General features: G+C 74.0%; 56 protein-coding genes (2 of these 56 only partly in view). 13 read left to right on the forward strand and 43 right to left on the reverse strand.

The features are described 5' to 3' along the window. Together FB454_RS16405 and FB454_RS16410 are read left to right on the forward strand one after the other, a co-directional pair. On the forward strand, positions 1–721 hold the 3' portion of the coding sequence (locus tag FB454_RS16405; RefSeq protein ID WP_013287560.1) for an ABC transporter permease. 35 nt of this gene lie to the left of the window's left edge; only the last 721 of its 756 coding nucleotides appear in the window; its start codon lies off the left edge, out of view; its stop codon occupies positions 719–721. After that, on the forward strand, positions 718–1,314 hold the full coding sequence (locus FB454_RS16410) for a TetR/AcrR family transcriptional regulator (protein WP_013475814.1): 597 nt from the start codon (positions 718–720) through the stop codon (positions 1,312–1,314). Before FB454_RS16405 ends, FB454_RS16410 begins: the two co-directional genes overlap by 4 nt. Before the next feature lie 64 nt (positions 1,315–1,378). On the opposite strand, the gene FB454_RS16415 is transcribed toward FB454_RS16410, so the two are convergent. Next, positions 1,379–2,110, reverse strand: a complete 732-nt coding sequence (locus tag FB454_RS16415; protein ID WP_145823155.1) for a DUF2470 domain-containing protein — start codon at positions 2,108–2,110, stop codon at positions 1,379–1,381. A gap of 67 nt (positions 2,111–2,177) precedes the next feature. Here FB454_RS16415 and rpsD point away from each other — a divergent pair, with 67 nt between their 5' ends. Next, positions 2,178–2,786, forward strand: coding sequence for a 30S ribosomal protein S4 (rpsD, locus tag FB454_RS16420; protein WP_047892216.1), 609 nt, complete (start codon positions 2,178–2,180; stop codon positions 2,784–2,786). Between the two features lie 28 nt (positions 2,787–2,814). On the opposite strand, the gene FB454_RS16425 is transcribed toward rpsD, so the two are convergent. Then, the gene (locus FB454_RS16425) at positions 2,815–4,596 is read right to left on the reverse strand and encodes an ABC transporter ATP-binding protein (protein WP_145823156.1); all 1,782 of its coding nucleotides are present in this window, start codon (positions 4,594–4,596) and stop codon (positions 2,815–2,817) included. Between the two features lie 55 nt (positions 4,597–4,651). Beyond that, on the reverse strand, positions 4,652–6,517 hold the full coding sequence (locus FB454_RS16430; RefSeq protein ID WP_186461607.1) for an ABC transporter ATP-binding protein: 1,866 nt from the start codon (positions 6,515–6,517) through the stop codon (positions 4,652–4,654). Positions 6,518–6,710: 193 nt separating this feature from the next. Here FB454_RS16430 and FB454_RS16435 point away from each other — a divergent pair, with 193 nt between their 5' ends. From FB454_RS16435 to FB454_RS16445, 3 genes are all read left to right on the forward strand, one after another. Next, entirely contained in the window at positions 6,711–7,340 is a 630-nt protein-coding gene (locus FB454_RS16435; RefSeq protein WP_071098337.1) for a TIGR03085 family metal-binding protein, read from the forward strand. Positions 7,341–7,471: 131 nt separating this feature from the next. Continuing rightward, positions 7,472–8,422 (forward strand): terpene synthase family protein, encoded by a 951-nt coding sequence (locus tag FB454_RS16440; protein ID WP_145751845.1) that lies wholly within the window; start codon positions 7,472–7,474, stop codon positions 8,420–8,422. Positions 8,423–8,560: 138 nt separating this feature from the next. After that, positions 8,561–10,387: an AMP-dependent synthetase/ligase gene (locus FB454_RS16445; protein ID WP_128137452.1), complete on the forward strand. Its 1,827-nt coding sequence runs from the start codon at positions 8,561–8,563 to the stop codon at positions 10,385–10,387. 63 nt (positions 10,388–10,450) lie between these two features. Here FB454_RS16445 and FB454_RS16450 read toward each other — a convergent pair whose 3' ends face one another. Together FB454_RS16450 and yczR are read right to left on the reverse strand one after the other, a co-directional pair. Beyond that, positions 10,451–11,722, reverse strand: coding sequence for a low temperature requirement protein A (locus FB454_RS16450; RefSeq protein ID WP_145751842.1), 1,272 nt, complete (start codon positions 11,720–11,722; stop codon positions 10,451–10,453). A gap of 114 nt (positions 11,723–11,836) precedes the next feature. Continuing rightward, complete coding sequence (gene yczR, locus FB454_RS16455; protein WP_145751839.1) at positions 11,837–13,288, reverse strand: MocR-like transcription factor YczR; 1,452 nt, start codon at positions 13,286–13,288, stop codon at positions 11,837–11,839. Positions 13,289–13,347: 59 nt separating this feature from the next. Between yczR and yczE the strand changes: the two genes are divergently transcribed. Both yczE and FB454_RS16465 read left to right on the forward strand, forming a co-directional pair. Continuing rightward, positions 13,348–13,983: a membrane protein YczE gene (yczE, locus tag FB454_RS16460; protein ID WP_145751836.1), complete on the forward strand. Its 636-nt coding sequence runs from the start codon at positions 13,348–13,350 to the stop codon at positions 13,981–13,983. Positions 13,984–14,099: 116 nt separating this feature from the next. Beyond that, positions 14,100–14,561: a hypothetical protein gene (locus tag FB454_RS16465; RefSeq protein ID WP_013287572.1), complete on the forward strand. Its 462-nt coding sequence runs from the start codon at positions 14,100–14,102 to the stop codon at positions 14,559–14,561. A gap of 8 nt (positions 14,562–14,569) precedes the next feature. On the opposite strand, the gene hisF is transcribed toward FB454_RS16465, so the two are convergent. The 12 genes from hisF to hisD all read right to left on the reverse strand — a co-directional run bounded on the left by hisF (position 14,570) and on the right by hisD (position 22,754). Next, positions 14,570–15,337: an imidazole glycerol phosphate synthase subunit HisF gene (gene hisF, locus FB454_RS16470; protein WP_013287573.1), complete on the reverse strand. Its 768-nt coding sequence runs from the start codon at positions 15,335–15,337 to the stop codon at positions 14,570–14,572. An 86-nt stretch (positions 15,338–15,423) separates the two neighbouring features. After that, entirely contained in the window at positions 15,424–16,431 is a 1,008-nt protein-coding gene (locus FB454_RS16475; protein ID WP_145751834.1) for an MDR family NADP-dependent oxidoreductase, read from the reverse strand. Between the two features lie 52 nt (positions 16,432–16,483). Further along, positions 16,484–16,909, reverse strand: coding sequence for an organic hydroperoxide resistance protein (locus FB454_RS16480; protein WP_013287575.1), 426 nt, complete (start codon positions 16,907–16,909; stop codon positions 16,484–16,486). Position 16,910: 1 nt separating this feature from the next. Then, a complete protein-coding gene (locus FB454_RS16485) occupies positions 16,911–17,357 on the reverse strand; it encodes a MarR family winged helix-turn-helix transcriptional regulator (protein ID WP_013287576.1) in 447 nt (148 codons plus the stop codon). A gap of 81 nt (positions 17,358–17,438) precedes the next feature. After that, the gene (locus FB454_RS16490; protein WP_145751832.1) at positions 17,439–17,864 is read right to left on the reverse strand and encodes a Rid family hydrolase; all 426 of its coding nucleotides are present in this window, start codon (positions 17,862–17,864) and stop codon (positions 17,439–17,441) included. After that, positions 17,861–18,589, reverse strand: a complete 729-nt coding sequence (priA, locus tag FB454_RS16495; protein ID WP_145751831.1) for a bifunctional 1-(5-phosphoribosyl)-5-((5-phosphoribosylamino)methylideneamino)imidazole-4-carboxamide isomerase/phosphoribosylanthranilate isomerase PriA — start codon at positions 18,587–18,589, stop codon at positions 17,861–17,863. The genes FB454_RS16490 and priA overlap by 4 nt, the downstream gene beginning before the upstream one ends. A gap of 19 nt (positions 18,590–18,608) precedes the next feature. Further along, positions 18,609–18,929, reverse strand: a complete 321-nt coding sequence (locus tag FB454_RS16500) for a hypothetical protein (RefSeq protein WP_145823157.1) — start codon at positions 18,927–18,929, stop codon at positions 18,609–18,611. 31 nt (positions 18,930–18,960) lie between these two features. Further along, positions 18,961–19,584: an imidazole glycerol phosphate synthase subunit HisH gene (gene hisH / locus FB454_RS16505; RefSeq protein WP_030271938.1), complete on the reverse strand. Its 624-nt coding sequence runs from the start codon at positions 19,582–19,584 to the stop codon at positions 18,961–18,963. Next, positions 19,584–19,751: a hypothetical protein gene (locus FB454_RS34895; RefSeq protein ID WP_013475798.1), complete on the reverse strand. Its 168-nt coding sequence runs from the start codon at positions 19,749–19,751 to the stop codon at positions 19,584–19,586. Before FB454_RS34895 ends, hisH begins: the two co-directional genes overlap by 1 nt. After that, on the reverse strand, positions 19,751–20,362 hold the full coding sequence (gene hisB / locus FB454_RS16510) for an imidazoleglycerol-phosphate dehydratase HisB (RefSeq protein WP_013287582.1): 612 nt from the start codon (positions 20,360–20,362) through the stop codon (positions 19,751–19,753). The genes FB454_RS34895 and hisB overlap by 1 nt, the downstream gene beginning before the upstream one ends. Further along, a complete protein-coding gene (locus FB454_RS16515; RefSeq protein WP_013287583.1) occupies positions 20,359–21,432 on the reverse strand; it encodes a histidinol-phosphate transaminase in 1,074 nt (357 codons plus the stop codon). The genes hisB and FB454_RS16515 overlap by 4 nt, the downstream gene beginning before the upstream one ends. Next, positions 21,429–22,754: a histidinol dehydrogenase gene (gene hisD / locus FB454_RS16520; RefSeq protein WP_145751826.1), complete on the reverse strand. Its 1,326-nt coding sequence runs from the start codon at positions 22,752–22,754 to the stop codon at positions 21,429–21,431. Before hisD ends, FB454_RS16515 begins: the two co-directional genes overlap by 4 nt. Positions 22,755–22,862: 108 nt before the next feature. Between hisD and FB454_RS16525 the strand changes: the two genes are divergently transcribed. Then, entirely contained in the window at positions 22,863–23,567 is a 705-nt protein-coding gene (locus FB454_RS16525; RefSeq protein ID WP_013287585.1) for an LON peptidase substrate-binding domain-containing protein, read from the forward strand. Here FB454_RS16525 and FB454_RS16530 read toward each other — a convergent pair. The 25 genes from FB454_RS16530 to mraZ form a co-directional block, all read right to left on the reverse strand. Further along, positions 23,533–24,351, reverse strand: coding sequence for a DUF2567 domain-containing protein (locus FB454_RS16530; protein ID WP_145823158.1), 819 nt, complete (start codon positions 24,349–24,351; stop codon positions 23,533–23,535). The genes FB454_RS16525 and FB454_RS16530 overlap by 35 nt on opposite strands. Positions 24,352–24,399: 48 nt before the next feature. Next, on the reverse strand, positions 24,400–25,941 hold the full coding sequence (locus tag FB454_RS16535; protein ID WP_013287587.1) for an ATPase: 1,542 nt from the start codon (positions 25,939–25,941) through the stop codon (positions 24,400–24,402). A 140-nt stretch (positions 25,942–26,081) separates the two neighbouring features. Beyond that, complete coding sequence (locus FB454_RS16540) at positions 26,082–26,927, reverse strand: hypothetical protein (RefSeq protein ID WP_013287588.1); 846 nt, start codon at positions 26,925–26,927, stop codon at positions 26,082–26,084. 1 nt (position 26,928) lies between these two features. Beyond that, positions 26,929–27,873, reverse strand: coding sequence for an RluA family pseudouridine synthase (locus FB454_RS16545; protein WP_013287589.1), 945 nt, complete (start codon positions 27,871–27,873; stop codon positions 26,929–26,931). Further along, on the reverse strand, positions 27,870–28,472 hold the full coding sequence (gene lspA / locus FB454_RS16550; protein WP_013287590.1) for a signal peptidase II: 603 nt from the start codon (positions 28,470–28,472) through the stop codon (positions 27,870–27,872). The genes FB454_RS16545 and lspA overlap by 4 nt, the downstream gene beginning before the upstream one ends. Positions 28,473–28,538: 66 nt before the next feature. Beyond that, complete coding sequence (locus tag FB454_RS16555; protein WP_013287591.1) at positions 28,539–28,958, reverse strand: TraR/DksA family transcriptional regulator; 420 nt, start codon at positions 28,956–28,958, stop codon at positions 28,539–28,541. Positions 28,959–29,182: 224 nt separating this feature from the next. Beyond that, positions 29,183–30,688, reverse strand: a complete 1,506-nt coding sequence (locus FB454_RS16560) for a potassium/proton antiporter (protein WP_013287592.1) — start codon at positions 30,686–30,688, stop codon at positions 29,183–29,185. Positions 30,689–30,710: 22 nt separating this feature from the next. Next, positions 30,711–31,016, reverse strand: a complete 306-nt coding sequence (locus tag FB454_RS16565; protein WP_013287593.1) for a DUF167 domain-containing protein — start codon at positions 31,014–31,016, stop codon at positions 30,711–30,713. A 2-nt stretch (positions 31,017–31,018) separates the two neighbouring features. Further along, positions 31,019–31,777, reverse strand: a complete 759-nt coding sequence (locus FB454_RS16570; protein WP_145751824.1) for a hypothetical protein — start codon at positions 31,775–31,777, stop codon at positions 31,019–31,021. A gap of 72 nt (positions 31,778–31,849) precedes the next feature. Then, complete coding sequence (locus tag FB454_RS16575; protein WP_013287595.1) at positions 31,850–32,653, reverse strand: DivIVA domain-containing protein; 804 nt, start codon at positions 32,651–32,653, stop codon at positions 31,850–31,852. 41 nt (positions 32,654–32,694) lie between these two features. Continuing rightward, positions 32,695–33,000, reverse strand: a complete 306-nt coding sequence (locus FB454_RS16580) for a YggT family protein (protein WP_013287596.1) — start codon at positions 32,998–33,000, stop codon at positions 32,695–32,697. 28 nt (positions 33,001–33,028) lie between these two features. Then, complete coding sequence (locus FB454_RS16585; protein WP_145751822.1) at positions 33,029–33,730, reverse strand: cell division protein SepF; 702 nt, start codon at positions 33,728–33,730, stop codon at positions 33,029–33,031. Between the two features lie 193 nt (positions 33,731–33,923). Beyond that, the gene (locus FB454_RS16590; protein ID WP_013287598.1) at positions 33,924–34,670 is read right to left on the reverse strand and encodes a YggS family pyridoxal phosphate-dependent enzyme; all 747 of its coding nucleotides are present in this window, start codon (positions 34,668–34,670) and stop codon (positions 33,924–33,926) included. A 9-nt stretch (positions 34,671–34,679) separates the two neighbouring features. Next, the gene (gene ftsZ, locus FB454_RS16595) at positions 34,680–35,795 is read right to left on the reverse strand and encodes a cell division protein FtsZ (protein WP_013287599.1); all 1,116 of its coding nucleotides are present in this window, start codon (positions 35,793–35,795) and stop codon (positions 34,680–34,682) included. Between the two features lie 246 nt (positions 35,796–36,041). Beyond that, entirely contained in the window at positions 36,042–36,860 is an 819-nt protein-coding gene (locus FB454_RS16600) for a cell division protein FtsQ/DivIB (RefSeq protein WP_013287600.1), read from the reverse strand. Beyond that, complete coding sequence (gene murC, locus FB454_RS16605) at positions 36,857–38,338, reverse strand: UDP-N-acetylmuramate--L-alanine ligase (protein WP_145751820.1); 1,482 nt, start codon at positions 38,336–38,338, stop codon at positions 36,857–36,859. The genes FB454_RS16600 and murC overlap by 4 nt, the downstream gene beginning before the upstream one ends. 31 nt (positions 38,339–38,369) lie before the next feature. After that, positions 38,370–39,476, reverse strand: coding sequence for an undecaprenyldiphospho-muramoylpentapeptide beta-N-acetylglucosaminyltransferase (gene murG, locus FB454_RS16610; protein WP_013475787.1), 1,107 nt, complete (start codon positions 39,474–39,476; stop codon positions 38,370–38,372). Continuing rightward, complete coding sequence (locus FB454_RS16615) at positions 39,476–40,978, reverse strand: FtsW/RodA/SpoVE family cell cycle protein (protein WP_013475786.1); 1,503 nt, start codon at positions 40,976–40,978, stop codon at positions 39,476–39,478. Before FB454_RS16615 ends, murG begins: the two co-directional genes overlap by 1 nt. 152 nt (positions 40,979–41,130) lie before the next feature. Next, a complete protein-coding gene (mraY, locus tag FB454_RS16620) occupies positions 41,131–42,258 on the reverse strand; it encodes a phospho-N-acetylmuramoyl-pentapeptide-transferase (RefSeq protein ID WP_013287604.1) in 1,128 nt (375 codons plus the stop codon). Continuing rightward, positions 42,255–43,664, reverse strand: coding sequence for a UDP-N-acetylmuramoyl-tripeptide--D-alanyl-D-alanine ligase (locus tag FB454_RS16625; RefSeq protein WP_145823159.1), 1,410 nt, complete (start codon positions 43,662–43,664; stop codon positions 42,255–42,257). Before FB454_RS16625 ends, mraY begins: the two co-directional genes overlap by 4 nt. After that, positions 43,661–45,223 carry a UDP-N-acetylmuramoyl-L-alanyl-D-glutamate--2,6-diaminopimelate ligase gene (locus FB454_RS16630; RefSeq protein ID WP_186461608.1) on the reverse strand — a complete coding sequence of 521 codons (1,563 nt, stop codon included), beginning with the start codon at positions 45,221–45,223 and terminating at the stop codon, positions 43,661–43,663. The genes FB454_RS16625 and FB454_RS16630 overlap by 4 nt, the downstream gene beginning before the upstream one ends. Before the next feature lie 52 nt (positions 45,224–45,275). Further along, the gene (locus FB454_RS16635) at positions 45,276–47,486 is read right to left on the reverse strand and encodes a peptidoglycan D,D-transpeptidase FtsI family protein (RefSeq protein WP_145823161.1); all 2,211 of its coding nucleotides are present in this window, start codon (positions 47,484–47,486) and stop codon (positions 45,276–45,278) included. Positions 47,487–47,489: 3 nt separating this feature from the next. Continuing rightward, positions 47,490–48,071, reverse strand: a complete 582-nt coding sequence (gene ftsL / locus FB454_RS16640; RefSeq protein WP_013287608.1) for a cell division protein FtsL — start codon at positions 48,069–48,071, stop codon at positions 47,490–47,492. After that, on the reverse strand, positions 48,068–49,177 hold the full coding sequence (gene rsmH, locus FB454_RS16645) for a 16S rRNA (cytosine(1402)-N(4))-methyltransferase RsmH (protein WP_030271908.1): 1,110 nt from the start codon (positions 49,175–49,177) through the stop codon (positions 48,068–48,070). The genes ftsL and rsmH overlap by 4 nt, the downstream gene beginning before the upstream one ends. A gap of 204 nt (positions 49,178–49,381) precedes the next feature. Next, positions 49,382–49,813, reverse strand: a complete 432-nt coding sequence (mraZ, locus tag FB454_RS16650) for a division/cell wall cluster transcriptional repressor MraZ (protein WP_013287610.1) — start codon at positions 49,811–49,813, stop codon at positions 49,382–49,384. Positions 49,814–50,168: 355 nt separating this feature from the next. Here mraZ and FB454_RS16655 point away from each other — a divergent pair, with 355 nt between their 5' ends. From FB454_RS16655 to FB454_RS16665, 3 genes are read left to right on the forward strand one after another with little or no spacing between them, the layout of a single operon-like run. Then, complete coding sequence (locus FB454_RS16655) at positions 50,169–51,416, forward strand: MurT ligase domain-containing protein (RefSeq protein WP_145823183.1); 1,248 nt, start codon at positions 50,169–50,171, stop codon at positions 51,414–51,416. Continuing rightward, positions 51,406–52,128, forward strand: a complete 723-nt coding sequence (locus FB454_RS16660) for a type 1 glutamine amidotransferase (RefSeq protein ID WP_013287612.1) — start codon at positions 51,406–51,408, stop codon at positions 52,126–52,128. The genes FB454_RS16655 and FB454_RS16660 overlap by 11 nt, the downstream gene beginning before the upstream one ends. After that, a complete protein-coding gene (locus FB454_RS16665; RefSeq protein ID WP_030271906.1) occupies positions 52,125–52,835 on the forward strand; it encodes a TVP38/TMEM64 family protein in 711 nt (236 codons plus the stop codon). The genes FB454_RS16660 and FB454_RS16665 overlap by 4 nt, the downstream gene beginning before the upstream one ends. A 46-nt stretch (positions 52,836–52,881) precedes the next feature. Here FB454_RS16665 and leuS read toward each other — a convergent pair whose 3' ends face one another. Then, the gene (gene leuS / locus FB454_RS16670; RefSeq protein WP_145823162.1) at positions 52,882–55,722 is read right to left on the reverse strand and encodes a leucine--tRNA ligase; all 2,841 of its coding nucleotides are present in this window, start codon (positions 55,720–55,722) and stop codon (positions 52,882–52,884) included. 397 nt (positions 55,723–56,119) lie between these two features. On the opposite strand from leuS, the gene FB454_RS16675 reads away from it, so the two are divergent. Next, positions 56,120–56,362: the start of an AAA family ATPase gene (locus FB454_RS16675; RefSeq protein ID WP_013287615.1), read on the forward strand. 813 nt of this gene lie beyond the right edge of the window; only the first 243 of its 1,056 coding nucleotides appear in the window; its start codon is at positions 56,120–56,122; the stop codon falls past the right edge of the window.

The raw sequence follows: 56,362 nt of genomic DNA on the forward strand, positions 1-56,362 counted from the left end.
CATCCTGCGCCAGCTCCGGCACGACCGGCGGACCGTGGCGCTGCTCGTGGTGGTGCCGTCGGTGCTGCTCACGCTCGTCTACTTCATGTACGTCGACCAGCCCGCCCCGCCCGGCGGGCCCAGTACGTTCGACCGGGTGGCCCTGATCATGCTGGGCTTCTTCCCGTTCATCATCATGTTCCTGGTGACCAGCATCGCCATGCTCCGCGAGCGCACCACGGGCACGCTGGAGCGCCTGCTCACCACGCCGCTGGGCAAGCTCGACCTGCTGTTCGGCTACGGCATCGCGTTCGGCCTGGCCGGGGTGCTCCAGTCCACTGTGGCCTCGGTCGTCGCGTACCGGGTGTTCGGGCTGGAGACCGCGGGCAGCGCGTGGCTGGTCGTGCTGATCGCCGGGGTGAACGCGGTGCTCGCGGTGGCGCTCGGGCTGTTCTGCTCGGCGTTCGCCCGCACCGAGTTCCAGGCGGTCCAGTTCATGCCGGTGGTGGTGGCGCCGCAACTGCTGCTGTGCGGCCTGTTCGTGCCGCGCGGCGAGATGGCCGGCTGGCTCCAGGCGGTCAGCGACGTGCTGCCGCTGTCGTACGCGGTCGAGGCGTTGCAGGAGGTCGGCGCGCACGCCGAACCGACCGGGACGATGTGGCGGGACCTGGCGATCGTGGCCGGGGCGGCGGTGGCGGCGCTGGTGCTGGCCGCCGCGACGCTGCGCCGGCGCAGCGGGTGAACGCGCGGCGCACCGGGCGGCGGCCCGGCACTCCGGACACCCGCGAGGCCATCCTCGCCGCGGCGCGGGAGGCGTTCGCCGAACGCGGCTTCGACGCCGCGTCGATCCGGGCCATCGCCGCCGCGGCCGGCGTGGACCCGGCGCTCGTGCACCACTACTTCGGCGGCAAGGAGGAGCTGTTCCGGGCCGCGACGGCGTTCCCGGCCGACCCGGGACGGCTGCTGCCGGCGGTGCTCGCCGGCGGCCCGGACGCGCTCGGCGAGCGGATGGTCCGGGTGTTCCTGGAGGTCTGGGACTCCCCCACCGGCACGGCGGCGGTGGCGCTGCTGCGGTCGGCGGTGAGCAACGACTGGACCGCGCGCCTGCTGCGCGAGTTCCTGGTCACGCAGGTGCTGCGCCGGGTGCTCGACCAGCTCGACGTCGACCCGGCGCAGCGCGCGCTGCGCGGTGGGCTGGTCGCCACGCAGCTCGCCGGGCTGGCCATGATGCGGTACGTGCTCCGCCTCGACGCGGTCGCCACCGCCGAGCCGGCGACGCTGGTGGCAGCCATCGGCCCGACGGTCCAGCGTTACCTCACCGGCGACATCACCTGAGCCGGCCCGGCCGACGGCTCCGACGGCCGGGACCGCGCTGCCCGGGCAGCCGGGCCGGCGCTGCTCAGGCGGCGGCCCGGGGGCAGAGCATCGGGTGCAGCAGGCGGGACAGCTCCGCCACGTCGGCGACGGGCCGGGGGAAGGCCAGCCGGGCCCGCCGGGTCGCGCCGGGCCGCCCGTGCGCGACCAGCAGCCCGTACCTGTCGATCCGGACCACCTGCGGCGTCTGGTCGCCGGGCAGGTCCAGCCGCCGCCGCAGGTAGTCGCCGACCTGCTCGGCGTGGTGGTCGGCCAGGTCGGCGAGGAGGTCGGCCTCGACCGGGTGCAGCGGGTCCGGCTCGGCCTCCGCGTACGCCTCCGGGTCGACCCGGCGCACGCGCCCGGCGCGTTCCCAGCGGGCCTCGGCCACCTCGAAGCGGTGCAGGTGGAAGCGGCTGCCCACGTCGAGCAGGTCGCCGACAGGGTCGGTGGCGGCGAAGTCGACTGCAGCGTCGCGCGCCTCGTCCCCGTCCAGCCGCTCGGCCCAGCCGGACACCCAGGCCCGGCCGAGCGAGGGCGCCCCGGCCGCCGGCGGCAGGTCGAGCACGTCGAGCACGGTGGCCACGTCGGTGTCGCCCGCCGGCGGCACGAGCGCCGCGGCGAGGTCACTGACCACGGGTACGAGCAGCAGCACCCGCCCGTCGGGGTCGACGGCGTGCCGGACCTGGTGCGGGCCGGGGTGCCGGGACAGGTGGACGAGGGCGGGCAACCGGCCCGCGACAAGGGTTCGCACGATCTCCGCCGGGCTGGGCCGCATGATCCCGACCTCCTCAACATAGGTTAGGCTTACCTAAGAAGCAGGCTAGACGATCGGAGACGTCGACGTGAACCACCCCCGGCCCAAGGCCCGGCTCTCCCGCGCCCTCGGTATCCCGCTGACCCGCAAGTGCGTGCGGTACTTCGAGCGGCGCCCCTATCCCCCGGGTGTGCACGGCCGGTCCCGCCGCACCACCTCCGACTACCAGGTGCGGCTGCTGGAGAAGCAGCGGCTGCGCCACCAGTACAACGTCAGCGAGGCCCAGCTGCGCCGCCTGTTCGACGAGGCCGCCCGGGGCGCCGGCAAGACCGGCGAGACGCTCGTCGCGCTGCTGGAGCGACGCCTCGACGCGGTGGTGCTGCGGGCCGGGCTGGCGCGCAGCATCTACCAGGCCCGCCAGCTCGTCGCGCACGGCCACATCACCGTCGACGGGCGCAAGGTCGACCGGCCGTCGTACCGGCTGCGGCCCGGCCAGGTGGTCGGCGTACGCGAGCGCAGCCGCGCGCTGCCGCCGTTCCAGCTCGCCGCCGCCGGCGCGCACGCCGACGCGCAGCCCCGGCCGTACCTGTCGGCGCAGCCGGCCGAACTGCGCGCCACGCTGGTGCGCGAACCCGCCCGGCACGAGGTGCCGGTGGTGTGCGACGAGCAGTTGGTGGTGGAGTTCTACTCCCGCTGACCGCCGCTTCCGAGCAGACCCGCCAAGGTCAGCGGGTCTGCTCCAGCCAGGACGCGTACAGCAGGGCGTACACCGAGTCGGCGTCGCGGACCAGTTCCTCGTGCGGGCCGCGCTGCACGATGCGGCCCCGGTCCACCACGATCACCTCGTCCGCCGCCTGCGCGGTGGACAGCCGGTGCGCGATGGCGAGCGTGGTCCGGCCCCGGGTCACCGCGTCGAGCGTCCGTTGCAGGCGGACCTCGGTGGCCGGGTCGACGGCGCTCGTCGCCTCGTCCAGCACCAGCAGGTCCGGGTCCGCGACGTACGCCCGGGCCAGCGCCACGAGCTGCCGCTCGCCGACGCTCAACGCCTCCCCGCGCTCACCGACCGGTGTGTCCAGCCCGGACGGCAGGCCGTCCAGCCAGTCGGAGAGGCCCAGCTCGGCGAAGGCGGCGGTGAGTCGCTCGTCGGTCAGGTCGGGGCGGGCGAAGCGGACGTTCTCCCCGACCGTGGCGTCGAACAGGAAGCCGTCCTGCGGCACCATCACCACCCGGGAGCGCAGCGAGTCGAAGCGCACCTGCCGCAGGTCGACCCCGGAGAGCAGGACCTGCCCCTCGGTGGGGTCCATCAGCCGGGTGAGCAGCTTGGCGAAGGTGGTCTTGCCGCTTCCGGTCTCGCCCACCACCGCCACCCGGCTCTTGGCCGGGATGTCCAGCGTCACGTCGTGCAGCACCGGGGGCCCGCCCGGATAGGCGAACGTGACACCGGCGAAGCGGGCGTCCAGCGGCCCGGGTGGCAGCTCCCGCCCCTGCCCGCCCGGGTCGGCGACGTCCGGGGAGACGTCCAGCACGTCCAGCACCCGGCGCCAGCCGGCGATCGCGTTCTGCGCCTCGTTGAGCACCTCGGTGGCGATCTGCACCGGCTGGATGAACAGCGTGACCAGGAACAGGAACGCGGTGAGCTGGCCGACCGTCAGCGTGCCGTCGACGCCCAGGCTGACCCCGACCACCACCACGCCCGCCAGCGCCAGGCCGGCGGCCAGCTCCCCCACCGAGCTGCCCATGATGCTGATCCGGATCGCCCGCTGCTGGGCCACCCGCTGCCTGTCGATGGCCGTGTCCAGCCGCCGCGCGGTGCGCCCGGCGATGCCGTACGCCCGGATCACCGGCGCGCCCACCACGCTCTCGCCGATCGCGCCGAGCAGCGTGCCGGTGCGCTGCCGCACCAGCCCGTACGCACCGGCGAGGCGGCGCTGCAACTGCCGGATCACCAGCACCGCGGGCGCGAACGCGACGAGCACCACGAGCGTCAGCTGCCAGGAGTACGCGAGCATCACGGCGGTGGTCACCAGCAACTGGCCCAGGTTGACGATGAGGATCACGCCGCCCCACTGGAGGAACTGGGTGATCTGGTCGACGTCGCTGGTGACCCGGGAGACGAGCGACCCGCGCCGCTCGGACTGCTGGTGCAGCATGGACAGGTCGTGCACGTGCCGGAACGCCCGGGTGCGCACACCGGCCAGCGCGGTCTCGCTCACCGTGAACAACCGGCGCATCATCAGGTATCCGCAGGCGGTGGTGACCACCAGCACGCCGGCGGTGATCGCCACGGTCAGCGAGATGACGTTCAGGTCGAGGCCGCCGACGATGCCGTGGTCGATGCCGCGCTGCACCGCCACCGGCACGGCCACCCGGCCGACCATGTAGACCAGCGCCAGCGCCAGCGTGCCGGCGAGGCCGGTGCGCAGCTCCGGGGAGAGCGCCAGCCCGCGCCGCAGCGTCCGCCAGGTCGACTCGGTGGCCTCGGTGGTCTCGCCCGTGGTCGTACTCACCGGGCCCGCCGTTCGTTCGCGACTGCGGGGCTCCGCTCCGCTGCACTCCTCGCGCTCACCGGTCCACCTCCAGGCCCGAGGTCAACGGCGTGACCTCGTCGTACGTCCGATTCTGCTCGCGTTCCTGCTCGGCCTGCTCGTACGCGGTGACGAGGTCGGCGTAGCCGGGCACGGTGGACAGCAGCTCGGTGTGGGTGCCGCGGGCGACCACCCGGCCCTGCTCCACGTAGATCACCTCGTCGGCGAGCGCGATGGTGGCCCGGCGGTACGCCACCACCAGGATCGACGCCGGGGCGCCGTCGGCGGGCGCGCGCAGCCCGGCCAGGATGGCCGCCTCGACCCGCGGGTCGACAGCGCTCGTGGCGTCGTCGAGCACCAGCAGCCGGGGTCGCCCGGCGAGCGCCCGGGCCAGCGTCAGCCGCTGGCGCTGGCCGCCGGACAGCGACGTGCCCCGCTCGCCGACCATGGTGTCCAGCCCGTCCGGCAGCGCGGCCACGAAGCCGTCCGCCTCGGCCAGCCGCAGCGCCGCCCAGACCTCGTCGTCGCCGATGCCGGCCCGGTCGAGAGCGATGTTGGCCCGGACCGTGTCGTCGAAGACGAACGGCACCTGCGCCACGAGCGCCGCCGTGGCCGCCAGCGAGGCGGCGGTCAGCTCCCGCACGTCCACGCCGTCCAGCGTGACCCGGCCGGCGCCCGGGTCCACCAGGCGCACGGCGAGCGACGCGATCGTCGACTTGCCCGCGCCGGTTGGGCCGACCAGGGCGACCGTCTTCCCGGCCGGGACTGTGAACGTCACCTCGCCGAGCACCTGCGCGCCGGGCAGGTGCGCCTCGGCCGGCTCGTACGCGAAGTGCACGTCGTCGAAGGCGAGCGTGGCCGGCTCGTGGGTGGCCGGGTCGAGCGTCGTCGTGCCGTACGGCATCTCGCCGGTCGCGTCGAGCACCCGGCGGACCCGGTCCCACCCGGCGACGCTGCGCGGCAGCTCGGCCAGCACCCAGCCGATGGCGCGTACCGGGAAGGCCAGCACGGTGAACAGGAACGCGACGCTGACCAGCTCGGTCACGGTGATCGCGCCCTCGCGCAGCCGCAGCGCGCCGACCACCAGCACAGCGAGCGTGCCGAGGCTGGGCAACGTCTCCAGCATCGGGTCGAACACGCCACGCAGCCGGCCGACCGAGATCAGCGCGTCGCGCAGCTCACCGGCGCGGGAGGCGAAGCGGGCCGTCTCCTGGGCCTCGCGGCCCATCGTCTTGACCACGAGCGCGCCGTCGAAGCTCTCGTGCGCGATGCCGCTGACCTCGGCCCGCAGCCGCTGCGCCCGGGCCTGCCGGGGCGCCATCCGGCGGGAGTAGACCACGTTGAGCGCGAACAGCGCCGGGAACACGGCGAGGCCGACCAGGGCCAGCGCCCAGTCGGTGAAGAACAGTGAGGCCACCGCGCCGACGAGCATCACCAGCGTGCCGACCGCGAACGGCAGCGGCGCGATCGGGTACCAGGCCGCCTCCACGTCGGAGTTGGCGTTCGACAGCAGCGTGCCGGTGGAGTTGCGGTGGTGCCAGGCCAGCGGCAGTTCCAGGTAGCGGCGGGTGACCCGGCGGCGGTAGGCGGCCTGGAGCCGGTACTGCATGTAACCGGCGCCGAGCCGGCGGCCGAAGATGCCGACGACACGCAGCACGCTGATGCCGAACAGCGCCGTCGCGGCGAGCGCCAGCGCCCCGCGGGCCACCTCGCCGCGCTCCACGGCCGGCACGACGACGTCGCCGACCACCCCGCCGACCACGTACGCGCTGGCGATCACCAGGAGGCCGAACAGCACGCTGCCGCTGACCGCGACCGCGAAGATCCGTGGCTGTTCCCGGATGGCCCGGCCGAGCACCCGTAGCCCTCTGCCGAGCACGTCCCGACTTGTCCCGCTCGCCACGCTCTCCCCCGCCGTAAGCCGCAGTTTTCTCCCCCATCCTTACCGCTCGCCGCCCGTCCCGCCGACCCGGCCGGGATATGTCCGCCGTCACGTTCCCGCCGGAGCTGGGCCGACGGTGACCGGAGGCGGTCCGGCGGCGTGGTCGCGCCGGGCGTGGCGCGCCGATCAGCCGGGACCGGCCTACGATCGGGCCATGCCGCGGTACGCCCGAGCGGAGCGCGAGGCGCTCGCCGACCTGATGCTGGAAGTGGGACCGGACGCACCGACTGTGAACGAGGGGTGGACCACTCGTGACCTGGCGGCGCACCTGCTGGTGCGGGAGCGCCGGCCGGACGCGGCGGGCGGGATCCTGCTGCCGCCGCTGCGCGGCTACGGCGAGTCGGTCCGTCGGCGGATCGCCGCCGGGCCGTACGCCGACCTGATCGCCCGGGTACGCCGTCCCCCGGTGTGGAGCCCGGTGAGCAACCCGCTCACCGACGAGCTGGCGAACGGGATGGAGTTCTTCATCCACCACGAGGACGTGCGGCGCGCCCGTCCGGGCTGGCATCCGCGCGACCTGCCGGCCGGGCAGCAGGCGGTGCTGTGGAAGCGGGTCGCGCTGCTGGCCCGGATGGCACTGCGGCGGTTCCCGGCCGAGGTGCTGGTGCAGGCGCCGGGCTACGGCGAGCTGCGGGCCGGCGGCGGCGGCGAACGGCTGCGCCTGGTCGGTGCGCCGGGCGAGCTCGTCCTGTTCCTCACCGGACGGCAGCGGGTGGCCCGGGTCCAGGTGGACGGTCCGGCCGACCGCGCCGAGCGCCTGCGCACCGCCGAGCTGGGACTCTGACCGAGGGTGTGTAGCCGGTCGCTCGCTCACTGTGGAAAGTGGACGGACCGGCTTCGATAACGGTTACGTCCTCCCGTACGCTCCTGCGCACCGGCCCGACCCCGCGGGGCGGCGGACAGGGGACGACGACGATGCGCGACTTCGCCCTCTCGGCACTGCACGAGCCACCCTTTCCCTCCCGGCGCCACCCCGCCGTCGACCAGACGGCCGCGGAGAGCGCGGCCTGGGTACGCGACTTCGGCCTGGTGGAGGACCAGTCCGGGCGCCGGCGGCTGGCCGGGGCGCACGCCGCGGAGCTGGCCGCTCGCGCCTGCCCCGAGGCGTCGCCGTCCGGATTGCGCCTGCTCACCGACCTGATCAACTGGCTGTTCGTGGTGGACGACGCCTGCGACGACGACGGGCTCGGCGCGACGCCCACGCTGCTGGCGCCCACGCTGGCCGCGCTGCTGGCGGTGCTCGACCGGCACGGCGACCCGGAGGCGCCCGCACCGGCCGACGGCGGGCCGATCGCCCTGGCGCTGCACGACCTGTGCCGGCGGGCCCGCGACCGGGGCCGGCCGGCCCACCTGCTGCGCCTGGTCAGCCAGTTGCGGGAGTACCTGCTGGCGCTGCTCTGGGAGGCCGCCAACCGGGAACGCCGGCGGGTGCCGGGGGTGGCCGAGTACACGCAGATGCGCCGCCACACCGGCGGGGTGCGCCCCAGTTTCACTGTGACCGACCTGGCCCGCCCGTCCGCGCCCCGCGCCGACCAGCGGGTCGCGCCGGCGCTCACCGTGCTGGACGCCCTCGCCACCGACCTGATCTGCTGGTGCAACGACCTGTTCTCCTACGGCAAGGAGCGGGGCGCCACCCCGGAGGCGCACAACCTGGTCACCACGATCGCGGGCGAGACCGGGCAGGACGAGTCGGCGGCGCTGTACGCGGCGGCGGACCGGTTCAACAAGACCCTCGCCACGTACGCGGAGCGGGACGCGGCGCTGAGCGCCGTGGCCGACGAGGGGATGCGGGTCTTCCTGGACACCCGCCGGGACTGGATCAGGGCCACCTACGACTGGTCCCGCGCGGCCAGCCGGTATGCCTGAGCGGTTCCAGCAGGCGGGACCGCCGACGACTCGACCGATCGGGGCTAGCCGCTGGCCGGGTGCAGGCAATACCCTTCGGTAACCGCAGACCGGCGTGACCCCCGTCACGTCCCTCCACCCCTGAAGGCGGCTACAGCGATGGCTCTCGATGTACCGTACCGTTCCGTACCGGACATGTTCCTCAAGCGCGTGGCGGACTCCCCCGACCGGCACGCCTTCGCCCACCCCGCCCCCGACGACTCGGGCCCGGTCTGGCTGACGTGGGAGCAGGTCGGGCAGCGCGCCAAGGCGATCGCCGCCGGGCTGCACGGGCTCGGTGTCGGCCTGGAGAACCCGGTCGCGATCCTGGCCAACACGCGCCTGGACTGGGTGCTCGCCGACTTCGGCATCATGTGCGCCGGCGGGGCCACCACCACCGTCTACCCCACCACCGAACCCGACGACGCGGTCTACATCATCGCCGACTCCGGCTCGAAGGTGCTGTTCGCGGAGAACCCGGCCCAGGCGGCGAAGATCGCCGGGGCCGACCTGCCCGCACTGACCCACGTGGTGCTCTTCGACGGCACGCCCGACCCGGCGGCGGCCGTCCCGCAGCTCACCCTGGCCGAGCTGGAGGAGCGCGGCGCCGCGGCGCTGAGCGCCGAGCCGGACCTGATCGACATGCTCGTCGCCGGCATCGGCCCGGACCACCTGGCCACGCTGATCTACACCTCGGGCACCACCGGCCGCCCGAAGGGCGTGGAGCTGCTGCACGGCGGCTGGTGCTGGGAGGGCGTGGCGCAGGCCGAGCTGGGCCTGCTGCGCGTCGACGACCTGCAGTACCTGTGGCTGCCGCTGTCCCACTCCTTCGGCAAGACGCTGCTCTGCGGCGCCACCCACGTCGGCCTGCCCACGTACGTCGACGGCCGGGTGGACAAGCTCGTCGACCTGCTGGGCGTGGTGCAGCCGACGCTGATGTGCGGCGCGCCCCGGGTCTTCGAGAAGGTCTACAACAAGGCGGTCACCACCGCGCAGGGCGCGGGCGGCGCCAAGGCCAAGATCTTCGCCTGGGGCGTCGGGGTCGGCAAGGAGAAGGTCGCGCTGGAGCAGGCCGGCAAGCCGGTCCCGGCCGGGCTGCGGATGAAGTACGCGCTGGCCGAGAAGCTCGTGTTCAGCAAGCTCCAGGCCCGGCTGGGCGGCCGGATGCGGGTGCTGGTCTCCGGCGCGGCGCCGCTGAGCAAGGAGATCGCCACCTTCTTCGCCGCCGCCAACCTGCCCATCTCGGAGGGCTACGGCCTGACCGAGACCAGCGCGGGCGCGTTCGTGAACCCGCCCGGCGGGCTGAAGATCGGCAGCGTGGGCCGGGCCATGGGCGACCTGGAGTGCCGGATCGACACCGACGGCGAGGTCCTGATGCGGGGCAAGCCGGTCATGCGGGGCTACCACAACCTGCCCGAGGAGACCGCCGCCGCGTTCACCGAGGACGGCTTCTTCCGCACCGGCGACATCGGCACGCTCGACGACGACGGCTACCTGCGCATCACCGACCGCAAGAAGGATCTGGTCAAGACGTCCGGCGGCAAGTACGTCGCGCCGTCGCACATCGAGGGCATGTTCAAGGCGGTGTGCCCGTACACCTCGCAGGCCGTGGTGATCGGGCAGGCGCGCAACTACTGCACCATGCTCGTCACGCTGGACCCGGACGCGATCAAGGGCTGGGCCGCCGGCACGCCGCTGGAGGGCAGCGACTACACCACGATCGTCACCTCCCCGCAGGCACGGGAGATGGTCGAGGGATACGTCGCCGAGCTGAACGCCAAGCTCAACCGCTGGGAGACGATCAAGAAGGTGACGATCCTCCCCCGTGACCTCACCATCGAGGACGGCGAGGTCACGCCGTCGCTGAAGATCAAGCGCCGCAGCGTGGAGACGAACTTCGCCTCCGAGATCGACAAGATGTACGAGGGCACGCTCGCCGAGCTGTAGCCCGCACCGCCACACCGTCGCGCCGGCCGTGCCCCACCGTCCCGGGGCACGGCCGCGCGCCGTTCACAGGTGCTGCTGCCGCCAGCGGCTCTGCTCGGCCTCGGCGGCGATCTGCTCCTCCAGCGCGAGCTCGCGTACCCGGCGCCGGTGGCCGTCCTCGGAGCGTGTCTCCCAGGTGATGCCCGCGCCGGTGACGACTGCCAGCACACCGAGCGCGACCAGCTCCGGGATGCGGAAGACGAACGGGCCGACCACGGCCAGCGCCACCACCGCGGCCAGCAACGGCCAGTGCACCTCGCGCAGCGCGAGCCACCAGCACCCGGCGAGGCTGAGCAGGTACAGACCCACCCCGCCGAACAGGATCGCGCCCCAGAAGTCGCCCAGCGGCAGCCCCCAGGTGGGCGTGGCCGGGTCGGCGGCCTCGGCCAGCAGGTCCTTGAGGCCGAGCGCGTAGAGGATGGTCCCGGCGACCATCGGCAGGTGCATGAACGTGTACACGTCCCGGGTGAGCCGGACTCGGGTGGCCTCGTCCCGGGCGTGGTGCAGCGCCTGTTCCAGCGCGAAGGCGAGCGTGTCGAAGTACGCCCACCACAGCGCCGCGACGACCGCGATGCCGAGCAGCGCCGACACCGCCACCGGCCCGGTCAGCGGCAGCCCGTGTTTCGGGCCGAACCCGAGCGCGATGATCGACTCGCCGAGCGCGACCAGCACGATCAGCGCGTGCCGTTCGGCCCAGTGCCCGGCCGAGACCACCACCCACCACTGGCGGGCGAGCGTCACCCCGCCGACGTACTCGACGAGCAGCGCCAGCGTCCAGAGCGCCAGTTGCAGCGGGATCGCGAACCGCTCCTGCGGCAGCCGCGTCGGCACGGTTCCGGCGATGACCAGCAGCACCGTGGCGGCGGCCGGGAACGCGGCGCGCAGCAGCAATCGGCGGCGCCGGACCGGGTCGGCGCGGTCCACCCAGCCGAAGACCGTGAGCTGGGCCATCCGGATCACGAAGTAGCAGCCGGCGAAGACCAGCGGGCCGGGCAGCCCGCCGGGGAGGTCCTCGAACGCACTGGGCTCGCTGAGCACCAGCATGAACGTCGCCGCCACGGTGACGAAGCCGACCAGCGGCAGCACGCCCTGGTCGGCGCGGAAGAAGTTGCCCATCCGGGCGAAGCCGGTCCACGACCACCAGAGCAGCGCCAGCACCAGCAGGAAGCGGTAGAGGTTGGCCGGTGTGAGCTCCGAGGCGGTGAGCGTGGTGACGTTCAGGAACGCGAAGACGAAGACCAGGTCGTAGAAGAGCTCGAGCCGGGTGGTCCGGGAGCCAGGCGCGCTGCGCCGCACCCTCCACGACCACCGGACTCCCCTCCCGTTCCCCACCCGGGCAGTCTGCGGGCGCCGGCCGGTCCGGAGCCGTGCTTCGGACCGATCACCACCGGATCGGGCAGCCGGACCGGGTCAGGCGATGACGCTCGGCTCGCGCCACTGCGGGCGGCTGGTGCGGTCCAGGTCGTAGCGGACCGCGGCGAGGCGCCCGACCGCCTCCACCAGCTCGTCGGCGGGCAGCGTGAAAGGCAGCCGCAAGAAGCGCTCCAGCGTCCCGTCCAGGCCGAACCGGGGGCCGGGCGCCAGCCGTACGCCGACCTCCTCGGCCGCGCGGGCCAGCGCGCTGGAGATCGGGCCGTCCAGCTCGGCCCAGAGCGTGACGCCGCCGCCCGGCACGCGTACCCGCCAGTCGGGCAGCCGGTCGGCGAGCGCGGCGACCAGGGCGTCCCGCTGGGCGACGAGCTGGGCCCGGCGGGCGGCCACGATGGCCGGCGCCTCGGTGAGCAGGTGCACGGCGACGAGCTGGTCGAGCACCGGGCTGGCCATGTCCACCCCGACCCGGGCCGCGGCCAGCCGCTGCACCTGGGGCGCGGAGGCGCGTACCCAGCCGATCCGCAGCCCGCCCCAGTAGGGCTTGCTCATGCCGCCGATGCTGATCACCCGGGAGTGCCTGTCGAAGACGGCCACCGGTGGCGGCAGCGTGGTGTCGTCCAGCGGCAGGTCGACGAAGGACTCGTCGACCACCAGGTCGGTGCCGGCCGCGTGGGCCGTGCCGACCAGCCGCTCGCGCAGGTCGGCGGCCATCAGGTGGCCGGTCGGGTTCTGGAACTCGGGGATCACGTACGCGAGCTTCGGCCGGGTCTGCCGGAGGCTGCCGAGCAGCAGTTCGGCGTCCCAGCCCTCGTCGGACAGGCCGTGCGTGGCGATCCGGGCCCGCCGGGCGGACAGCGCGGCCAGCGCGTTGGGGTAGGTGGGCGACTCGACGAGCACGCCGCCGCCGGGCGAGAGGGCCAATCGCAGCACCAGATCCAGCGCGTGCTGGGTGCCGCTGGTGACCATGATCTGTTCCGGGCTGGTCGGCAGACCGCGCTCGGTGTAGGCGCGTGCCACCGCCTCGCGCAGCTCGATGATGCCGGTCGGGTGGTAGCCGGCGCCGCCGAGGTAGCGGGGCAGATCCTCGGCCGCGGCGCGGGCGGCCGGGACGAGCTGCGGGGGCGCGGACAGCGCGGCCACACCGAGGTCGATCATGTCGCGGTCGTCCAGCGGCGTCCACAGCCCGGTGCTGGCCACCCGGTGCCCGCCGGGCAGCATGGTCCAGCTCCCCGCGCCCCGGCGGCTGGCCAGGTGGCCGCTCTCCCGCAGTTCCCGGTACGCGGCGGTGACAGTGGTCCGGCTGATCCGCAGCGCCTCGGCCAGCTCCCGCTCGGCCGGCAGGCGTACCCCGAGGGGCAGCCGCCCGTCGGCGAGCAACCCGCGGACGGCGCCGGCGAGCGCGGCGTAGTCGGGGCTGCGCCGGCGGCCCGGCAGGGCGTGCCACTGGCCGAGGAGTCGCGCCAATTGGACGCCGCGCACCTGGCTGGTCATGGCCACACCTCCGAAATTGGCACCCTTGACGACCGCGATTGGACCCTAGGGTGGCATGCATGGCACAGCTTGGCAATCTCCGGCACCGGCCGGCGCGGCGACTCACCCAGCTCTACGCCGGGCTCGTCCTGTACGGCGTGAGCATGGCGCTGATGATCCGGTCGGAGCTGGGACTGGACCCGTGGGACGTGTTCCACCAGGGGCTCGCCCGGCAGACCGGCCTGTCCTTCGGCACCGTCACCATCGCCGTCGGCGCCCTCGTGCTGCTGCTCTGGATCCCGCTGCGGCAGCGGCCCGGCCTCGGCACGGTCAGCAACGTCGTGGTGATCGGACTGGTCGTCGACGCCACCCTGGCCGTGCTGCCGCCCGGGGAGGGCATGCCGGCGCGCGTCGCGCTGCTCGTCGCCGGGATCGTCGCCAACGGCGCCGCCACCGGCCTCTACATCGGCGCCGGGCTCGGCCCCGGCCCGCGCGACGGGCTGATGACCGGCTTCGTCGCCCGCCACCCCCGCTTCTCGGTCCGGCTGGTCCGCACCGTCATCGAGATCACCGTGCTGGCGCTCGGCTGGCTGCTCGGCGGCACCGTCGGCCTCGGCACGGTGGCCTACGCGCTGACCATCGGCCCGCTGGCCCAGTTCTTCATCCCGGTCTTCGCGCTGCCCGCACGACCGGCGGCCGGCGCCTACGCTACGTGACCGCGGCCGGGCCGACCGCCACGGCCCGGCCCGAGCCGCAACGCGCTGAGCTGCGACGACGCAGAACCGGGAAACCAGGTGTTTCCTCCGCCGTCGCCGCCGGGCATCATTCCTGCATGGGGGAGAACGGATGGCGTTGGAGCGACGCCTGGATCTTCGTCGCGCTTGTCATCGCCAGTGGCGCCGGCCGGCACCGGCGGGCCGCCGCGACACGCCGCCCCGAAGGCGTACGGCTGGCCGACGTCCTCTCCACAGCCGACCACCTCAACCAGGCCATCCCGGAGCGGCACGAGGTGGAGGGCGCGGTCCGGCGGCTCGTCGGCGCGGGCCTGGTCAGCGTGGCCGACGGCTGGTTCCGGGTCACCCCGGACGGTGAGCGGCTCTGGCGCACCCGGCCCAGCGCCGGTCTCGGCACCACAGTGGACACGGTGCAGGGCGTGCTGACCCGGCGGCACCCGCCCGCCGAGTCCGAGTGGCACCTCGACGAGGACGACCACGCCGCCGCCGTGCAGGAGTACGTGGTCCGGTCGATCCCGATGCCGCGCCGCTCGCCCGAGGGGCACTCCGGCCGGCAGTGACCGCCGCCTCAGCGCACCGGGTGGCCCGCGCCGCGCAGCGCGTCCTTGACCTCGCCGACGGTGAGTTCGCCGAAGTGGAAGACGCTCGCCGCGAGCACCGCGTCCGCCCCGGCGCCGACGGCCGGCGGGAAGTGGGCCACCTCGCCCGCGCCGCCGCTGGCGATCACCGGCACGTCGACCACCTCGCGGACCGCCTGGATCAGCGGCAGGTCGAACCCGGCCTTGGTGCCGTCGGCGTCCATCGAGTTGAGCAGGATCTCGCCCGCGCCCAGCTCGGCGCCGCGCGCCGCCCACTCGACCGCGTCCAGCCCGGTGCCCCGCCGGCCGCCGTGCGTGGTCACCTCGAAACCGCTCGGCGTCGTGCCGTCCGGTGCGCGGCGCACGTCCAGCGAGAGCACCAGGACCTGCCGGCCGAACCGGTCGGCGATCTCGGCGATCAGCTCCGGCCGGGCGATGGCCGCGGTGTTCACGCCGACCTTGTCCGCACCGGCGCGCAGCAACGTGTCGACGTCGGCGACCCGGCGGACACCGCCGCCCACTGTCAGCGGGATGAAGACCGACTCGGCGGTGCGCCGCACCACGTCGAGCATGGTGCCCCGGTCGCTGGACGAGGCGGTGACGTCGAGGAAGGTCAGCTCGTCCGCGCCGGCCCGGTCGTACGCCGCCGCCAGCTCCACCGGGTCGCCGGCGTCACGCAGGTCGAGGAAGTTGACCCCCTTGACCACGCGCCCGGCGTCCACGTCCAGACACGGGATGACCCGTACCGCCACCGTCATGCCCCGAGCCTAACGAACGCGCGGGCGGTGGTGACCCGCCGGTGAGGCCGGTCACCACCGCCCGCGGTGGAGTGCGTTCGCGCCGGTCAGAGACGGACCAGCATCTTGCCGAGGTTCTCGCCGCGCAGCAGGCCGAGGAACGCCTCGGGGGCCTGCTCGATGCCGTCGACGATCGTCTCGTCGTACGACAGCCGGCCCTCCCGCAGCCAGCCCGCCACCTCCTGCACGAACTGCTCCCGCAGGTGACCGTGGTCACCGACGAGGAAGCCGCGCAGCGTCAGCCGCTTACCGATCACCAGCGCCAGGTTGCGCGGCGCGGCGGGCGGCTCGGTGGCGTTGTACTGCGCGATCATGCCGCAGATGGCGGCCCGGCCGTGCAGGTTCATCGCCCCGATCGCGGCCTCCAGGTGATCGCCGCCGACGTTGTCGAAGTACACGTCGACGCCGTCCGGGGCGGCTGCCTTGAGCTGCTTGTACACCGGGCCGTCGTGGTAGTCGAAGGCGGCGTCGAAGCCGAGCGCGGTGAGTCGTTCCACCTTCGCCGCGGAACCGGCGCTGCCGATCACCCGGCCGGCGCCGCGCAGCTTCGCGATCTGGCCCACCATGCTGCCCACCGCGCCGGCCGCGCCGGAGACGAACACGGTCTCCCCCGGTTTCATCGCCGCCACGTCGAGCAGCCCGGCGTACGCGGTCAGCCCGGTCATGCCGAGCACGCCCAGGTACGCGGTGACCGGCGCCAGGCCGGGGTCGACCTTGCGCACGCTCTTGGCGTCCACCAGCGCGTACTCGCGCCAGCCGAACCCGTGCAGCACCGTGTCGCCGGGCTTGACGCCACCGGCCTCGCCGGCCACCACCTCACCGATCGCGCCGCCGTCCAGCGGGGCGTCGAGCGCGAACGGCGGCACGTACGACTTGACGTCGTTCATCCGCCCGCGCATGTACGGGTCGACGGACATGAACCGGTTTCGGACCACTACCTGTCCCGGGCCCGGCGTCGGCACCTCGGTGGTGACCAGCCGGAAGTTCTCCGGCGTCGGCCAGCCGTCCGGCCGGGACGCCAGATGGATCTCCCTGTTGACGCGCGCCTCACTCATCGGGCCTCCTCGGTTCGCACTGCGGGGCTCCGCTGCGCTGCACTCCTCGTGCTCACAGGGCCTCGCGGACCGTGCGGGTCACCTCGACGTTCCCACGGGTCGCGTTGGAGTAGGGGCAGACCTGGTGGGCCGCGTCGACGAGCTGCTCGGCAGCCGCGCGCTCGACAGCGGGCAGGTCCACCACGAGCGTCACGGCCAGGCCGTAACCGCCGCTGCCGTTCGGGCCGATGCCCACCTCGGCCTCGACGACGGAGCCGGAGACGTCCGCCTTGGCCTGACGGGCCACCACGCGCAGCGCGGAGTGGAAGCAGGCCGCGTAGCCGGCCGCGAAGAGCTGCTCCGGGTTGGCCGCGCCGCCGGCGCCCCCCATCTCCTTCGGTACGGCGAGGTCCAGCTCGACCGTGCCGTCGGAGGTCCGGACGTGACCGTCGCGGCCGTCGCCGGTGGCGCGGGCGGAGGCGGTGTAGAGCACCTGCATGTCACTGCTCCTTCTGTCGGTGGATCGTCTCGGTGACCCGGGTGAGGATGCCGTGGAGGAAGACCAGCTCGGCCTCGGTGAGCCCGGTGGCGGATGCCACCTGCCGCGGCACGTCACCCATCCGCTCCCGCAGCGCCCGGCCCCGGTCGGTGAGGCCCACCTCGACCCGGCGCTCATCCGCCGCCGAGCGGGTACGCACCACCAGACCGGCCGCCTCCAGTCGCTTGAGCAGCGGGGAGAGCGTGCCGGAGTCGAGCCGGAGCGCAGCGCCGAGCTCGGAGACCGTGGGGGCGTCGTCGTCGTGCTCCCAGAGCACCAGCAGCACCAGGTACTGCGGGTAGGTCAGCCCGTGCTCGTCGAGGATGGGCCGGTAGACGTCGGTCAGGGCGCGCGACGCCGCGTAGAGCGCGAAGCACACCTGCCGGCGCAGTACCAGATCATCGGTCACGCCCTGAACCGTAGCGTGCAATCAAGTTGTGCACAACTTATCGGGGCGTGGAGCGGTGCGGCGCCGGTCACCCGGCACCGCTCAGCGGTCCGGCAGGTACGCCTCCAGCTCGACCTCGACCAGGAGATCCGGGTCGATCAGCCCGGCCACCACCACCATCGTGGCGACCGGGCGCACCGGGCCGAACACCCCGTTGTGCGCCCGGCCCACCTCGTCGGCGTAGATCCGGTCCGTCACGTACATCCGGGTCCGCACCACGTCCCCCGGCCCGGCGCCGACCTCGGCCAGCGCGTCCAGGCCGATCCGGATCGCCTGCGCGGTCTGCGCCGCCGCGTCGCCGGCGTGCGCGACCCGGCCGTCGACCGTGGACGTGCAGCCGGCCGTGATCGCCAGTGTGCCGGCCCGGACCACCCGCGAGTAGCCGTAGAGCGCCTCCCACGGGCCGCCCGAGCCGAGCCGGGTCACCACCCCGGCGTCCACCGGCCTCTCGGCCGGCTCGGCCGTCACGCGCCGGCCCGCAGCGCCGCCAGCGCCTCGGCGACGGTGAACGCGCCCGCGTAGAGCGCCTTACCGGCGATCACGCCCTCCACCCCCACCGGCTCCAGCGTGGCCAGCGCCCGCAGGTCGTCCAGCGTGGACACACCACCGGAGGCGATCACCGGGGCGTCGGTGCGGGCGCACACCTCGCGCAGCAGGTCCAGGTTCGGCCCGCGCATGGTGCCGTCCTTGGTGATGTCGGTGACCACGTACCGCGCCGCGCCCGCGGCGTCCAGCCGGGCCAGCACCTCGTAGAGGTCGCCGCTGTCGCGGGTCCAGCCGCGCGCCGACAGGGTACGGCCGCGCACGTCCAGCCCGATCGCCACCCGGTCGCCGTACTCGCCGCAGATCCGGTCGCACCACTGCGGATCCTCCAGCGCGGCGGTGCCGATGTTGACCCGGGCCGCCCCGGTGCCGAGCGCCGCCCGCAGCGACTCGTCGTCACGGATGCCGCCGGACAGCTCCACCTTCACGTCCAGCTTGCCGACCACCTCGGCGAGCAGCGCGGCGTTGGAGCCCCGCCCGAACGCCGCGTCCAGGTCGACCAGGTGGATCCACTCCGCGCCGTCGGACTGCCAGGCCAGCGCCGCGTCCAGCGGATCGCCGTACGCGGTCTCGCTACCGGCGGCGCCCTGCACGAGCCGGACGGCCTGGCCGTCGGCGACGTCCACGGCGGGCAACAGGGTGAGGCTCAACGCTTCTCTCCTCGGATCCTCAACGACGGTCCAGCGCGATCACCACGATCGCGGGCAGGACCAGCAACAACAACACGACCAGCACCAGCCGCAGCGCGAGGTCGTCCACCAGACTCCAGATGGCGGCCACCGCCACCACGGTGAGCACCAGGATCGTCGCCCGCTCGCGGCGGGTGTGCCGGCGCAGCCGGCCGGTACGGCCGCGCCGCAGCGACGGCGTCAGCCGGCGTACCAGAGAACGACGCCGCTCCCGGCGCGCCACCCGGCGGGCGCGGACGGCGCGCGCCCGCTCCTGCTCGGCCTCGCGCGCCGCGCGGCGGCGGGCCCGCTCCTTGCTCACGCGGACGCCCGCGTGCCCGCCAGCGGGCCGGTCACAGCGTGCCGAGCCAGTTGCGCAGCAGCGCGGCACCGGCGTCGGCCGACTTCTCCGGGTGGAACTGCGCGGCCGACAGCGGCCCCCGCTCCACCGCCGCGACGAAGTCCGCGCCGTGGTGCGAGGTGGTCACAGTGGCCCCCGCCTCGGCCAGCGCCGCCGGGTCGGTCACCCCGTAGGAGTGGACGAAGTAGAACCGGGTGCCCGCCGGCAGTCCGGCGAACAGCGTCGAGCCGGCCGGCGGCCGCACGGTGTTCCAGCCCATGTGCGGCAGCCGCCGCGCGGGCAGCCGGGTCACGCCGCCGGGCAGCAGCCCGAGCCCCTTGGTGACCACGCCGTGCTCCTCGCCGTGCCCGAACAGGATCTGCATGCCGACGCAGATGCCCAGCACCGGCCGCCCGGCGGCGACCCGGTCGGCGATGACCGGCCCGGCGCCCAGCGCCTCGATCCCGGCCATGCACGCGGCGAACGCGCCCACGCCCGGCACCACCAGGCCGTCGGCCGACGCGGCGGCGTCCAGGTCGTCGGTGACAGTCACGTCGGCGCCGGCGCGCGCCACCGCGCGCTCGGCCGACCGCAGGTTGCCCGAGCCGTAGTCGAGCACCACCACCCGCCGCGTCATCAGCTCTCCCCCGGCAGCAGCCAGAGCACCCCGGCAGCGGTCGCCAGCAGGGCCAGCAGACCGGTGATCACCACGGCGGCGCGGGGCGCGCCCTGCTTGAGCAGCGACCACGTCCCGCCGACCAGCAGGCCGGCCAGGATCAACAGAAGCGTGGGCAGCACCTTCATTACAGAGCGCCCTTCGTCGACGGCACCACACCCGCGTTACGCGGATCGATAGCGGTGGCCTCGCGCAGCGCGCGGGAGACGGCCTTGAACTGCGCCTCGACCACGTGGTGGGCGTCCGGGTGGCCGCCGGGACGAGCCGCGCGCAGCACGTCCACGTGCAGCGTGATCCGGGCCGACTGGCCGAACGACTCCCAGATGTGCCGGGTCATGCTCGTCGGGTAGACCGGCCCGATGTACGGGGCCAGCGCCGGCTCGTCGTGCACCACGTACGGGCGGCCGGACAGGTCCACCGCGGCCCGGACCAGCACCTCGTCCATCGGGACGGTCGCCGAGCCGTACCGCCGGATGCCGGCCTTGTCGCCCAGCGCCCGGTCGAACGCCGCGCCCAGCGCGAGCGCGGTGTCCTCCATCGTGTGGTGCGCGTCGATCTCCAGGTCACCGACGGTGTGCACGGTCAGGTCGAAGCCGCCGTGCCGGGCGATCTGGTTGAGCATGTGGTCGTAGAAGCCGACGCCGGTCTCGATGTCGGCCTTGCCGGTGCCGTCGAGGTCGATCTCGACGAGCACCTTCGTCTCGTTTGTGACCCGCTCGATCCGGGCGATCCGGCTCATGAAACTGTCTCCATCGCGGTGAGGAAGGCGTCGGTCTCGGTCGGGGTTCCGGCGGTGACGCGCAGCCAGCCGGGCAGGCCGACGTCGCGCACCAGCACGCCGGCATCGAGCAGGGTACGCCAGGCCACCGCCTGGTCCCCCTCGACGGCGAACAGCACGAAGTTGGCGTCGCTGTCGGCCACCCGGTGGCCCCGGGCACGCAGCTCGGCGACGATCCGGTCCCGCTGCTCCTTGATCGCGGCCACGGTGCCGAGCAGAGCGTCCCGGTGCGCCAGCGCCGCGCGGGCGGCGGCCTGGGTGAGTGCGGACAGGTGGTACGGCAGCCGGACCAGCTGCACCGCGTCCACCACCGCCGGGTCGGCCGCCAGGTAGCCGAGCCGGCCGCCGGCGAACCCGAACGCCTTGCTCATGGTGCGGGTCACCACCAGCCGCGGGTGACCGGGCAGCACGGCGAGCGCGCTCACCGTGCCGGGACGGGCGAACTCGGCGTACGCCTCGTCCACGATCACCATGCCTGGTGCCTCGTCCAGCACGGCGGCGACCACCGCCGGGTCGAGCGCGGTGCCGGTCGGGTTGTTCGGCGAGCAGAGGAACACCACGTCCGGCCGGTGCTCGCGGACCTGGGCCACCGCCTCGCCGGCGGTGAGCCCGAAGTCCTCGCCGCGCCGGGCGGGCACCCACCGGGTGCCGGTGCCGAGCGTCAGCAGCGGGTGCATCGAGTACGCCGGGGTGAACCCGAGCGCGGTGCGCCCCGGACCGCCGAACGCCTGGAGCAGCTGCTGCTGGATCTCGTTGGAGCCGTTCGCCGCCCACACGTGGTCGGCGGTGAGCCCGTGGCCGAGGTAGGCGGCCAGGTCGGCGCGCAGCGCCACCGCGTCCCGGTCCGGGTAGCGGTTGAGGTCGCGCAGCTCGGCGGCGACCGCCTTGCCGATCGCCTCCACCACCGGCTCGGGCACCGGGTAGGAGTTCTCGTTGGTGTTCAGCCGCACCGGCACGTCGAGCTGCGGTGCCCCGTACGGCGTCCGTCCGCGCAGGTCGTCGCGGATCGGCAGGTCGTCGAGCGTGGTCACGACGGGCCGCCCCCGGGGAACCGGACGCTGACCGCCTGGCCGTGCGCGGGCAGGTCCTCCACGGTCGCCAGCGTGACCACGTGCGGCGCCACGTCGCGCAGCGCGTCCTGGGTGTATTCGACCAGGTGCACGCCGCGCAGGAACGACTGCACGGACAGCCCGGAGGAGTGCCGGGCGCAGCCGCCGGTGGGCAGCACGTGGTTGGAGCCCGCGCAGTAGTCGCCGAGCGACACCGGCGACCAGGCGCCGACGAACACCGCCCCGGCGTTTCGGACCCGCAGCGCCCAGTCGCGGGCGTTCTCGGTCTGGATCTCCAGGTGCTCGGCCGCGTACGCGTCGACCGCCCGCAGCCCTGCCTCCAGGTCGTCGACCAGGACCACGCCGCTCTGCTCGCCGCGCAGCGCGGTGCCGATCCGCTCGGCGTGCTTGGCCGCCGGCGCCTGCCGGGCCAGCTCCGCGTCGACCGCGTCGGCCAGCGCCGTGGACGGGGTGACCAGCACGCTCGCCGCGAGGGGGTCGTGCTCGGCCTGGCTGATCAGGTCGGCCGCGACGTGCGCCGGGTCGGCGGTGTCGTCGGCCAGGATCGCGATCTCGGTCGGGCCGGCCTCGGCGTCGATGCCGACCACGCCGCGCAGCAGCCGCTTCGCGGCGGTGACCCAGATGTTGCCCGGACCGGTGATCATGTCGACCGGCTCGCAGCGCTCGTCGCCGGCCGGGTCGACGCCCGCGCCGTACGCGAGCATGGCGACCGCCTGGGCGCCGCCGACCGCGTACACCTCGTCCACGCCGAGCAGCGCGCACGCGGCGAGGACCCGCCGGTCGGGCAGCCCGTCGTTGTCCTTCTGCGGCGGGCTCACCACCACCAGGGAGCGCACCCCGGCCGCCTGGGCCGGGACCACGTTCATCACCACCGTCGACGGGTACATGGCCAGGCCGCCGGGCACGTAGAGACCGACCCGGTCGACCGGCACCCACCGCTCGGTCACAGTGCCGCCGGGCACCACAGTCGTGGTGTGGTCGGTGCGGCGCTGGTCGGCGTGGACCTTGCGGGCCCGGGTGATCGACTCCAGCAACGCGGCGCGTACCTGCGGGTCCAGCTCGTCCTCGGCGGCGCGGATCGTCTCGACCGGCACCCGCAGCCGCTCCGGCGAGACGCCGTCGAACCGTTCGCTCGCCTCCCGGATCGCCGGGTACCCATGGTCCCGGACCGCCTCCACGAGCGGGCGGATCCGCTCGACCGCCACGGAGACGTCGAGCTGGGCACGGGGCAGCAGGCGGCGCGGGTCACGGGCCCCGCCGCGCAGGTCGATCCGATTCAGCACGCCTGCGAGTCTAGGCCGCCGCCGGTGTCACCGGCCGGGGCCGCCCGCACGCCGGGACGGTGAGCCGGGACACGCGCGGGCGGGCGGGTTGGCGATACGCTCGATCACGTGAGCGCACGGCTGCCGGTGTTCCCGCTCGGGACCGTCCTCTTCCCCGGGCTGGTCCTTCCGCTGCACATCTTCGAGGAGCGCTACAAGGCGCTGGTGCGCCACCTCGTGGGCCTGCCCGAGGGCGCGCCGCGCGAGTTCGGCGTGGTGGCGATCCAGGCCGGCTGGGAGGTCGCGCCGGCCGGGCCGCCGGGGCGTTCCGGGCCGCCCGGCGGCGACGTCACGCTGCACGAGGTGGGCTGCACCGCCGAGCTGCGGCAGGTCACCGAGCTGGCCGACGGCGGCTTCGACATCGTCACCGTCGGGCGGCGGCGGTTCCGGGTCGCCGAGGTGGACGCCTCCGCCGAGCCGTACCTGACCGCCGAGGTGGAGTGGCTGCCGGAGCCGGACGGCCCGGACGAGGTCTCCGACCTGCTGGCGGCCCGGGTGATCTCGGTGTTCCGGCAATACCTGGGCCTGATCCGGCCGGACCAGCAGGAGATCACCGAGCAGCTGCCGGAGGATCCGACGGTCCTGTCGCACCTGGTCGCCGCGACCGCCGCGCTGACCGTCGCCGACCGGCAGCGGCTGCTCGCCGTCGACGACACCGCCGGGCGGCTGCGCGCCGAGCTGCGCCTGCTCAACCGGGAGACGGCGTTGCTGCGGCAGGTGCGCGCGGTGCCGGTGCCGCTCAGCGAGCTGGCTGGTCCCCCGGCGCCGAACTGAACCCGGGCGGGGGCGGCGGCCAGGCCGCGTCGGGCTCCGGCTCCGGCCGCAGCGACGGCCACCGCGACCAGCCCGCCAGCAGCGTGTACGTGACGGCGGCGCCGAACGCGGCGAGCAGCAGGTTCCCGTGCGGCACCGGCAGCGGGCCGTACCAGTCGACGCCGCCGGCGCGCAGGTCGACGGGCTTGGTGAAGGCGGTGCCCGGCGGCGCGGTCTCCACCAGCCGCTGGAACGTCGACAGCCCGATCCGGCGGCCGACCTGCCAGGCCACCACCGCCGCGCCGAGACCGCCGAGCGTCACCGCGAGCAGGCCAGCCGGGCCGCGCCGGCGGCGCAGCAGCACCCACAGGGCGATCGCGGCGAGCACGCCGAAGCCGAGCGTCAGGAGGCTGAACCAGCCGTCCGCGGCGATCGGCTGCTCCGGCTGCGTGGTCGCGTAGACCGTGCCGGCGGGGGTCTGCCGGACCGGGGTGGCGGGCGCCGCCCATGCCCACAGCAGGCCCAGCGGCGCGCCGAGCGCGGTGAGCAGTGCGACCACGCCGAGCGTGGTGAGCAGCGGGCGGCCGGATCGGGTGGCGTCGGCGCCGGGTAGCTCCGCCACCACGCCCGGGTATCCGGCGAGCGGGTCGGCGCCGGGCGCGGTGACCGGCGTGCCGGCGGGTACCGGCAGGCCGCCGGGCCAGCCGGGCGGCTGCTCGCGCTCGGGCCACGCGTCGCCGGTACGCGCGTCGGTGCCGTCGGTGCGCTCGCGCGCCCGCTCGGGCTCAGGGGTGTCCGGACTCACCCGTTGATCCTCTCAGGCCCGGGCACGGCGCGGGGCGGTGGTCGGCGCTCAGCGCGCGAACGGTTCCAGCATCACCGCTGCCGCCTTGAGCCAGGCGTTGCGGGTCTCGGCCTGGAGCTGGTGGTACTCGATCGAGGAGCCGGTCTCCAGCGCCGGGTCGTAGGGCACCACGGCGACCGCCCGGGTCCGGGTGGCGAAGTGCCGTTCCAGGTCGTCCTGCAACGAGGTACGCCCCGGCGTGGGGCAGGAGATCAGCGTGACCGCGTTGTCGGCCAGCTCGCCCATGCCCACCTCGTGCAGCAGGTCGAGCATCCAGTCCGCGCTGAACGCCGCGTCCTCGCGCGGCACGGTGGTCACCACGAGCTGGTCGGCGGCCTGCATGACGGTGCGCCAGTTCGGGCTCTCCACGTTGTTGCCGGTGTCCACGCAGACCACCTCGTGGGTGCGGCGCAGCAGCTCCAGCACCCGCTTGACGGTGAACTGGTCGAGCCGCTGGGCGAAGCGCGGGCTCTCCTCGCCGGCCAGCACGTCATACGAGCCGTCGGAGGCGTGCCGCAGGTAGTCGTCGAGGTGCGACAGCAGCGTGTTGCCTTCGAGGATCTCGATCTGCGCCAGGTCGTGGATCAGGTGGCGGATGGTGCGGGCGTGCCGGGCGCTGCCGGCCCGCAGACCGAGCGTGCCGCGCAGCTCGTTGTCGTCCCAGGCGAGCACGCCGCGCCCGCGGACGCTGCCCACCGTCGCGGCGGCGAGCACGGTGGCTGTGGTCTTGTGCACCCCGCCCTTGGGGTTGGCGAAGGCGAGCACCCGCGGGGTGCCCAGCTCGCGGCGCAGCACGCTGGTGGCCCGTTCCAGTTCCGGGTCCGGCTCCGGGGCGCGCCACTGCACCTGGGCCGCGTCGACCCGGCCGGAGCGGCCCTCCAGCGGGCGGCGGGGCGCGGGCACCACCGGCTCCGGGGCGGGCGGCGTGTCCGGCCGGTAGCGGCCCCGGTCGAGCAGCGCGTAGCGGGACTCGGGCGGGGGCGGCGCGGGCCGGTAGCCGCCGTCGAGAAGGGAGTACCGGGACTCGGCCGGCGCCTCGGCCCGGCCGCGCGGCTCCGGACGGGCCGGGTCGGGCCGCCAGGACGGTTCCGGGCGCGGCTCGGCGGTGAACGGCTGCTCGGGGCGCGGGTCGGGCGCGAACGACGGGTCGGCGCGCCAGGACGGGTCGGGCGGATAGGGCTGCCCGGCGCGCCAGGACGGCTCGGGGTCGCTGCGGTAGGCCGGTTCGGCCTGGTAGGCCGGCTCGCCGTCGTGCCGGGGATCGGCGCGGAAGGCCGGGTCGACCCGGAACGTGGCCTCGGCCCGGTAAGCGGGCTCCGCGCCGTACGACCCGTCGGGGGCCCGGCCGACGGCGGTGGCGCGGCCGGTCCACCCGGTGCCCGCGCCACGGCGGGGCAGCGGGTCGGGCGGCGGCGCCGGTTGCTCCTCGACGTGCCGGTCGGCGTCGGCGTGCTCCGCGCCGCGACCGCCGAGCCGGGCCCGGTCGAGCAGCGCCCGCCACCGCGGTGCCGGCTCGCCCTGCCGACCCCAGCCGGTCTCGCTGCCGTCCAAGGATTCGCCCTCCCCCAGCCCATCGATCTCCGCCTGACAGGCTACGAACGAAACCCTATTCGGACCACTCCCCGCGCCGCACATCGCCCGGTGGCCCGCCGCACCATGGGATCGGCCCGGTCGCCGTGTGCCCCGATGTCTCAGGAGGTGGGAGCGGGATTGGGCGCCCCGGAGCCGGTGACGGACCCGGGGGCGGTGGGTGAAGGTCCGCTCACCGTCCGTGCGGCTTCCGACGAATCGCCCATTCCGCCTGCCTCGGCCGGCCCGGTGTCGGCCGGCGGCCGGACCACGTCACGCTGCTCGGGAAGCGGCGGGGTGAACACGGTCCGGTCCAGACGTGTCACCTCCGGCGCCGGGTCCACCACCCGCACGCCCGGACGACCGGCCAGCCCGCGCAGGGCGTCCGGCGGGGCACTGACGACCGCGGCGTAGACGCAGGCGCAGCCGGTCCGGTACGCCTCCGCCTCGCGGGCGGCGACCTCGGCGCCGCTGTCGTACACCCGGCGCAGTTCCGGATCGGCGGTGGCGGCGGCGCGGGACCGGTAGTCCGCGGTCTCCCGGTCCTTGCGCGTCGCGACGCCGGCCATCCCGGCCACCACGTCCCGGGGCAGGGTCAGCGCCGCGATCCGGACGATCTCGGTCTGCCGGCCGGGCAGCGGCACCCGTGCCACCACCGCCGAGACCCGCGTGCCGTCCAGCGCGGCGGCCGCCCGCGCCGGGGTCAGGTAGCCGTCGAACGAGACCAGCGCGTAGCCGTCGGGCGCGTCGAGGCGGGCCAGTTCGTCCCCGGCGGCGCGCAGGTACGCCGGGATGCTCGCGCCGCCGGTCACACCGACCCGGGTCACCTCGCCCACAGTGCGGTCGCTCACCGGGCGGTCCCGCCGCTGTGCCACCGCCACCACGAGCACCACCAGCGCGCAGGCCAGCGCGAGCCAGGTCAGCGCGGCGGACCGGGACCGGCGGGGCCGCGCGGCGTCGTCACTCACGTCAGTCGCGCAGGATCTCCAGCGCCCGGGCCAGGTCGTCCGGGTACTCGCTGACGAACGTCACCTCGTCGCCGGTGCCCGGGTGCGCGAAGCTCAGCGAGCGGGCGTGCAGCCACTGCCGGGACAGCCCGAGCCGGGCCGACAGCGTCGGGTCCGCGCCGTAGGTCAGGTCGCCCACACAGGGGTGCCGCATGCTGGAGAAGTGCACCCTGATCTGGTGCGTACGCCCGGTCTCCAGCCGCACGTCGAGCAGGCTGGCGGCGGGGAACGCCTCGAGCGTGTCGTAGTGCGTGATGCTCGGCTTGCCGCCGGAGACCACGGCCCAGCGGTAGTCGTGGTGCGGGTGCCTGTCGATCGGCGCGTCGATGGTGCCGCGCAGCGGATCCGGGTGACCCTGCACCACGGCGTGGTAGCGCTTCTCCACCTCGCGGTACTTGAACGCCCGCTTCAGCGCGGTGTACGCGCGCTCGCTCTTGGCCACCGCCATGATCCCGGTGGTGCCCACGTCGAGCCGGTGCACCACACCCTGCCGCTCCGCGGCGCCGCTCGTGGAGATCCGGTGGCCGATGCCGGCCAGCCCGCCGATCACTGTGGGGCCGGTCCAGCCCGGGCTCGGGTGCGCCGCCACCCCGACCGGCTTGTCGACCACCACGATGTCGTCGTCGGCGTACACCACTGTCAGGCCGGGCACGGCCTGCGGCACCACGGCGGGCGGCGCGGCCGGCGCGGGCAGCGTGACCTCCAGCCACGAACCCGCCTTGACCTTGTACGAGTTGGGCCGGGCCACGCCGTCGACGAGCGCGTCGCCCGCGTCGATCAGGCCGGCGGCGGCGGTACGGGAGAGCCCGAGCAGGCGGGACACGGCCTGGTCCAGGCGCATGCCGTCGAGGCCGTCCGGCACGGGCAGGGAACGGGTGTCGCCGCCGGCGGCGAACGCGGAGGTCACGCGCTCTCCCGCTGCTCGGCCGGGGCGGCGTCGTCGCGCTTCTCGTCGCGCAGCCGGGAGCCGTCGCGCTGCCGGCCGGTCAGCTCCAGGAAGACCGCGAGCACCACGCCGCACACCAGTGAGCTGTCGGCCAGGTTGAACACCGGCCAGACCTGGCCGTACGGGTCGAAGAGGCTGATCATGTCGACCACGTGGCCGACGAAGTGCCCTGGAGCGCGGAAGATCCGGTCGATCAGGTTGCCGAGCGCGCCGCCCAGCACCAGGCCCAGCGACACCGCCCACGGCAGCGAGCGCAGCCGCAGCGCCATCCAGGCGATCCACCCGATCACCACGAACGTGATGATCGGGAAGATCCAGGTGTGGTCGGAGCCGATGCTCCAGGCCGCGCCGCTGTTGCGGGTCAGGCTGAGGTAGACCGCGCCGCCGAGCAGCGACACCGGCTCCCGGCCGGTCAGCTCGGCCAGCGCGAGCTGCTTCGTGCCGAGGTCCGCCAGCAGCGAGAACAGGGACACGCCGAGCAGCAGGCCGACGGCCTTACGGCGGGGCGCGCCGGCGCCCGTCTCGGTGGTGCCGGACCCGGCGGGCGGTGCTGCGGTCATCTGCTCCCCATCGACGCTTGCGACGGCGTGGTCACCGTCTGCCGTACGGCCGCCGGGGAGCGGTGATCAGCGCCGCTCCGCCAGCTGCTTGCACGTCACGCAGAGGGTGGCCGACGGGAACGCGGCGAGCCGCTCCACCGGGATCGGGTTGCCGCACCGCTCGCACCAGCCGTAGCCACCCTCGTCGAGGCGCTCCAGCGCGCGCTCGACCTGCGTGATCCGTTCCTTGATGCTGTTGGCGAGAGAGATCTCCTGCTCCCGCTCGAACGTCTTGGTGCCGGTGTCGGCCTGGTCGTCCCCGGCCGAGTCGGTCAGCCGGTCGCGCTGCAGCTCGGTGATCTCGCTCAGCGTCTGATCGTACTCGGCGTTGAGCTCGTCCCGCCGTGCCGCCAGGGCGGCCCGGATCTTCTCGGTCTCCGCCGCGCTGCGGGTGGCCTTCGCCACCGGCTTGCGACCGGCGGTCCTGGTGTCGGCTGGCTTCGCCATCGTCAGCTCCCTCAGCCGCGTGGCGCGGCGGTCAGCGGTGCGTGGGCGGGACGCCATCGTCGGCGTCGTCCGCGTACGGAAGGGTGCACGGCGAGCGGGCCCGCCGTGCACTCCGGAGGTTGGCAAGAATACGGAACGTACAGGCGTCCGACAACGTGCCGCACCGTCGTCCCACGTATCCGCCCCGGACTGCCATCAATCGGGGCAAAAGGAACGGTAGCAGATCAGCGGGCCGGCTCCTCGCCGTACTCCCCGAACCACCTCGCCAGCCGGCCCCGGCGGCTCACCGCCCGCAGCCGCCGCTCGGTCTCGTCCCGTACGCCCGCGGTGGCGACGATGAGCAGGCTGTCCCCGACCTTGAGCCGGGTGTCGGCGCCCGGCACGAAACCGGCACCGTCGCGCAGCACGAGCGTCACCGCCGCGCCGACCGGCAGCCGCAGCTCGTCCACGTGCACCCCGGCCAGCCGCGACCCGGCCGGCACCTCCATCTGGAGCAGGTCGGCGCGCATCCGTTCCAGCGGGGCGGTCTCCAGCAGGATCTCGCTCGCCTCGGCCGGCGCGGTCACCCCCAGCCGGCGGGCCGCCGGCGCCAGCGTCCCGGCCTGGAGCAACGTGAAGATCACCACCAGGACGAAGACGGCGTCGAACAGGCGGGCCGCGCCCGGCACGTGCAGCGACAGCGGGATGGTCGCCAGCACGACCGGCACCGCGCCGCGCAGCCCGGCCCAGGACAGGAACAGCTGCTCGCGCAGGCTCACCCGGAACGGCAGCGCGGAGACCGCCACCGACAGCGGCCGGGCGAGCAGCAGCAGGGCCAGCCCGGTGATCACGGCCGGCAGCACCGCCGCGTCCAGCCGGCTCGGCGAGACCAGCAGGCCGAGCAGCACGAACAGGCCGATCTGGGCCAGCCAGGCCAGCCCGTCGGCGAAACCGAGGATGGCCTGGCGGTGCGGCAGCCGCGAGTTGCCGAGCAGCACGCCCGCGACGTACACGGCGAGGAAGCCCGAGGCGTGCAGCACCGAGCCGGCCGCGTACGCCAGCACGGTGAAGCCGACCACCGCGATCGGGTACAGGCCGGCCGACGGCAGCGCGGCCCGGCGCAGCGCGTACCGGCCGGCCAGGCCCGCGCCGACACCGACCGCCGCGCCGGCGCTCAGCTCGTAGCCGAGGAGCAGCACCTCGTACCACCAGGGGTGGGCGGCCTCGACCCCGGCGCGGGACAGCAGCAGCACCAGCAGCACGACCGGGGCGTCGTTCACCCCGGACTCGGCCTCCAGCGCGGCCACCAGCCGGGGCGGCAGGCGCAACCGGCGCAGCGTGGCGAACACGGCCGCCGCGTCGGTGGAGGAGAGCACCGCGCCGTAGAGCAGCGACAGCCGCCAGTCCAGGCCGAGCAGCAGGTGCACCACCACGCCGACGACCACGATGCTGACCACGACGCCGACCGTGGACAGCGCCGCGGCCAGGCCCAGCACCGGCCGCAGCGTGCTCCACCGCGCGGTCAGCCCGCCCTCCGCGATGATCACGATGAGCGCGCAGAAGCCGAGCACCCGGGTCAGTTCGACGTCGTCGAACCGGATGCCCAGGCCGGCCTCGCCGAGCAGCACGCCCAGCGCCAGGTAGACCAGCAGGCTCGGTACGCCGAGCCGGGTGGAGAACCGCACCGCGCCCACCGCGACCAGCAGCACGGCAGCGCCCACGAGCAGCGCGACGTCGAGCCCCGGGGTCATCGCCGGCCGGCCGGACCGGACCTCACGCCGTGCTGCCGTCGCGCAGCCGGCGCAGCACCTCGGGCAGCCCGTCGTGCGGGCGCTCGACCAGGAACAGCTTGTCCCGGCTGGCCGCGCCGGACCGCAGCGACACGGTCGCCGGCCGGATGCCGAGCGCGTCGGCGAGCGCGCGCCGGGCCGCCTCGGTGGCGCGGCCGTCCACCGCGGGCGCGTGCACCGCGACGACGAGCGCCGGACCGTACGGCCCGTCGAACCGCCCGCCCACCCGGGCGCGGGCCGCCCCGGGCTTCACCCGCACCGCGACGGTGAGTGTGTCCGCGATCGTCATGGTCAGCGCGGCCGGGCCTCGGCGAGCAGGGTGGTGGCGGCGGCGCAGTGCGCGCACGGGGTGAAGCCCAGCGCGACCGCCTCGGCGACCGGCAGCGGTTCGTCCTCCCGGCCCACCAGGTGCGGGCAGCCGGGCAGGTGGAAGCGGGGATGGCCGTCGACCACCAGGACCTCGTCGGGCAGCCGGACCAGCCGGGCGACCTCACCGGTGGAGAGGAACTCGGCCGGCGGGTCGCCGTCGAACGCCTCGCCCGGTGCGGGCGAGGTGGGCCGTGCGGTCTCCGGCACGCGCGGGCCGGGCGGCGAGTAGGGCGCCGCGTCCGCGGCCACCGGATCCGGCGCCGCGTACGGCCCGGCGGCGGGCTCGCCGTCGAACGCCGACGTGTGCGGCCCGGCGGCGAACGGCTCGGCCGGCGGCGAGTACGCGGCCGGCGGCGGGGCGTCGTCCGGTTCGGTCACCGGCGACCCGGGCGGTTGCCGCCACCCGGATCCGCCGGTGCCGAACGTGGACGTGTGGTGCGGGACCGGGCTCACCGGCTCGTCCGGGGACGGGACGGTGTGCGCGGTCCGCAGTCGCGGCCCGGTCTCCCGGCCGGCCGTGGCCCGCGCCGCGGCGGCCTGGCGGGCGAACGCGACGAAGGCGACGGCGGACAGCAGGCTGGCCGCGATCGAGACGATGAGCAGGAGGCTGGATCCGCCGGCGAGGCCGGCGATCAGCAGCACGACCGCGACGAGGATGAGCAGGATGCTGGCGGCTACCACGGCTCACCCCCGGCCGCGTCGTGTCGGTCTGGGCGGTCGGTGGCCGTCACGGGGACGGCCACCGACGCGGGATCAGCGGCCGGACTCGAGCGAGCCCGCGCGGCCACCGCCGTAGGAGCCGGCGAGACCGGCCGCGGCGAGACCGTTGCTGCCGGCGGCACGGGTGCCCTCGGCGCGGTTCATCTCCACCTCGAGGCCCTGGCCGCGACCGTCGAGGTCACGCAGCTGGCTCTCCAGGTACGCCTTGAGGCGGGTGCGGTACTCGCGCTCGAACTGCTTGAGCTCCTCGATGTGCTTCTGCAGCGCGGTGCGCTTGGCGTCCAGGCCGCCCATGGCCTCCTGGTGCCGCTGGCGGGCGTCCCGCTCCAGGGCGTCGGCCTTGGCGCGCGCCTCCCGGGTGACCTCCTCGGCCTTCGAACGGGCCTCGGAGAGCAGCTGGTCGGCCTCGCGACGGGCGTCGGAGACGTGGTCGTCGGCGGTGCGCTGGGCCATCATGAGCACCCGCAGCGCCTGCTGCTCGCCGTCACCGGTCACGCCGGCCGGGCCGCCCTGCGTGCGCACCTGCTCCAGCTCGGCCTGCATCGCGCGGGCCGCCTGCTCGGCGGCCGCCTTGTCGCGCTGCACCCGGTCGAGCTGAGCCTTGACGTCGTTGAGCTCCGCCGCGAGGCGGGCGTCACCGCCGGGGCCGGCGGGAGCGCCACCCCGACCGCCGCGCTCCACCTGGGCGCGCAGCTCGTTGTTCTCCTCGATCAGACGGGCCAGCTCGCGCTCGACCTCGTCCAGGAAGGCGTCGACCTCCTCCTCGTCATACCCCCGCTTGCCGATCGGCGGCTTTTTGAAGGCGACGTTGTGAACGTCGGCCGGGGTCAGCGGCATCGAAACTCCTCGGGTCAGTTGCGGCCGCGAAAGCGCTCTGGTCAGGCAAACGCGAAGATCAGGCGCCTAAACACGAACTCCATCAGCACGAACAGGATAACCAGGAGCACAAGGGAGGCCAGGTCGATGCTCACGGTACCAATTCGCAGTGGCGGGATCACACGCCTCAACGCTCGCAGGGGCGGATCAGTGACGCTCCACACGACTTCCAGTCCCGCCGACGCTCCCCGCCCCGGTTGCCAGCGGCGACCATAGGCCAGCACCGCCCCGAGAACAAATCGCGCCAAAAGGACAATTAGGAAGATGTACAGCAGCAGGTAGAGCACCTGGAACAGGATCGACAACACGGCAGGCGACGTCCCTCGGTCGTGCGGCTCAGCTCAGGCTGAAGAAGCCGCCCTCAGCGATCTTGGCCTTGTCCTCCGCGGTGACCTGGACGTTGGCCGGTGAGAGCAGGAACACCCGGTTGGTCACGCGCTCGATCGTACCGCGCAGACCGAACGCGAGCCCGGCGGCGAAGTCGACGAGCCGGCGGGCGTCCGCCTCGTCCATCTCGGTGAGATTGATGATCACCGGTACGCCGTCGCGGAAGTGCTCGCCGATCGTCCGCGCCTCGCGGTACGTGGTCGGGTGCAGCGTGGTGATCTGGTAGCGCTGCTCGTCCTCCGGCGCCACGCGCTCCCGCTCCCGCGGCTGGGCCTGCGGCGCGAGCGCGAGGTTGTCCCGGGTGTGGTAGGTCAGCGCGCCCGAGGTGTCACCGGCGGAGGACCGGGTGATCGACCGGACGCTGGACCGCTCGGCCCGCTCCGGGCGCTCGGCCTCGGCCCGGTCGGCGTCGACCGCGCGGCTGGAGGCGCGCTCGGACAGCCGGCCCCGGTCGCCGAGCCGGCCGCGCGTCGTCGGCGGCTCCTCGGCCTCGTCGTCGTCCTCGTCGGCGAACTCCTCGGCGTACCGGCTCGACCGGTAGCGCGACGATTCCCGGTAGCCACCCTTGTCGTAGCCACCGTCCTCGTACGCCCGCTCGTCGTCCTCCTCGACGAGACCGAGCCAGACCCCCGCCTTGCGCAGTGCACCCATCCCCGCGCCCTTCCGTCCGCCGTGCGGCACGCGCCCCCGTGCCGTGTCGCTTGATCACGAGTGGACGATCATGCCCACCGGACCGGATCGGCAATCCCCTGACGCGCGGTTCGCGGTCCGCCCGTCACGGCCCCCGGCTACGGGAACGCCGTCCTGAACAACACTGATGTAATTTGCTTCCGTCGTGGTGAGGCTACCGCAGCGCAGGGCGCATTCCGAGCAACGCGCTGCCGACACGGACATGTGTCGCGCCGTGCCCGATCGCGCTCTCCAGGTCTCCGCTCATGCCCGCCGACAGCACCGTCGCGTCCGGATGATCGGCCCGCAGTGCCGCCGCCACCTCGGCCAGCCGGGCGAACGCCCGGTCCGGCTCCCAGCCCAGCGGCGCCACCGCCATCAGGCCCGCCAGCCGCAGACCGTCGGCGCCGGCCACCGCCGCGGCCACCGGGTCGAGCCCTCGCTGCGGATCGGCCGCGCCCGGCAGCGCCCCGCCCCGGGCCGGGTCGCCGTCGATGCTCACCTGCACCAGCACGTCCAGCGGCCGGTCCCGGACCGCGCCGGCGGCGGCGTCCAGCGCGGCGGCCAGCCGGACGCTGTCCACCGACTGGACCACGTCGGCGTACCGGACCACCGAGCGGGCCTTGTTGCGCTGCAACTGGCCGATGAAGTGCCAGCGCGGCGCGGCCCCGGCGGCGGCCACCGCCTCCGCCTTCGGCGCCGCCTCCTGGTCGCGGTTCTCCCCGACGTCGCTCACGCCGAGCCCGGCCAGCGCGACCACGTCCGCCGCCGGGTACGTCTTGGTCACCGCGACCAGTGTGACCTCGTCGCGCTGCCGCCCGGCCGCCGCGCAGGCGTCGGCGATGCGGGCCCGGACCCGGGCCAGGCCGGCCGCGAGTTCGGCACGCCGCTCGGGCCGCACCGCCGTCTGTGACTCCGTCATCGGCGCGGCTCAGGATCCGTTCTTCAGGAAGTCGGGCACGTCGACGTCGTCGAAGAGCACCCGGCGCGACGGCTGCTGCGGCGCCGGCATGGTGGCCGGCGGGCTCACCGGCGCGTTCGGCTGGGCCGGCGGGTTCTGGTTGCTCTTGCGCGGCGCTTCCACCGCCTTGTACGCCGGCGTGCCCCCGTCGAAGCCCGCCGCGATCACGGTGACCCGCACCTCGTCGCCGAGCGCGTCGTCGATGACCGCACCGAAGATGATGTTCGCGTCCGGGTGGGCCGCGTCGGTGACCAGCTGCGCCGCATCGTTGATCTCGAACAGGCCGAGGTCCGATCCGCCGGCGATGGAGAGCAGCACGCCGCGCGCGCCGTCCATGCTCTGCTCGAGCAGCGGGCTGGAGATCGCCGCCTCGGCCGCCTCGACGGCGCGGTTCTCGCCCCGCGCGCTGCCGATGCCCATGAGCGCGCTTCCGGCGCCGCTCATCACGCTCTTCACGTCGGCGAAGTCCAGGTTGATCAGACCCGGCGTCGTGATCAGGTCGGTGATGCCCTGGACACCGGAGAGGAGCACCTGGTCGGCGGTGCGGAACGCGTCCATCATGGAGATGTTGCGGTCGCCGAGCGCGAGCAGCCGGTCGTTCGGGATCACGATGAGCGTGTCGCACTGGTTGCGCAGTTCCTCGATGCCCGCCTCGGCCTGGACCTGCCGGCGCTTGCCCTCGAACGAGAACGGCCGGGTGACCACACCGATGGTGAGCGCACCGAGCTTGCGGGCGATGTTCGCCACGACCGGCGCGCCGCCGGTGCCGGTGCCGCCGCCCTCGCCGCAGGTCACGAACACCATGTCGGCGCCCTTGAGGACCTCCTCGATCTCGTCGCGGTGGTCCTCGGCGGCGTTCTTGCCGACGTCCGGGTTGGCGCCCGCGCCCAGTCCCCGGGTCAGCTCCCGGCCCACGTCGAGCTTGACGTCGGCGTCGCTCATCAGCAACGCCTGCGCGTCGGTGTTGATCGCGATGAACTCGACGCCCTTGAGCCCAACCTCGATCATCCGGTTGACGGCGTTGACGCCGCCGCCCCCGATGCCGACGACCTTGATGACCGCCAGGTAGTTGTGCGGAGGTGTCATCTCCGGTCCTTTCCCTTCGAGATTGGCATGGGCCGACCCCACACGGCTTGGCCGGATCAGCGGTCGAGCACTCCCCCGTGGCCTCCGACGGCTGAACTCTCACCCTCTACTAGAGGCTTAGAGTTATGTCAACCACTGATCTCTTCGGGGCAACGTATGCGCCGCCGCGCCAGGAGCCAAGGACCTGTTCCGGCGTGTCGCCGACCGAGCGACAGGGGACACAGCGCGGGCTCGCTGAGCCACGGGTCACTCGAACGTGACCACGTCCGGCGCGCTGACGTCGATCCGGTCCGCCTTGCGGCTCAGCAACGAGGTGGCCACTGTCGACTTGTCGGTGCCGCGGGAGGCGTCGCCCCAGAAGACCTGACGCTCGCCGCGCAGCAGCAGCGTGATCCGGGCCAGGCCGGCCACGTCCACCGCGACCAGCTCCGCGCGCAGCTTCTCCCCCAGCGCGGCGAGCACCGCCAGCCCGGCCCGCGTACCCGGGTCGTCGGGGCCGGGCCGGGCGACCCGGACCTGCGGCAACCCGTCCGGCGCCCGGTCCAGTCGCTGGAAGACCACACCCGAGCCGTCGACGACCACGAAGCCGTCGCCCTGCGGCACAGCCGCCACCGCGGTGCGCTCCTGCACCCGGATCACCAGCGTGTCCGGCCACTGGCGCTCCACAGTGGCGCGGGCCACCGGCGGCAGCGTGCCGACCTTGCGCGCGGTCGCGTCCAGGTCCACCCGGGCCAGCGGCTCGTTGTCCGGCACCGCCGCGGCGTCGCGGATCTGCACCGGGGTGACCAGTTGCGCGCCGACCACCCGCACCTCGCGGACGCCGAACAGGCCGGTGCCCAGCACCGTCCACGCGACCAGGCCCGCGACGGCGAGCACCGCCGCGGCGACCGCCCAGGGCAGCGCGGCCCGCATCCGCCGTTGCCGGGCCCGGGCCATGAACCGGCGGGTCGACGGCGGCACGGCGTCCGCGTTCGCCCGCACGAGCTGCCAGCGCCGGGCCGGGCTGCGCCGCCCCGCCCCGCCGTCCGGTCCGGGGGTACGGCCGCGGGCCGGACCGGGACTCATCCGGCGGGGGTCGCCGCGCCGTCCGGGTCGACGCCGGCGCCGAGCCCCGTGCCCCCGGCGGAGCGGGCGAGCAGGGCGTCGAGCAACTGGTCACCCATCAGCGAGATCGGCGGCGCGCCCATCGTCACCACCACGTCGCCGGTCCGCGCCCGCCGGGCCACCTCGCCCGGCACGTCGTCCCACGCCTCGACGAACACCTTGCGCTCGGCCGGCAGCGGCACCTCCTGGATCAGCGCGGCCGAACCCTCGCCGGGACGGCGCGTCTCGCCGGGGCCGAAGACCTCCAGCAGCACCACCTCGTCGGCGATGCCGAGCGCGGCGGCGATCTCCGCCTGGTTGTCGCGGGTGCGGTAGAGCCGGTACGGCTGGAACACCACGATCAGCCGGCCGTCGCCGGCCACCTCGCGCAGCGTCTGCAACGCCAGCGTCATCGAGGTCGGGTGGTAGGCGTACTCGTCGTAGACCAGCACACCGTCCGCCGCGCCCTTGCGCTCGAAGCGGCGCCGCACGCCGGGGAACGCGCCGAGCGCGGCCTCCGCCGCGGCCACCGGCAGGTCCAGCAGGTACGCGGCGAGCACCGCGGCGGCGCTGTTGAGCGCCATGTGTCGGCCCGGTACGGGCAGCCGGATCTCACCCAGCGGCCGGCCCTCGACCTCGGCCTGGTAGCGCACCCCGTGCGCGGACGAGACGACCTCGCTCATCCGCAGGTCCGCGTCGGCGGACTCGCCGTACGTCCAGACCCGGCGGCCCTCAGCGCGCAGCGTCTCGGCCAGCCGGCGCCCGCCCGCGTCGTCGGCGCAGATGATCACGAAGCCGGCCGGGTCGGTGAGCCGGGCGAACTCGGCGAACGCCGCCTCCAGCGTGGCCAGGTCGCCGTAGGTGTTGAGGTGGTCCGCCTCGATGTTCGTGATGATCGACACGAACGGGCGGTAGATGAGGAAGGAGCGGTCGCTCTCGTCCGCCTCGACCACGAAGTGCTCGCCGGTGCCGTGGTGCGCGCCCGAGCCCACCTCGGAGATCTCGCCGCCGATCACGAACGACGGGTCGGTGCCGGCCTGCTGGAGCACCATGGTGACCATCGACGTGGTGGACGTCTTGCCGTGGGTGCCGGCCACCGCCACCGTGCGGCGCCCGGTCATCGCGGCGGCGAGCGCCTCGGAGCGGTGCAGCACCCGCAGGCCCCGGCGACGCGCCTCGACCATCTCCAGGTGGTCCTGCGGGATGGCGGAGGAGTAGACCACCGTGTCCACCCCGTCGAGGTTCGACGCCTCGTGGCTGGAGTGAATGGTGCCGCCGAGCGCCCGCAGGCCGGCCAGCGACGGCCACTCCCGCAGCTCGCTGCCGGAGACCGGCAGACCCCGGGTGAGGAAGAGCCGGGCCAGCCCGGCCATCCCGACCCCGCCCACCCCGATCAGGTGGATCCGGCCCAGGTCCTCCGCCGTCATGGTGCCGGCGGGCGTGAACTGCGCGGTGTTCATCAGACGTACCTTCCCGTCGCGGTTCCGCACATCAGCGGGCCACCGCCTCGTAGACGAAGTTCAGCAACGCCACGTCGCCGTCGCGGCGGCCGTACCCGGCTGCGGCGGCGCCCATCGCGTACAGACGCTGCGGGTCGCGGATCAGCGGGATCACCGTCCGCTCCAGCCACGCCGGGGTCATCTCGGCGTCGTCGACCAGCAGACCGCCGCCCGCCTCCACCACCGGCAGCGCGTTGCGCTTCTGCTCCTGGTTGCTGTGCGGGTAGGGCACGTAGATGGTGGGCAGGCCGATCGCGGCCACCTCGGCGCAGGTCATCGCGCCGCCCCGGGCCAGCATCAGATCGGCGGCGGCGTAACCCAGCTCCATCTCGGACAGGTACGGCAGCGTGACGTACGGCACCGGCAGGTCGGTGGGCACGGAGACCGGCTCGTTGCGGGCGCCGATGACGTGCAGCACCTGCACACCGTTGCGGGCCAGCTCCTTCGCCGCGCCGGAGACGGCCAGGTTGATCGAGCGGGCGCCCTGCGAGCCGCCGGCGACGAACAGCACCGGCAGGTCGGGACGGAGTCCGAAGTGGGCGCGGGCGGCGTCGCGCAGCGCGGCCCGGTCCAGCCCGGCGATGCCCCGGCGCAGCGGCACGCCGACCACGCGGGCGTCGCGCAGCGCCTCGGCCTGGGCCGGCTGGTGCGGGAAGCCCACCGCGACGTTCTTGGTGAACTTCATCCCGAGCCGGTTCGCCACGCCTGGCGGCACGTTCACCTCGTGGATGACGATCGGCAGCTCCCGCCGCCACGCGGCCAGGTAACCGGGCACCGAGACGTACCCGCCGAAGCCGACCACGGCGTCGGCCTGGACCTCGTCGATCACCTTGCCCGCGGCGCGCGCCGCCTTCCACATCCGGTCCGGGGTACGCACCAGGCTCATGTTGACCGACCGGGGAAGCTGGTAGGCCGGGATCTGCCGCAGGTCGTAGCCGGCCGGCGGGATCAGCTCGTTCTCCAGCCCCTTGGGTGTGCCCAGACAGGTGATCCGGACGCTCGGGTCGTGTCGGCGCAGGCAGTCGGCGAAGGCGAGCAGCGGGTAGATGTGCCCGCCCGTACCCCCTCCGCAGAGCACCACCGAACGCAGCGGACCCATCAGCGTCTCCTCTCGCTCGCCGCGCCGGTGCGCGCCCGGTCGGACCGGGCGCCGCGGGGCGCGGCCTGATCGTCCTGCCGCCGCTGCCGGGACCGGGGCACGGACCCTCGGTCGGCCGGGGGCGGCGCCGGTCTGCGGCGCCGGCCGGGAAGCGGCGGCAACGGGGCCCACACTAGTCGGACCCATCGGGCGGGCGGACGGGCATGCAGCGCTCGCGCCGCGTCCGGCTCGGCGCGGGCGAACGAGGCGAGCATGCCGATCGCGGCGAGCGTCACCACCAGGGCGCTGCCGCCGTCGGAGATGAACGGCAGCGGTACGCCGGTCAGCGGCAGCAGCCCGGTGACGCCACCGATGTTGATGACGGCCTGGCCGACCAGCCAGGCGGTCACGCCGGCGGCGGCGAGCCGGCGGAACGGGTCCTCGACCCGGCGGGCGATCCGCATCCCGGTGTACGCGAGCACGGCGAACAGCGTCAGGACCACTGTGCAGCCGACCACGCCCAGTTCCTCGGCGACGATGGCGAAGATGAAGTCGTTGTGCGCCTCGGGCAGGTAGTTCCACTTCAGCGAGCTCTGGCCCAGGCCGACGCCGAACCAGCCGCCGTTGCCGATCGCGTAGCGGGCCTGCACGAGCTGGTAGCAGTAGTCCAGCTTCTGCTCGAAGCAGGTCTTCGGATCCGGCGGGTCGAGCCACATGGTGAGACGGCCGAGCCGGTAGTTGTCCGCGTCCCGGGAGCCGGAGCCGGCGCCGAGCGAGGCGGCGGCCACCAGCAGGCCGATGCCGGCCAGGCCGATCGCGGAGAGCGCGGCGAAGACCCGGCCCCGCACGCCGGCCGCCCAGAGCAGCCCGACCACGAGCGCCAGCAGGCAGAGCATGCTGCCCAGGTCGTTGAAGCCGACCAGCACGAACAGCAGGCCCACCACCGGGAACAGCGGTGTCGCCAGTTCCTTCCACCAGCCCAGCGCGGCGCCCTTGCGGGCCAGTACGTGCGCCGCCCACAGCACCAGCGCGAACTTCGCCACCTCGACCGGTTGCAGCGAGATCGGGCCCAGGGAGAGCGAGAGGAGTTCGGCCCGCAGCGGCCCGATCGACGTCACCCCGAACAGCGAGTTCAGCGCGACGAACAGGTTGAGCGTGAGCAGCAGCGCCACCGCCACGCCGAGCGCCGGGCGGCTCACCGCCCGGAACGTGCGCGCGGGCAGCCGCTGGCAGGCCCAGAACGCGCCGATGCCGATCACCGCGAACACGGCCTGCTTGGTCAGCGACGCGGACGCGTCACCGCCCTCGGCGAAGTCCTTCACGCTCGTGGCGGAGAAGACCATGGTGAGGCCGATCAGCAGCAGCAGGCCGGCGCTGGACAGCAGCAGGTAGTACGAGGCCAGCGGCCGGGCCAGCAGGCCGCGCAGCGCGGCCAGGCCACCGGCCGGATCCCAGCGCGCCGCGGGCGGGTCGGCCGGTGGCGTCGCCGCCGGGGCACGGCGGGCCGGCGGGTCGCTGGTCACCTGGATGTCTCGTCCCTCCCCCACAGGCCCATCATGGCCGCTCGACCCGCCCGCCCGTGGCGCAACCGCCCGGTCGGCGTGTCGGATCTGAAGGAAGGGCCCCTTATTAACAGACGTCTGTTAATAAGGGGCCCTTCCTTACACCCGAGGCGTCAGCTGACCGCGGCGAGGAACTCGCTGTAGAACAGGCCCAGCGCGATGGCCACGCCGATACCGGCGATGATCCAGAACCGGACCACGATGTTGACCTCGCTCCAGCCCGCCAGCTCGAAGTGGTGCTGCAACGGCGACATCCGGAACACGCGCTTGCCGGTGGTACGGAAGGAGATGATCTGGATGACCACGGACATCGTGATGATCACGAAGAGGCCGCCCAGGATCGGCAGCAGCAGGATGGTGCGGGTGGACATCGCCATGCCGGCGATCAGGCCGCCCAGCCCGAGCGCGCCGGTGTCGCCCATGAAGATCCGCGCCGGTGACGTGTTCCACCACAGGAAGCCCACGCAGGCGCCGGCCGCCGCGCCGGCGATCAACGCGATCTCCAGCGGGTCGCGCACGGTGTAGCAGTACGACTCGGTGTAGTTCGGGTCGGCGCACCAGTGCCGGTACTGCCAGAACGCGATCAGCGCGTACGCCGCCAGCACCATCACCGAGGCGCCGGTGGCCAGGCCGTCCAGGCCGTCGGTGAGGTTGACGCCGTTGGTGGCCGCCATGACCACCATGATGATGACGATCACCGCGCCGATCTTGCCGATCTCCAGCGCCGGGATGTCCCGGATGAAGCTCAGCGTGGTGCTGCCCACGGTCTCGGTGTTCGTCGCGTTGCCGCCGGCGTCGGTCATGCTGGACGGGAAGTAGACCGCCACCGCGCCGAAGACCGCACCGACCAGGATCTGCCCGGCCAGCTTGCCCCGCTTGTTGAGACCGCCGCTGTGCCGCTTGCGCACCTTCAGGAAGTCGTCGATGAAGCCGACCGCGCCGGAGAACACCATCAGCCCCAGCAGCACCAGCGCCGTGATGGTCGGCTCGACCTGGGCGATCTGCGCGTCCGGCAGCGTGGTCAGAGCCAGGTGCCCGGCCACGTACGCGATGACTGTGGCCAGGATGAAGACCACGCCGCCCATGGTCGGCGTGCCCTTCTTGCCCTCGTTGCTGGCGAGCCCGAGGTTCGATCGGATCGGCTGGCCGGCCTTGAGCCGGGCGAACACCTTGATCGCGATCGGGGTGCCGAACAGCGAGATCAGGAACGCGACCCCGATGGCGACGATGACCGCCCTCATGCGGCGCCGCCCTCCGTCGCACCCTCCCGGGCGTCCGCGCGCAGCGCGTCGGCCACCTCCCAGGTCCGGTACCGGGAGCCCTTCACCAGCACCACGTCTCCCGGACGCAGCTCGCTCCGCAGCACCTCGACGGCCGCCGCCTGATCGGTGAGCAGCACCGACTCTCCTCCCCAATTACCTACCGCTGTCGCGCCCTCGTGGATCGGCGCCGCCGGCTCGCCCACCACGAGCAGCCGGTCCACTCCCAGTTCGGCCGCGAGCCGGCCGACCTGCTGATGCCCCTGAAGTTCGAAGTCACCCAGCTCGGCCATGTAGCCGAGCACCGCGACGGTACGCCCCTCGCCACGCATGCTGGCCAACGCCCGCAGCGCCACGCCGGTGGAGGCGGGGTTGGCGTTGTACGAGTCGTCGATCACGGTCACCCCGTCGGGACGCTCGAAGACGTCCATCCGCCGGGTCGAGACCAGGCCCAGCTCGTTCAGCGCCGCCGCCAGGTCCGGCAGCGGCAGGCCCAGCTCCCGGCCGACCGCCGCGGCGGCGAGCGAGTTGGAGACCTGGTGCCGGCCGGTCAGCCCGAGCCGCACGGGCGCGCTGCCCTCCGGGGTGACGAGGGTGTACGAGGGCCGTCCCCGGCCGTCGAGCGTCACGTCCACGGCGCGTACGTCGGCGCGCTCCGACTCGCCGTAGCGGACCACCCGGGCCCGGGTACGCGACGCCATCGCGTCGACCCGCGGGTCGTCGGCGTTGAGCACCGCCAGCCCATCGTCGGGCAGCGCCTCGACCAGTTCGCCCTTGGCCAGCGCGATGGTCTCCACCGAGCCGAACTCGCCCAGGTGCGCCACGCCCACGTTCAGCACCACAGAGATCCGCGGCGGCACCACGTCGCACAGGTAGCGGACGTGCCCGACCCCGCGGGCGCCCTTCTCCATCACCAGGTAGCGGGTCTCCGGCGTGGCCTGCAACGCCGTGTACGGGTGCCCCAGCTCGTTGTTGAACGAGCCGGGCGGTGCCACCGTCGGGCCGAGCCGGACAGCGAGCTGGGCGATCAGGTCCTTGGTGGTGGTCTTGCCGGACGAGCCGGTCAGCCCGATCACCGTCAGCCCGGGCAGCCGGTCCACCACCGCGCGGGCCAGCCGGCCCATCGCGTCGAGCGCGTCGCCGACGAGCACCATCGGCACGCCCGGCACCTCCCGGGTGCCGAGCACCGCGACAGCGCCGGACGAGATCGCGCCGGCCGCGTAGTCGTGGCCGTCCACCCGTTCGCCGGGGAAGGCGACGAACAGCCCGCCCCGGTTGACCTTGCGGGAGTCGAACTCCACGGTGCCGGTGACCCGGGCGTCCGGGTCGGCGCCGACGAGCCGGCCGTCGACAGCGGCGGCCACCTCGGCCAGCGTCAGCGGGATCACCGCTGACCCACCAGGTCACCGAAGCGGGCGCGCAGCGCCGCCGCCAGCTCCACCCGGTCGTCGAACGGCAGCACCTCGCCGCCGATCTCCTGGCCGCGTTCCTGGCCCTTGCCCAGCACCGCCACCACGTCACCCGGTTCGGCCACCCGGACCGCCTCCTCGATCGCCGCCCGCCGCCCGGGCACCTCGATGACGCGGGCCGGGGTCGCGGCGGCGTACGCGCCGGCGAGCACCTCGGCCCGGATCGCGGCCGGGTCCTCCGTCCGCGGGTTGTCGTCGGTCACGAGCACCACGTCGGCGCCGCGCGCGGCCACGCCGCCCATCACCGGCCGCTTGCCCCGGTCCCGGTCGCCGCCGGCGCCGAGCACACAGATCAGCCGGCCTTCGGTCAGGCCGCGCAGCGCGGTGAGCACCGCCTCGATCGCGTTGGCCTTGTGCGCGTAGTCGACCACGCCGCGCACCGGGGCGTCGCCGCTGACCAGTTCCAGCCGGCCGGGCACGCCACCGCAGGCGGCCACGCCGCGCGCCGCGGTCTCCGCGTCCACTCCGGCGGCGACCAGCAGGGCGACCGCCAGCAGCGCGTTCGCCACGTTGTGCCGGCCGGGCAGCGCAACGCCGGTGGGCAGCGTCAGCCCGTCCGGGCCGTGCAGCGTGAAGCGCTGCGCGTAGCCCTCACCGTCGACGCCGTCGGCCCACCAGGTCGCGTCCGCGTCGCCGGCCGCCGAGTAGGTGACGGTGCCCGGCTTGTGCAGCGGGCGCAGCGCCGGGTCGTCGTGGTTGAGCACCTCGACCCGGCAGCGGCCGTCGAACAGCTTGGCCTTGGCCGCGAAGTAGTCCGCCTCGTCGGCGTGGAAGTCCAGGTGGTCGGAGCCGAAGTTGGTGTAGCCGCCGACGTCGAACCGGACGCCGCCGACCCGGCCCATGGCGAGGGCGTGGCTGGACACCTCCATGACCACCGTGTCCACCCCGTGCTCGCGGGCCACCGCGAGCATGGCGTGCAGGTCGGTGGCCTCCGGGGTGGTCCGGACGCTGTCGATCACCAGGTCGCCGAGGCGGGTCTCCACGGTGCCGATCAGCCCGGTGACGTGCCCGGCGGCCCGCAGCCCCGACTCGACCAGGTAACTGGTGGAGGTCTTGCCGGCGGTGCCGGTCACCCCGATCACGGTCAGGCCGGCGGTCGGGTCGCCGTAGACGGTCGCGGCCACCTCGCCGAGCGCGTCGCGCGGGTCGGCGACGACGAGCACGGGCAGGCCGGTCCCGGCGGCCAGCGCCACACCGGCCGGGTCGGTCAGCAGGGCCACCGCGCCCGCCTCCGCCGCCGCTGCGGCGAACTCCGCGCCGTGGCGCCGGGCACCGGGCAGGGCGGCGTACAGGTCGCCGGGGCGTACCTCCTGGCTGGCGTGGGTCACGCCGGTGACGGCCAGGTCGGCGGCCTCCTCCGGCGGGGTCGCCGCCACGCGGTCGGCGAGGTCGCCGAGCCGTACGGGACGCACGGTTGTGGGACGTGGATTGCCGGGCACGGCGTCAGACCCTACCCGGTCGTCCGGTTCCGACCGCACAGCCGCCCCGGTGGTTCGTCGCCACTCACCGATGATGTCCCGCCGTCCCCGCTCAGCGCGGAAAGACCTCGAACTTCGGGGACTTGTTGGTGAGCGACGGCGGCACCCGGTAGTGGCGGAGAGTGAAGCCCATCATCTCCCGGAAAGCCGGCGCGGCGACCGCGCCGCCCCCGCCGCCGGGGCTCCACACGAACACCGCGACCACGTACCGGGGGTTCTCCGCCGGGGCCATGCCGATGAACGAGCCGACCTCGCCGGGCTGCTGCTTGCCGCCGTCGTAGCGCAGACCGGTGCCGGTCTTGCCGGCCACCCGGTATCCGGGTACGGCGGCGGCCAGACCGGTCGCCCGGCCGTCCGGGCCGTCGACCGTGGTGACCGCCTCCATCATCTGGCGCAGCGCCGCCGCGTTGGCCGGGCTGAGCACCGAGCGGGTGGTGGGCGCCGCGGCGGGGCTGCGCTCGCCGTCCACGCCGATGGTCTCCTTGACCAGGTGCGGCTGCACGTACGTACCGTTGTTGGCGATGGTGGCGTACGCGGCGGCCATCTGCAGCGGCGTGGCGTCCACGCTGTGCCCGATCGGCACCGACCCGTACGCCGAGCCGCTCCACTGGTCCGGCGGCAGCAGCCGGCCGGCCGCCTCGCCGGGCATGCCCTCACCGGTGGCCTGGCCCAGCCCGAACCGCTTCTGGTAGTCGAACAGCCGGTCCTTGCCCAGCTTCTCGGCGATCTCGATGGTGCCGACGTTCGACGAGAAGGCGAGCATGCCGGGGATGCTCATGGTGCGACCGCCGACCGGGTGGGTGTCGCGGAAGGTGACGCCGCCCCGGACGATCGTGTCGGCGACCGGGAACGCGGTGTCCGGCGTGATCACGCCCTCCTGGAGAGCCGCGCCGTACGTGATCGCCTTGTGGATCGAGCCGGGGTCGACCACGAACGTGGTGGCCGCGTCGTCCCGGTCGGCCGGGGAACCGACCTTGGTGGGGTTGGCCGCGTCGTACGTCGGCTGGCTGGCCTGCGCCAGCACCTCACCGCTCGGCACCTCGATGATCACCGCGGCGCCGACGCTGCCCTTCACCTTGGCCGTCTGCTTCGCCAGGATCCGCTGCGTCATGAACTGGAGGTCCCGGTCGACGGTGAGCTTCAGCGAGCTGCCCGGCTGCGGCTGGGTGGTGCGGCTGTAGCCGCCGGGGATGGGCGCGGCCAGGTCTCCGAGGCCCACCTCGTAGGTCCGCTTGCCGGCCTGTCCGCGCAGCACGTCGTCGTACTTGGCCTCCAGCCCCTCCAGGCCGTTCATGTCCTGGCTGACGAAGCCGATCAGGTTCGCCGCCAGGTCGCCGCCGGGCACCTCGCGCCGCTCGTCGCGGTGCACGTTGATGCCGGCCAGGTCGAGTTCCATGATCCGCTTGGCGGTGCCGATCTCCACACCGCGGGCCAAATAGACGAACTGCAACGGGGTGTCGGTGCCGGGCAGGGTGCGCTTGCGCATCTTCTCGGCCAGGTCGGACACGGGCACGCCGAGCAGCGGGGAGAGCAGGCGCGCGGTGGCGAACCGGTCCTTGACCCGGGTGGGGTCGGCGAACACGTACCGGGCCTCGACGCTGTGCGCCAGCGGCTCGCCGCCGCGGTCGAGGATCGCCCCGCGCGGGGCCGGCAGCTCGACCACGGCGAGCCGGTTGGGCAGGCCGCCGTCGGCGTACGCCGGGGTGTCCACGGTCTGGAGGTAGACCAGCCGCACGCCGATGCTGGCGAACAACGCCAGCGCCAGCACCGTGCCGAGCCGCAGCCGCCGGCGCGGGTCGCCGAGTCGCGGCGGCCGGCGCGGCTTGCGTACCGGCCGGCGGGGCTGCGCGGCCGGGCGGCGCGGCTGGGACCGGCGGCGCGGCGGCGCGTCCTCGTCGTCGTCGAACGGTTCCCGCACCGGCCGGGACGAGACGGTCCGCACCACGCCGGCCCGGCCGCCCGCGGCGGTGGACCGGCGGCCGGACCGGGCGCCGTCGGTCGCGGGCTCGCGCGTGCCGGCACGCCCCGCCCGGCCGCCGTCGAGCACCTGCAACGCGGGCCGGAACGGGTCGCCGGACCGGTTGCTGCGGGGGGTACGCCGTTGCTCCGCGCCGCCGCCCTCGCGCACGGTCCGCCCGCGCGGCGTGTACGCGCGGGCGTCGGAGATCCCGCCGAGGCCCGGCTCGCGCGGCTCCGACCCCCGCGACGATCCGCGCCGGGAGCCCGTGGCGTCCCGGCGCGGATCATCCGATCTCGGCGGCATCGCTCAGCCTCCGTTGCCCTGCTGGCTGGTGACCGACGGGGCACCCTGCGCGGGGTGCGGCACCCCGATGGTCTGCCCGTCCGGCAGCCGGATGTAGGCCGGGTCCTCGGACTCGACGAGGCCGAGCCGCCGGGCGTTGGCGGTCAGGTTGCCGGGCGCCTCCTGCTTGGCGATCTCCTTCTTCAGCTCCTGCTCGTCCACGTCCAGCTTGGCCTGCTGCTGCTGGAGCTTCTCCAGCTTGAACGCGTTCTCGTTGATCTTGGTGTTGACCGCCAGGATGCCCAGCACCCCGCCGACCACCAGCACCAGGATCAGCGCGACGAACGGTGCCCGGGGCACCCGGATCGGCGCCGGCGGGGCGACCCGCAGGCGCGGCGCGGGCGCACCGGTGACCCGGGTACGCTCGGCCGGCCGCAGGGCGGCACTGCCCTGCGTCGGGAACTCGCGCGCCCCCCGGGCGCGAGTTGCCTCCCGGCGGTCGGTCGCCGTCGTGTCCCGCGTGGTGCGCTGCGCCGCGGTCCGGCCCCCCGACCGCGGTGCGCGCTGCCCGACGGCTCCCCGGCCGTCGCGCTTCTCGACGTTCATGTCCCCTCCCCCTCCTCGTCCGTCCCGTTCGCGTCCCCCGGGGCCGACCGCGGGTCCTTGCCGGACCCCGGTGACCCCGTCCCCGGTTGGTGCATCGCCTTCACCCGGCGGCGGTACCGTTCGCGGTCGGTACGCCCCTGCCGGGCCGCCTCCGGGTCGAGCCGTTCCGCGGCCCGCAGCCGCACCGAGGCGGCACGCGGGTTCGCGGCCACCTCCGCCTCCCCGGGCAGCTCGGCGCCCCGGCTCAACAGCCGGAACGTCGGGCCCGACCCGGGCAGTTCGACCGGGAGGTCGACCGGGCCCTTACTTCGGACCCGGTCGGCGAGCGCCTGCTTGGTGAGCCGGTCCTCCAGCGAGTGGTAGGACAGGACCACCATGCGGCCGCCCACTGTGAGCTTGTCCAGAGCAGCCGGCAGCGCCGTCTCCAGCGCTGCCAGTTCTCTGTTTACCTCGATCCGCAAAGCCTGAAACGTTCTCTTTGCCGGGTGTCCACCGGTTCGTCGGGCCGGTGCCGGAATGGCGTCCCGGACCAGCTCGGCCAGCCGGGCCGAGGACGTGATCCGGTTGCGCTCCCGTTCCCGGATGATCGCCGAGGCGATCTTCCCGGCGAACTTCTCCTCGCCGTACACCCGCAGCAGGCGGGCCAGGTCCGGGTGGGAGTACGTGTTGACCACCTCTTCGGCGGTCACCCCCCGGGTCTGGTCCATCCGCATGTCCAGCGGCGCGTCCTGCGCGTACGCGAACCCGCGGTCGGGCGCGTCGAGTTGCAGGGACGAGACGCCGAGGTCGAACAGCACCCCGTCGATCGCCGGGTAACCGAGCCGGTCGAGCACCTCGGGCAGCTCGTCGTAGACGGCGTGCTCCAGGTGGATCCGGTCGGCGAACCGGGCCAGGCGGACCCGCGCGTGGGCGAGCGCCTCGGTGTCCCGGTCCAGGCCGATCAGCACCGTGTCCGGATGCGCCGAGAGCACTGCCTCGGCGTGCCCGGCCAGGCCGAGCGTGGCGTCGACGTGGACGGTGCGACCGGGCCGGCCCAGTGCGGGGGCCAGCAGCTCGAGACACCGCTCGAGCAGCACCGGCACGTGCGTGCCGCGTAGCTCCCCCATCTCGACCCCCACCCCGTTCGCCAACCGTTCCGTCACGTGTCCGTCGTCGCCACGACGCCTCGCCATACCGCCAGATCCCCATCCGCTCCCGCCCGCCGGAGGCCGCGGCCCTCCGTGTCGGATCGTGCGCCTGGCACCGGGGAAGGGGTGCCAGGAACTCGAAAGCGGCTGGAGATCTCGCAGTACGTCGGGCGCCGTCACGCCCTACAGACCGCCGGGCAGCACCCCCTCCTCGATGTCGGCGAAGTCGTCTTCGCTCTCCGCGAGGTAGGCCTCCCAGGCCGCCTTGTCCCAGATCTCCACCCGGGTGCTCGCTCCAATCACGACCAGATCCCGGTCCAGTGCCGCGTACGACCGCAGGTGGCCGGGTATGGTGACCCGCCCCTGCTTGTCCGGCACCTCGTCGTGCGCGCTGGCGAAGAAGACCCGGCTGTAGGCCCGGGCCGCCTTGCTCGTCATCGGCTGCGCGCGCAACTGGTCGGCGATCCGCTGGAACTCGGGCATCGGGAAGACGTAGAGGCAGCGCTCCTGCCCTTTGGTGATCACGACACCCCCCGCCAGTTCGTCCCGGAACTTCGCCGGCAGGATCAACCGGCCTTTGTCGTCCAGGCGCGGAGTGTGGGTGCCGAGGAACATCGGCCCAACCCCCTCGCCCTGAGCGGCGTTCGCGGCGCCGCTGACCCCCCGGGCCGGTGTGGCCCTCCCGGCCTCACCATCGCGCCCCACTCTACTCCACTTCCCTCCACCTGCAACCAGAATCGCCCGCGCGGCGTGGCGTTTCCGCGCGCAAAACCGCACGTCAACGCGGGTGGGGCGGAGTGGAGGGGGTGGGGCGCGCCCCACACCGTCCGCTACCCGACATCGACCGCCGCCGTCCGGCCCCGCGCGCTCCGCCCGTCCGCCGGGCCGTCCCCGGCCGAACGGTTCGCCGTCGGCGGCGATCTGGTGGAGGTGGCGGTCCGGTAACCTCGCTCGGGTGACGGACGCGAAGATGCCCTTGCGGGCAAAGGTGGCCAGCTCCGTGTCGCGCACCGCCGCGGCGCTGTCGCGGGCCGCGGGCCGTGGCGACGGCTCGGTGATCGGCGGCTGGATCGGCCTCAAGATCGACCCGGACCTGCTCGCCCATCTCTCGGCCGGGCGCGCCATCGCCCTGGTGTCCGGCACCAACGGCAAGACCACCACCACCCGGCTCACCACCGCCGCGGTCGGCGTGCTGGGCCGGGTCGCCACCAACTCCTTCGGCGCGAACATGCCCACCGGCCACACCTCGGCGCTCGCAAAGGCCGGCAGCACGCCGTACGCGGTGCTGGAGGTGGACGAGCACTACCTCGCCCAGGTGCTGGAGGCGACCGAGCCGCACGTGGTGGCGCTGCTCAACCTCTCCCGCGACCAGCTCGACCGCGCCAAGGAGGTCGCCATGATGGCGCAGCTCTGGCGCGCCGCCCTGGTCCGGCACCCGCGGGTACGGGTGGTCGCCAACGCCGACGACCCGATGGTGGTGTGGGCCGCCTGCCCGCCGGCCGACCCGGCCCAGGGCCACGTGCCGCCGCACGTCACCTGGTTCAGCGCCGGGCAGCGCTGGCACGACGACTCCTGGGTCTGCCCCGAGTGCGGCTCCACCATCCAGCGCTCCGGTGAGCAGTGGTGGTGCACCGGCTGCCCGCTGCGTCGCCCCGAGCCGCACTGGACGGTCGAGGACGACGGCGTGCTCGACCCCACCGGCGCCTGGCACAAGATCCAGCTCCAGCTCCCCGGCAAGGTCAACCTCGGCAACGCGGCCACCGCGCTGGCCGTCGCCGCCGAGTTCGGCGTACGCCCGGTGGACGCGGTGTCCCGGCTCGGCACCGTCACCTCGGTGGCCGGCCGCTACGCCCAGGTGGACCGCGACGGGCGCAACATCCGGCTGCTGCTGGCGAAGAACCCGGCGAGCTGGCTGGAGGCGTTCGACATGGCCGACGTCGCGCCGGCACTGCTGTCCATCAACGCCCGCGACCCCGACGGGCTGGACACCTCGTGGCTGTTCGACGTGGACTTCTCCCCGCTGACCGGCCGGCAGGTACTGATCACCGGCGACCGGGCGTACGACCTGGCGGTGCGACTGGAGGTCAACGGCGTGCCGTTCCAGCACGTCCGCAGCTTCGACGAGGCCGTCCGCGCCGTGCCGCCGGGCCGGCTGGAGGTCATCGCCAACTACACCGCCTTCCAGGACATCCGAGCGGAGCTGGACCGTGTCAACTGAGAGCCTGCGCATCGTCTGGATCTATCCCGACCTGCTGTCCACATACGGCGACCGGGGCAACGCGCTGATCCTGGCCCGCCGGGCCCAGCTGCGCGGCATGCCGGTCGAGGTGCTCGAGGTCCGCTCCGACCAGCGGCTGCCCGCCACCGCCGACATCTACCTGCTCGGCGGCGGCGAGGACGGCCCGCAGGCGCTCGGCGCCCAGCGTCTGATCGCCGACGGCGGCCTGCACCGGGCGGTGGCCCAGGGTTCGGTGGTGTTCGGCGTCTGCGCCGGCTACCAGCTTCTCGGCACCTCGTTCTTCGCCAAGGGCACCCGCTGCGCCGGCCTGGAGCTGCTCGACCTCTCCTCCGACCGCGGACCCACCCGGGCGGTGGGCGAGCTGGCCGGCGAGGTCGACCCACGGCTCGGCATCCCGCACCTGTCCGGGTTCGAGAACCACGGCGGTCGCACCCACCTCGGTCCGGGCGTGTCCCCGCTGGCCCGGGTCACCACCGGGGTCGGCAACGACGGGGCCACCGAGGGCGCGTGGCGGGGCAAGCTGCTCGGCACCTACTCGCACGGCCCGGCGCTGGCGCGCAACCCCGACCTGGCCGACCTGCTGCTGCGCTGGGCGACCGGCATCCACCAGCTCCCCCCGCTCGACGACACCTGGGCCGACCGCCTCCGCTCCGAGCGCCGCACCGCGGTGGCCGCCGCACCGAGGCCGTGACCGACGCCGCCCGGCCGGGGCGGCGACCGGTGGCCCGCCGGCTCGCCGGGTTGCTGCGGCAGCCCTCGGCGCGCCGGTTCGGGCTGCTCCTGCTGCTGCTCGCCGGGTTCGGCGTGACGCTGCTGCTGGTGCCCCGGCCGGACCCGGCCGACCTGCCCCGGCTCGCCGACTCGCTGGGTGGCTACGGGCCGCCCGCGGCTGTGGTCGGCGGCGCGCTGCTGCTGGTGGCGCTGGTGCCCCGCACGTTCGTCACGCTGGCCGCGGGCGCGATCTTCGGGCCGGTGCAGGGCGCCGCGTACGCGCTCGGTGCGGCGCTGCTCGCTGCGGCCATCGGCTTCACGGTCGGCCGGGTGCTCGGCCGCGACTTCGTCGCCGAGCGGGTACGCGGCCGGCTGGCCCGCCTCGACGGCTGGTTCGCCCGGCAGAGCGTCTTCGGCGTGGTCACCGTACGGCTGCTGCCGATCGCCGGGTTCGGGCTGGTCAGCTACGGCTACGGCACCACCGCGGCCCGGGTCATGCCGTTCCTGGCCGGCAGCGTGATCGCCTCCGCGCCCACCGCCATCGGCTACGCGGCGATCGGCGCGGCCGTGACCACACCCGGTTCGATCAACTGGTACGCGGCCGCGCCTGCGAGCCTCGGCCTGATCGCCAGCGTGCTGATCATCCACCGCTGGTGGCGGGCCGAACGACGGCGTCGCGCGCCCTGACCGTCGGTGGGCGTGTCCCCGAAGTGGACACGCCCACCTGCGGGCGTCAGGCGACGACCGAGACCATCCGGCCCTTCACCACGATCACCTTGCGCGGCTCCTTGCCGCCCAGCGTGCCGGCGACCGCCTCCAGCGCCGCCGCGCGGACGGTCTCCTCGGACGCGTCGGCGGGCACCTCGACCCGGCCCCGGACCTTGCCGTTCACCTGCACCGGGTAGGTGACCGACTCGGCCACCAGCAGGGCCGGGTCGGCGACCGGGAAGTCCGCGTACGCCAGCGACGTGTCGTGGCCCAGCTTGCGCCACAGCTCCTCGGCCATGTGCGGGGCGAACGGGGCGACCATCAGCACCAGCGGCTCGGCCACCTCGCGCGGCGTACGCGCCAGCCGGGTCAGGCCGTTGGTCAGCTCGATCAGCTTGGCGATGGCGGTGTTGAACCGGATCCCGTCCATGTCGGCGCGGACCCCGTCGATCGCCTTGTGCAGCAGCCGCCGGGTCGCCTCGTCGGCCGGCTCGTCGGTGACCCGCAGCTCACCGGTCTGCTCATCGACGACGGTGCGCCAGACCCGCTGCAGGAACCGGTACGAGCCGACCACCGCCCGGGTCTCCCACGGGCGGGACACCTCCAGCGGGCCCATCGACATCTCGTACACCCGGAACGTGTCGGCGCCGTACGCCGCGCACATGTCGTCCGGGGTGACCACGTTCTTCAGCGACTTGCCCATCTTGCCGTACTCGCGCCGGACCTCGGTCTCGCCGTGGAACCAGCGGCCGTCGACCTCGACGACCTCCTCGGCGGGCACGTAGGCGCCGCGCGGGTCGACGAACGCGTACGCCTGGATCATGCCCTGGTTGAACAGGCGGCGGAACGGCTCGAACGACGAGACGTGGCCCAGGTCGTACAGCACCTTGTGCCAGAAGCGCGCGTACAGCAGGTGCAGCACCGCGTGCTCGGCACCGCCGACGTACAGGTCCGTGCCACCGCAGTCACCGTCGCGGCGCGGGCCCATCCAGTACGCCTCGTTCTCCGGATCGGCGAAACGCTGCGAGTCGGTCGGGTCCAGGTAGCGCAGCTCGTACCAGCAGGAACCGGCCCACTGCGGCATCACGTTGGTCTCGCGGGTGTAGCGCTTGGGCCCGTCACCCAGGTCCAGCTCCACCTCCACCCAGTCGCGCCGCCGCGACAGCGGGGTCTCCGGGTTGCTGTCGGCGTCGTCGGCGTCGAACGTCTTCGGCGAGAAGTCCTCCACCTCGGGCAGCTCGACCGGCAGCATCGACTCGGGCAGCGCGATCGGCGCACCGGACTCGTCGTACACGATCGGGAACGGCTCGCCCCAGTAGCGCTGCCGGGAGAACAGCCAGTCGCGCAGCCGCCAGGTGACCGCGCCGGCGCCGTGCCCGTTGGCCTCCAGCCACTCGATGATCCGCGCCTTGGCGTCGGTGACGCCCAGGCCGTCCAGGTCGATGCCGCGCTCCGGCGCGGCGCTGTTGATCGCCGGGCCGTCACCGGTGTACGCCTTGCCGTCGAAGCCCTCCGGCGGCTGCACGGTCCGCACGATCGGCAGCTCGAAGACCTCGGCGAAGTCCCAGTCCCGCTCGTCCTGGGCGGGCACCGCCATGATCGCGCCGGTGCCGTACCCGGCCAGCACGTAGTCGGCGATGAAGATCGGGATCTGCCCGCCGGTCACCGGGTTGGTGGCGTAGGCGCCGACGAAGACGCCGGTCTTCTCCTTGCTGTCCGCCTGCCGCTCCACGTCCGTCTTGGCCGCGGCGGCCTTCCGGTACGCCTCGACGGCCTCACGCGGGCCGGCGTGCCCACCGGTCCAGGCGTCCTTCGTCCCCTCCGGCCAGGCGGCCGGCGTCAGCACGTCGACCAGCTCGTGCTCGGGCGCCAGCACCATGTAGGTGGCGCCGAAGACGGTGTCCGGCCGGGTCGTGAACACCCGCACCGGAGCGGCGTCGGTCGGGAAGTCGATGTGCACGCCGGTCGACCGGCCGATCCAGTTGCGCTGCTGCAGCTTGATCGGCTCCGGCCAGTCCAGTGTGTCCAGGTCCTCCAGCAGCCGGTCCCCGTACGCGGTGATCCGCATCATCCACTGCTTCAGGTTGCGCTTGAAGACCGGGAAGTTGCCGCGCTCGGAACGGCCGTCGGCGGTGACCTCCTCGTTCGCCAGCACGGTGCCCAGCCCCGGGCACCAGTTCACCGGCGCCTCCGAGACGTACGCCAGGCGGTGGTCGTCGACGACGCGCCGCCGCTCCCCCACTGACAGCTCGGCCCACGGACGCCCGTCCGGGGTGGCGCGGGTGCCGCCCTCGAACTCGGCGATCAGCTCGGCGATCGGCCGGGCCTTGCACGCGTCCGCGTCGTACCAGGAGTTGAAGACCTGCAGGAAGATCCACTGCGTCCAGCGGTAGAACTCGGTGTCGATGGTCGCCACCGACCGCCGCTCGTCGTGGCCCAGCCCCAGCCGGCGCAGCTGCTCCCGGTACCGCTCGATGTTGGCCTCGGTGGTGGTCCGGGGGTGGGTGCCGGTCTGCACCGCGTACTGCTCGGCGGGCAGGCCGAACGCGTCGAAGCCCATCGCGTGCAGCACGTTGCGCCCGGCCATCCGCTGGTAGCGGGCGTAGCAGTCGGTGCCGATGTAGCCCAGCGGGTGCCCGACGTGCAGGCCGGCGCCGGACGGGTACGGGAACATGTCCAGCACGTACAGCTTCTCGGCGCCCGCCCGCGGGTGGCCCGGGTCGGCCAGCGGACCGACCGGGTTCGGCGCATGGAAGGTGCCCTCCCGCTCCCAGGTGTCCTGCCAGCGGTGCTCGATCTCGTCGGCCAGGGCGGCGGTGTACCGGAACGGGGGGATGTCGGTCGCCGGTGCGGCTGCCTCACTCATGGCGTCTCCTCGGCGCGGATCGATTCGAAAAAATTGTGGGCGGTCTGCTGCGGGCACAAAAAAGCCCCTCGCGCAGGAGGGGCGGCCGTGCTGTCGCGCGTTCAGCGCATCAACACGGCTCGGTAAGAAGCAGGAAGAACCCGGCCATGCAGGCAGTGTACCTCGCACCCCTCGGCGACGGCGCGCCCGTTCCACCCGCGGCGGCCGGTCCCCCGGTCCGGCGAATATTCCGGGCGTAACCGACCGACCACCTGCGGGAGTCGGCAGTAACGACAAACATGGTTAGCCTGAGATACCAATGAGATTTCTGCGGCAGACGAGGCTCGGCGTCGCGAACCCAACGGCGGGTCCAGGTGCTCTATAAAGAGCTGCCGTCCAGGCGACGAGGAGGAGGCCCGTGACACAACAGACCTGGGACGAGGTGGGCGGTCTGCTGCCGCACGACGAGTTCCGCGCCGCCAGCGAGGCCATCGTGGCCAACATCGAGCAGGTCATCGAGGGCAAGACCGCCACCGTCCGGCTCGCCCTGGCGGTGCTGCTGGCCGAGGGTCACCTGCTCATCGAGGACGTGCCCGGCGTCGGCAAGACCAAGCTCGCCAAGGCGATGGCCCGGTCCATCGACTGCTCGGTCCGGCGGATC

The sequence above is a fragment of the Micromonospora sp. CNZ297 genome (assembly GCF_007827625.1).

Bases quoted from the DNA above. Each gene is read 5' to 3' on its own strand.
- FB454_RS16415 (WP_145823155.1), bottom strand. From the start codon at position 2,110: ATGCGGCCCAGCCCGGCGGAGATCGTGCGAACCCTTGTCGCGGGCCGG.
- FB454_RS16435 (WP_071098337.1), top strand. From the start codon at position 6,711: ATGCCGCGGTACGCCCGAGCGGAGCGCGAGGCGCTCGCCGACCTGATG.
- FB454_RS16440 (WP_145751845.1), top strand. From the start codon at position 7,472: ATGCGCGACTTCGCCCTCTCGGCACTGCACGAGCCACCCTTTCCCTCC.
- FB454_RS16445 (WP_128137452.1), top strand. From the start codon at position 8,561: ATGGCTCTCGATGTACCGTACCGTTCCGTACCGGACATGTTCCTCAAG.
- yczR (WP_145751839.1), bottom strand. From the start codon at position 13,288: ATGACCAGCCAGGTGCGCGGCGTCCAATTGGCGCGACTCCTCGGCCAG.
- yczE (WP_145751836.1), top strand. From the start codon at position 13,348: ATGGCACAGCTTGGCAATCTCCGGCACCGGCCGGCGCGGCGACTCACC.
- FB454_RS16465 (WP_013287572.1), top strand. From the start codon at position 14,100: ATGGGGGAGAACGGATGGCGTTGGAGCGACGCCTGGATCTTCGTCGCG.
- hisF (WP_013287573.1), bottom strand. From the start codon at position 15,337: ATGACGGTGGCGGTACGGGTCATCCCGTGTCTGGACGTGGACGCCGGG.
- FB454_RS16475 (WP_145751834.1), bottom strand. From the start codon at position 16,431: ATGAGTGAGGCGCGCGTCAACAGGGAGATCCATCTGGCGTCCCGGCCG.
- FB454_RS16480 (WP_013287575.1), bottom strand. From the start codon at position 16,909: ATGCAGGTGCTCTACACCGCCTCCGCCCGCGCCACCGGCGACGGCCGC.
- hisH (WP_030271938.1), bottom strand. From the start codon at position 19,584: ATGACGCGGCGGGTGGTGGTGCTCGACTACGGCTCGGGCAACCTGCGG.
- FB454_RS34895 (WP_013475798.1), bottom strand. From the start codon at position 19,751: ATGAAGGTGCTGCCCACGCTTCTGTTGATCCTGGCCGGCCTGCTGGTC.
- hisB (WP_013287582.1), bottom strand. From the start codon at position 20,362: ATGAGCCGGATCGCCCGGATCGAGCGGGTCACAAACGAGACGAAGGTG.
- lspA (WP_013287590.1), bottom strand. From the start codon at position 28,472: ATGACCGCAGCACCGCCCGCCGGGTCCGGCACCACCGAGACGGGCGCC.
- FB454_RS16555 (WP_013287591.1), bottom strand. From the start codon at position 28,958: ATGGCGAAGCCAGCCGACACCAGGACCGCCGGTCGCAAGCCGGTGGCG.
- FB454_RS16560 (WP_013287592.1), bottom strand. From the start codon at position 30,688: ATGACCCCGGGGCTCGACGTCGCGCTGCTCGTGGGCGCTGCCGTGCTG.
- FB454_RS16565 (WP_013287593.1), bottom strand. From the start codon at position 31,016: ATGACGATCGCGGACACACTCACCGTCGCGGTGCGGGTGAAGCCCGGG.
- FB454_RS16575 (WP_013287595.1), bottom strand. From the start codon at position 32,653: ATGCCGCTGACCCCGGCCGACGTTCACAACGTCGCCTTCAAAAAGCCG.
- FB454_RS16585 (WP_145751822.1), bottom strand. From the start codon at position 33,730: ATGGGTGCACTGCGCAAGGCGGGGGTCTGGCTCGGTCTCGTCGAGGAG.
- FB454_RS16590 (WP_013287598.1), bottom strand. From the start codon at position 34,670: ATGACGGAGTCACAGACGGCGGTGCGGCCCGAGCGGCGTGCCGAACTC.
- ftsZ (WP_013287599.1), bottom strand. From the start codon at position 35,795: ATGACACCTCCGCACAACTACCTGGCGGTCATCAAGGTCGTCGGCATC.
- FB454_RS16600 (WP_013287600.1), bottom strand. From the start codon at position 36,860: ATGAGTCCCGGTCCGGCCCGCGGCCGTACCCCCGGACCGGACGGCGGG.
- murC (WP_145751820.1), bottom strand. From the start codon at position 38,338: ATGAACACCGCGCAGTTCACGCCCGCCGGCACCATGACGGCGGAGGAC.
- murG (WP_013475787.1), bottom strand. From the start codon at position 39,476: ATGGGTCCGCTGCGTTCGGTGGTGCTCTGCGGAGGGGGTACGGGCGGG.
- mraY (WP_013287604.1), bottom strand. From the start codon at position 42,258: ATGAGGGCGGTCATCGTCGCCATCGGGGTCGCGTTCCTGATCTCGCTG.
- FB454_RS16635 (WP_145823161.1), bottom strand. From the start codon at position 47,486: ATGCCGCCGAGATCGGATGATCCGCGCCGGGACGCCACGGGCTCCCGG.
- ftsL (WP_013287608.1), bottom strand. From the start codon at position 48,071: ATGAACGTCGAGAAGCGCGACGGCCGGGGAGCCGTCGGGCAGCGCGCA.
- rsmH (WP_030271908.1), bottom strand. From the start codon at position 49,177: ATGGGGGAGCTACGCGGCACGCACGTGCCGGTGCTGCTCGAGCGGTGT.
- mraZ (WP_013287610.1), bottom strand. From the start codon at position 49,813: ATGTTCCTCGGCACCCACACTCCGCGCCTGGACGACAAAGGCCGGTTG.
- FB454_RS16655 (WP_145823183.1), top strand. From the start codon at position 50,169: ATGCCCTTGCGGGCAAAGGTGGCCAGCTCCGTGTCGCGCACCGCCGCG.
- leuS (WP_145823162.1), bottom strand. From the start codon at position 55,722: ATGAGTGAGGCAGCCGCACCGGCGACCGACATCCCCCCGTTCCGGTAC.